This is a genomic window from Paenibacillus sp. VMFN-D1, assembly GCF_003386155.1.
Classification (GTDB): Bacteria; Bacillota; Bacilli; order Paenibacillales; family Paenibacillaceae; genus Paenibacillus_AQ; species Paenibacillus_AQ favisporus.
Map to the genome: position 1 here is coordinate 1 of NZ_QRDU01000007.1, position 57,671 is coordinate 57,671.

The 57,671-nt window shown below is 56.2% G+C and carries 50 protein-coding genes and 1 pseudogene (1 of these 51 running past the window's edge); 40 read left to right on the forward strand and 11 right to left on the reverse strand.

The features are described from left to right. The 10 genes and pseudogenes from C7820_RS30665 to C7820_RS30705 form a co-directional block, all read left to right on the forward strand. Positions 1-336: pseudogene (locus tag C7820_RS30665) on the forward strand (carbohydrate ABC transporter permease); the annotation flags it as partial. Between the two features lie 41 nt (positions 337-377). Next, on the forward strand, positions 378-1,997 hold the full coding sequence (locus tag C7820_RS30670; RefSeq protein ID WP_116234272.1) for a type 2 periplasmic-binding domain-containing protein: 1,620 nt from the start codon (positions 378-380) through the stop codon (positions 1,995-1,997). Positions 1,998-2,275: 278 nt separating this feature from the next. Beyond that, positions 2,276-4,576, forward strand: coding sequence for a glycoside hydrolase family 3 N-terminal domain-containing protein (locus C7820_RS30675; RefSeq protein WP_258875600.1), 2,301 nt, complete (start codon positions 2,276-2,278; stop codon positions 4,574-4,576). A gap of 30 nt (positions 4,577-4,606) precedes the next feature. Next, positions 4,607-4,768 (forward strand): hypothetical protein, encoded by a 162-nt coding sequence (locus C7820_RS33630; RefSeq protein WP_181909251.1) that lies wholly within the window; start codon positions 4,607-4,609, stop codon positions 4,766-4,768. A 210-nt stretch (positions 4,769-4,978) separates the two neighbouring features. Next, entirely contained in the window at positions 4,979-5,611 is a 633-nt protein-coding gene (locus tag C7820_RS30680; RefSeq protein ID WP_181909252.1) for a TetR/AcrR family transcriptional regulator, read from the forward strand. Positions 5,612-5,658: 47 nt separating this feature from the next. Beyond that, the gene (locus tag C7820_RS30685) at positions 5,659-7,140 is read left to right on the forward strand and encodes a DHA2 family efflux MFS transporter permease subunit (RefSeq protein ID WP_116234275.1); all 1,482 of its coding nucleotides are present in this window, start codon (positions 5,659-5,661) and stop codon (positions 7,138-7,140) included. 201 nt (positions 7,141-7,341) lie between these two features. Continuing rightward, a complete protein-coding gene (locus C7820_RS30690) occupies positions 7,342-7,905 on the forward strand; it encodes an NADPH-dependent FMN reductase (protein ID WP_116234276.1) in 564 nt (187 codons plus the stop codon). 477 nt (positions 7,906-8,382) lie between these two features. Continuing rightward, a complete protein-coding gene (locus tag C7820_RS30695) occupies positions 8,383-9,693 on the forward strand; it encodes a hemolysin family protein (RefSeq protein WP_116234277.1) in 1,311 nt (436 codons plus the stop codon). Between the two features lie 2 nt (positions 9,694-9,695). Continuing rightward, positions 9,696-10,871 (forward strand): AI-2E family transporter, encoded by a 1,176-nt coding sequence (locus C7820_RS30700; RefSeq protein WP_116234278.1) that lies wholly within the window; start codon positions 9,696-9,698, stop codon positions 10,869-10,871. 257 nt (positions 10,872-11,128) lie between these two features. Further along, a complete protein-coding gene (locus C7820_RS30705) occupies positions 11,129-13,084 on the forward strand; it encodes an ATP-dependent DNA helicase (protein WP_116234279.1) in 1,956 nt (651 codons plus the stop codon). Positions 13,085-13,244: 160 nt separating this feature from the next. On the opposite strand, the gene C7820_RS30710 is transcribed toward C7820_RS30705, so the two are convergent. Further along, on the reverse strand, positions 13,245-14,519 hold the full coding sequence (locus tag C7820_RS30710) for a serpin family protein (protein WP_116234280.1): 1,275 nt from the start codon (positions 14,517-14,519) through the stop codon (positions 13,245-13,247). Positions 14,520-14,762: 243 nt separating this feature from the next. Between C7820_RS30710 and C7820_RS30715 the strand changes: the two genes are divergently transcribed. From C7820_RS30715 to C7820_RS30725, 3 genes are read left to right on the forward strand one after another with little or no spacing between them, the layout of a single operon-like run. Further along, entirely contained in the window at positions 14,763-15,236 is a 474-nt protein-coding gene (locus C7820_RS30715) for a MarR family winged helix-turn-helix transcriptional regulator (RefSeq protein WP_076175964.1), read from the forward strand. A gap of 3 nt (positions 15,237-15,239) precedes the next feature. Continuing rightward, on the forward strand, positions 15,240-16,676 hold the full coding sequence (locus C7820_RS30720) for an FAD-binding oxidoreductase (protein WP_116234281.1): 1,437 nt from the start codon (positions 15,240-15,242) through the stop codon (positions 16,674-16,676). Positions 16,677-16,679: 3 nt separating this feature from the next. Continuing rightward, positions 16,680-17,213 carry an MFS transporter gene (locus C7820_RS30725; protein WP_116234282.1) on the forward strand — a complete coding sequence of 178 codons (534 nt, stop codon included), beginning with the start codon at positions 16,680-16,682 and terminating at the stop codon, positions 17,211-17,213. Between the two features lie 3 nt (positions 17,214-17,216). Here the strand turns inward: C7820_RS30725 and C7820_RS30730 are convergent, their stop codons facing one another. After that, positions 17,217-17,951 (reverse strand): ZIP family metal transporter, encoded by a 735-nt coding sequence (locus C7820_RS30730; RefSeq protein ID WP_116234355.1) that lies wholly within the window; start codon positions 17,949-17,951, stop codon positions 17,217-17,219. Between the two features lie 239 nt (positions 17,952-18,190). Further along, on the reverse strand, positions 18,191-18,946 hold the full coding sequence (locus C7820_RS30735; RefSeq protein WP_116234283.1) for a peptidylprolyl isomerase: 756 nt from the start codon (positions 18,944-18,946) through the stop codon (positions 18,191-18,193). Between the two features lie 190 nt (positions 18,947-19,136). Here C7820_RS30735 and C7820_RS30740 point away from each other — a divergent pair, with 190 nt between their 5' ends. After that, complete coding sequence (locus C7820_RS30740; protein ID WP_116234284.1) at positions 19,137-20,066, forward strand: hypothetical protein; 930 nt, start codon at positions 19,137-19,139, stop codon at positions 20,064-20,066. 232 nt (positions 20,067-20,298) lie between these two features. Here C7820_RS30740 and C7820_RS30745 read toward each other — a convergent pair whose 3' ends face one another. Both C7820_RS30745 and C7820_RS30750 read right to left on the reverse strand, forming a co-directional pair. Continuing rightward, positions 20,299-20,586, reverse strand: coding sequence for a hypothetical protein (locus C7820_RS30745; protein ID WP_076175948.1), 288 nt, complete (start codon positions 20,584-20,586; stop codon positions 20,299-20,301). Between the two features lie 130 nt (positions 20,587-20,716). Further along, a complete protein-coding gene (locus C7820_RS30750; protein ID WP_116234356.1) occupies positions 20,717-22,012 on the reverse strand; it encodes an ArsB/NhaD family transporter in 1,296 nt (431 codons plus the stop codon). Between the two features lie 370 nt (positions 22,013-22,382). Between C7820_RS30750 and C7820_RS30755 the strand changes: the two genes are divergently transcribed. The 3 genes from C7820_RS30755 (at position 22,383) to C7820_RS30765 (ending at position 27,156) form a co-directional block, all read left to right on the forward strand. After that, on the forward strand, positions 22,383-24,080 hold the full coding sequence (locus tag C7820_RS30755; RefSeq protein ID WP_116234285.1) for a glycoside hydrolase family 13 protein: 1,698 nt from the start codon (positions 22,383-22,385) through the stop codon (positions 24,078-24,080). Positions 24,081-24,568: 488 nt separating this feature from the next. Continuing rightward, positions 24,569-26,563, forward strand: a complete 1,995-nt coding sequence (locus C7820_RS30760; protein WP_116234286.1) for an endonuclease MutS2 — start codon at positions 24,569-24,571, stop codon at positions 26,561-26,563. Between the two features lie 173 nt (positions 26,564-26,736). Next, positions 26,737-27,156 (forward strand): TipAS antibiotic-recognition domain-containing protein, encoded by a 420-nt coding sequence (locus C7820_RS30765; protein WP_116234287.1) that lies wholly within the window; start codon positions 26,737-26,739, stop codon positions 27,154-27,156. A 131-nt stretch (positions 27,157-27,287) separates the two neighbouring features. Here C7820_RS30765 and C7820_RS30770 read toward each other — a convergent pair whose 3' ends face one another. The 3 genes from C7820_RS30770 to C7820_RS30780 form a co-directional block, all read right to left on the reverse strand. Next, positions 27,288-28,955: a DUF4179 domain-containing protein gene (locus tag C7820_RS30770; protein ID WP_116234288.1), complete on the reverse strand. Its 1,668-nt coding sequence runs from the start codon at positions 28,953-28,955 to the stop codon at positions 27,288-27,290. Continuing rightward, a complete protein-coding gene (locus C7820_RS30775) occupies positions 28,903-29,469 on the reverse strand; it encodes an RNA polymerase sigma factor (RefSeq protein ID WP_116234289.1) in 567 nt (188 codons plus the stop codon). Before C7820_RS30775 ends, C7820_RS30770 begins: the two co-directional genes overlap by 53 nt. Positions 29,470-29,648: 179 nt before the next feature. Then, entirely contained in the window at positions 29,649-30,128 is a 480-nt protein-coding gene (locus C7820_RS30780; RefSeq protein WP_076175928.1) for a GAF domain-containing protein, read from the reverse strand. 247 nt (positions 30,129-30,375) lie between these two features. Here C7820_RS30780 and C7820_RS30785 point away from each other — a divergent pair, with 247 nt between their 5' ends. Then, positions 30,376-30,684: a hypothetical protein gene (locus C7820_RS30785; RefSeq protein WP_076175925.1), complete on the forward strand. Its 309-nt coding sequence runs from the start codon at positions 30,376-30,378 to the stop codon at positions 30,682-30,684. Positions 30,685-30,755: 71 nt separating this feature from the next. Continuing rightward, on the forward strand, positions 30,756-31,238 hold the full coding sequence (locus tag C7820_RS30790) for a hypothetical protein (RefSeq protein WP_116234290.1): 483 nt from the start codon (positions 30,756-30,758) through the stop codon (positions 31,236-31,238). Between the two features lie 112 nt (positions 31,239-31,350). Here C7820_RS30790 and C7820_RS30795 read toward each other — a convergent pair whose 3' ends face one another. Then, entirely contained in the window at positions 31,351-32,355 is a 1,005-nt protein-coding gene (locus C7820_RS30795) for an alpha/beta hydrolase (protein WP_116234291.1), read from the reverse strand. A gap of 304 nt (positions 32,356-32,659) precedes the next feature. Here C7820_RS30795 and C7820_RS30800 point away from each other — a divergent pair, with 304 nt between their 5' ends. From C7820_RS30800 to C7820_RS30845, 10 genes are all read left to right on the forward strand, one after another. Beyond that, a complete protein-coding gene (locus tag C7820_RS30800; protein ID WP_240913486.1) occupies positions 32,660-33,382 on the forward strand; it encodes a thioredoxin domain-containing protein in 723 nt (240 codons plus the stop codon). 12 nt (positions 33,383-33,394) lie between these two features. Next, complete coding sequence (locus C7820_RS30805; protein ID WP_076175915.1) at positions 33,395-33,832, forward strand: disulfide oxidoreductase; 438 nt, start codon at positions 33,395-33,397, stop codon at positions 33,830-33,832. A 183-nt stretch (positions 33,833-34,015) separates the two neighbouring features. After that, a complete protein-coding gene (locus C7820_RS30810; RefSeq protein ID WP_116234292.1) occupies positions 34,016-34,594 on the forward strand; it encodes a GNAT family N-acetyltransferase in 579 nt (192 codons plus the stop codon). A 22-nt stretch (positions 34,595-34,616) separates the two neighbouring features. Next, on the forward strand, positions 34,617-35,390 hold the full coding sequence (locus tag C7820_RS30815; protein ID WP_116234293.1) for an energy-coupling factor transporter transmembrane component T family protein: 774 nt from the start codon (positions 34,617-34,619) through the stop codon (positions 35,388-35,390). A 116-nt stretch (positions 35,391-35,506) separates the two neighbouring features. Beyond that, a complete protein-coding gene (locus C7820_RS30820; RefSeq protein WP_116234294.1) occupies positions 35,507-36,124 on the forward strand; it encodes an ECF transporter S component in 618 nt (205 codons plus the stop codon). Continuing rightward, positions 36,105-37,688, forward strand: a complete 1,584-nt coding sequence (locus C7820_RS30825; protein ID WP_116234295.1) for an ABC transporter ATP-binding protein — start codon at positions 36,105-36,107, stop codon at positions 37,686-37,688. Before C7820_RS30820 ends, C7820_RS30825 begins: the two co-directional genes overlap by 20 nt. A gap of 196 nt (positions 37,689-37,884) precedes the next feature. Beyond that, entirely contained in the window at positions 37,885-39,426 is a 1,542-nt protein-coding gene (locus C7820_RS30830) for an MDR family MFS transporter (protein WP_258875601.1), read from the forward strand. 154 nt (positions 39,427-39,580) lie between these two features. Then, positions 39,581-40,594, forward strand: coding sequence for a S66 family peptidase (locus C7820_RS30835; RefSeq protein ID WP_116234297.1), 1,014 nt, complete (start codon positions 39,581-39,583; stop codon positions 40,592-40,594). A gap of 181 nt (positions 40,595-40,775) precedes the next feature. Beyond that, complete coding sequence (locus C7820_RS30840) at positions 40,776-41,486, forward strand: ABC transporter ATP-binding protein (RefSeq protein WP_116234298.1); 711 nt, start codon at positions 40,776-40,778, stop codon at positions 41,484-41,486. A 94-nt stretch (positions 41,487-41,580) separates the two neighbouring features. Further along, positions 41,581-42,846, forward strand: a complete 1,266-nt coding sequence (locus tag C7820_RS30845; RefSeq protein ID WP_181909253.1) for an ABC transporter permease — start codon at positions 41,581-41,583, stop codon at positions 42,844-42,846. Positions 42,847-42,974: 128 nt separating this feature from the next. Here C7820_RS30845 and C7820_RS30850 read toward each other — a convergent pair whose 3' ends face one another. Both C7820_RS30850 and C7820_RS30855 read right to left on the reverse strand, forming a co-directional pair. Further along, complete coding sequence (locus tag C7820_RS30850; RefSeq protein ID WP_116234300.1) at positions 42,975-44,054, reverse strand: NAD(P)H-dependent flavin oxidoreductase; 1,080 nt, start codon at positions 44,052-44,054, stop codon at positions 42,975-42,977. A gap of 24 nt (positions 44,055-44,078) precedes the next feature. After that, positions 44,079-45,341, reverse strand: coding sequence for a BaiN/RdsA family NAD(P)/FAD-dependent oxidoreductase (locus tag C7820_RS30855; protein WP_116234301.1), 1,263 nt, complete (start codon positions 45,339-45,341; stop codon positions 44,079-44,081). A gap of 393 nt (positions 45,342-45,734) precedes the next feature. Between C7820_RS30855 and C7820_RS30860 the strand changes: the two genes are divergently transcribed. From C7820_RS30860 to pqqE, 11 genes are all read left to right on the forward strand, one after another. After that, positions 45,735-47,330, forward strand: a complete 1,596-nt coding sequence (locus C7820_RS30860) for an ATP-binding protein (RefSeq protein WP_244169441.1) — start codon at positions 45,735-45,737, stop codon at positions 47,328-47,330. A gap of 121 nt (positions 47,331-47,451) precedes the next feature. After that, positions 47,452-47,886, forward strand: a complete 435-nt coding sequence (locus C7820_RS30865) for a BrxA/BrxB family bacilliredoxin (RefSeq protein ID WP_076175886.1) — start codon at positions 47,452-47,454, stop codon at positions 47,884-47,886. Between the two features lie 116 nt (positions 47,887-48,002). Beyond that, a complete protein-coding gene (gene nadE / locus C7820_RS30870; RefSeq protein WP_116234302.1) occupies positions 48,003-48,812 on the forward strand; it encodes an ammonia-dependent NAD(+) synthetase in 810 nt (269 codons plus the stop codon). 372 nt (positions 48,813-49,184) lie between these two features. Beyond that, a complete protein-coding gene (locus tag C7820_RS30875) occupies positions 49,185-50,936 on the forward strand; it encodes a sensor histidine kinase (RefSeq protein WP_116234303.1) in 1,752 nt (583 codons plus the stop codon). 13 nt (positions 50,937-50,949) lie between these two features. After that, positions 50,950-52,590 carry a response regulator gene (locus C7820_RS30880; RefSeq protein WP_116234304.1) on the forward strand — a complete coding sequence of 547 codons (1,641 nt, stop codon included), beginning with the start codon at positions 50,950-50,952 and terminating at the stop codon, positions 52,588-52,590. A gap of 106 nt (positions 52,591-52,696) precedes the next feature. Next, positions 52,697-54,388 (forward strand): type 2 periplasmic-binding domain-containing protein, encoded by a 1,692-nt coding sequence (locus tag C7820_RS30885; protein WP_116234305.1) that lies wholly within the window; start codon positions 52,697-52,699, stop codon positions 54,386-54,388. 231 nt (positions 54,389-54,619) lie between these two features. Continuing rightward, the gene (gene pqqA, locus C7820_RS34155) at positions 54,620-54,691 is read left to right on the forward strand and encodes a pyrroloquinoline quinone precursor peptide PqqA (protein ID WP_354499730.1); all 72 of its coding nucleotides are present in this window, start codon (positions 54,620-54,622) and stop codon (positions 54,689-54,691) included. A 51-nt stretch (positions 54,692-54,742) separates the two neighbouring features. Next, positions 54,743-55,666 carry a pyrroloquinoline quinone biosynthesis protein PqqB gene (gene pqqB, locus C7820_RS30895; protein WP_116234358.1) on the forward strand — a complete coding sequence of 308 codons (924 nt, stop codon included), beginning with the start codon at positions 54,743-54,745 and terminating at the stop codon, positions 55,664-55,666. 1 nt (position 55,667) lies between these two features. Beyond that, positions 55,668-56,378, forward strand: a complete 711-nt coding sequence (pqqC, locus tag C7820_RS30900) for a pyrroloquinoline-quinone synthase PqqC (protein ID WP_116234307.1) — start codon at positions 55,668-55,670, stop codon at positions 56,376-56,378. Next, on the forward strand, positions 56,375-56,653 hold the full coding sequence (gene pqqD, locus C7820_RS30905; RefSeq protein WP_116234308.1) for a pyrroloquinoline quinone biosynthesis peptide chaperone PqqD: 279 nt from the start codon (positions 56,375-56,377) through the stop codon (positions 56,651-56,653). The genes pqqC and pqqD overlap by 4 nt, the downstream gene beginning before the upstream one ends. After that, a protein-coding gene (gene pqqE / locus C7820_RS30910) for a pyrroloquinoline quinone biosynthesis protein PqqE (RefSeq protein WP_116234309.1) crosses the window boundary here: on the forward strand, positions 56,644-57,671 show its 5' portion. It continues 118 nt past the right edge of the window; the window shows 1,028 of its 1,146 coding nt (coding positions 1-1,028); its start codon is at positions 56,644-56,646; its stop codon lies beyond the right edge, outside the window. The genes pqqD and pqqE overlap by 10 nt, the downstream gene beginning before the upstream one ends.

The window sequence follows — 57,671 nt, forward strand, 5'->3', positions numbered from 1 at the left end:
CTGCCGCTGTCGATGCCGATCATCGCGGTCATGGCCCTGTTCTACGGGGTGGGCAACTGGAACAGCTACTTCTCGGCGCTTATTTACCTGAACGATTCGGCGAAATACCCGCTGCAGCTGGTGCTGCGCCAGATTCTGGTGCTGCAGGAAATGGCCGCGCAGGGCGGAGGAGCGATCGACGCCTCCACGGCGGCCGCGATGAACAACAAGGCGGAAATCGCCGCCCTGGTGAAGTATTCCGTGATTATCGTCGCCACCATTCCGGTGATTGTCATTTACCCGTTCCTTCAGCGTTATTTTGTGCAAGGTGTCATGATCGGTTCGGTTAAGGGCTGATCTTGCCATAGATCAATAACTTTAAAAGGGGAGTTGTTGTCATGAAAAATCTTCGCAAAGCATCATCCATTCTGCTCTGCCTGACGATTTCCGCCAGCCTGCTTGCAGCCTGCGGATCTTCTAAGGGAGACGGAGGAAGCGGATCCGCATCATCCGATAGTTCGGCGACCGCGGAGGGAGTCAAGAAGGAAGGCTTTCCGATTGTGGATAAGCCGCTCACGCTGAAAGTCATGTCCCAGGACGCGGGCGTGGCCGACTGGAACAAAATGCCCGTGTTGCAAGAGATGGAGAAATTGTCGGGCATCCATCTGGAATACCAGCTTTCGCCGATCGACAGCTTTGAAACGAAGAAGAATCTGATGTTCGCCAGCGGCGATCTGCCGGATATGCTGTATGCGGCTGACCTGAAGCCGTCGGAGCAGGTGACGTACGGAACCCAGGGCGTCCTGATTCCGCTCGAAAAATACATCGACGAAGGCTATGCGCCGAACATCAAGAAAATTCTCGACGAGCATCCGGATGTACGCAAGTCGTTTACGACGCCTGACGGTCATATGTATGCCCTGCCGTTTATCGACACGGCCGCCGTCTGGTACCGCAGCCCGATGTGGTATAACGGCAAGTTCCTGAAGGCGCTGAACGTAACCGAGCTGCCGAAGACGACCGACGAGCTGTACACGCTGCTGAAACGCTTTAAGGATGAAGACCCGAACGGCAACGGCAAGAAGGATGAAATTCCGCTGACTTCGGTTAAGCTGGATGATTTGCGGATGTATTTCTTCGGATTCTGGGGCATGTATGACGAGAAGATTTACGCAGACAAGGACGGCAAGGTACACTACTCCCCTCAAGAAGAAGGCTACAAGGGTTACTTGACCTTCATGAACAAGCTGTGGAAGGAAGACTTACTGGATCACGAGACGTTCTCGCAGACGGCCGACCAGAAAAAGGCCAAAGGACAAAACAACCAGATCGGCCTGTTTAACGACTACTTCCCTTACTTCACGCTGGGCGGCGAGCCAAGCTCGGACAACCCGCTCATGACACCGGTTGCCAGCGAAATTGCGGGAACGCCGGTTTACGGCAAGCATCCGGGCATGTCGGCTAACGGCACGTTTGCGATCACAAGCAAGGACCCGGCGCCGGAAGCGACGATGCGCTGGATCGACTATCTGTACAGCTACGAGGGTTCGACGCTGTTTAACCAAGGACCGGAAGGCGTGCTGTGGAAGTACAAAGACAAGGAAAACCACGTTAAAGAATGGCTGCCGGTACCGGGCGGCGGCGACCGCGAAGAATACCGCGGCAAAATTACGCCGAACTTCGGCATCCTGACGCCGGGCGTCAACGATCCGGAAGTGACCAAAGGCCTCAGATCTGAGTTCGACGACTGGATTGACAAGGAGAATGCGGAGAAGCTGACGCCAATCGGCAAATCGCCGTTCCCGAACGTCTATCTGACGAACGAACAGCAGAGCGAAGCGTCCGCCTTGATGTCCGACCTCGATACCTACGTGCAGCAGATGGAAGCGAAGTTCATTACCGGACAGGAGCCGCTTTCCAACTGGGATAAATACGTGGCGCAAGTGAAAAAGATGGGGTCTGACCGCATCGTGGAACTGTACCAAGCCGCATACGACCAGTGGAATACCGGCAAATAAGCCGATTCATACCATGTGCAAGGAGCCAACATATCCCGGCCGCGAGCCGGGGGTTGGCTAATTGTCATTTAAGACGGGACGAGGCAGCTTGCACCCGTCATCCATTTCAATTTTCCACTTAAATAAATACATAAAAAACCGAAGCATTTCTGGAAGAAGGCCAATGAGGCGCTGCAGCTTGCGACCCAACGATTCCGTTTTCGGGTTCGGCGCAGCCCTTGGTAACCGTCCGGAACCCAGAGGGTGCAGCGGGATCAAGGGATATGGAGGGAGATCCAGTGAGTTACCAAGATTCTGCTTTGAGCAGCGAGACGAGAGCGGAGCATCTGCTCAGCCTTATGACGCTGGAAGAAAAGGTCGGGCAGCTTGTGCAGCTGTTCGGCTGGAAAACGTACCGGCGGGAGGGAAACGGCGTCGCGCTGGACGAAGCGTTTAAGGAGGCCGCTGAGCGAGGCGGCATCGGTTCGCTGTACGGCGTGCTGCGCGCCGACCCATGGACGGAAGTGACGCTGGCGACAGGACTGTCGCCAAAGGAAGGTGCGGAGACGATCAACGCAATCCAGCGGTACGCGATCGAGCACTCGCGCCTTGGCATCCCGATCCTGTTCGGGGAGGAGTGCTCGCACGGTCATATGGCGATCGGGGCGACCGTGTTTCCGGTGCCGCTGACGCTGGCCAGCATGTGGAACCCGGAGCTGTATGAGGAGATCTGCCGGGCGATCGCCCTGGAGACGCGCAGCCAGGGCGGAGCTGCCACGTATTCCCCGGTGCTCGACGTCGTCCGGGATCCCCGGTGGGGGCGGACGGAGGAGACGTACGGGGAAGATCCGTGGATCGCTTCCGTGATGGCGGAAGCGGCGGTGCGGGGGCTGCAGGGCAAGCGGCTGGACGCCGACGACAGCGTCATTGCGACGCTGAAGCATTTTGCCGGCTACGGCAGCTCGGAAGGTGGACGCAACAGCGCGCCGGTTCATATGGGGCTGCGCGAGCTGCACGAGGTGGACCTTCGGCCGTTCAAGGCGGCGGTCCGGGCCGGTGCAAAATCGGTCATGACCGCGTATAACGAAATCGACGGCGTGCCGTGCACCTCCGATAAATATCTGCTTACAGACCTGCTGCGCAAGGAGTGGGGCTTCGACGGATTCGTCATTACCGATTGCGGTGCCATCAACATGCTGGTGTGGGGGCATGACACGGCGGCCGACCCGCAGGAGGCGTCCGCCATGGCGGTGAACGCCGGCGTGGATATGGAAATGTCCGGCGACATGTTCCGTGCGCACTTGGCAGCGGCTGTGCGGAGTGGGCGCACCCGGATGCAGACGCTGGACCAAGCGGTACTTCGCGTACTGAAGGCGAAGTTTGAACTGGGTCTGTTCGAGCAGCCTTATGTCGACCCGGAACGGGCAGCCCGCGTCATCGGCAGTGAGGAGCACATCCGGCTCGCCCGCCAGGCGGCCGTCGAAGGCATCGTCCTGCTGAAGAATCAGGAGGACACGCTGCCGCTGTCCAAGGAGTCGGGGACGGTCGCGGTCATCGGACCGAATGCCGACAACGTGTACAATCAGCTCGGAGACTATACCTCCCCGCAGCCGCGGGAGCAGGTGTCAACCGTGCTGGACGGCATCCGGGCCAAGCTGGCGCACGCGCCGGAGCGGGTGCTGTACGCGCCGGGCTGCCGGGTCAAGGATGACAGCCGGGAAGGCTTCGGCCTGGCGCTGAAGACGGCAGCCGCCGCGGACACGATCGTGCTCGTGCTCGGCGGGTCGAGCGCGCGCGATTTCGGCGAAGGCACGATCGACCTGCGCACCGGTGCGTCGGTCGTGACGGACCGCCCGCACAGCGACATGGACTGCGGCGAGGGCATCGACCGCTCCACGCTGGGGCTGTCCGGCGTGCAGCGGGAGCTGGCGGAGGAGCTGGCCAAGCTCGGGAAGCCGCTGGTCGTGGTGTACATCAACGGCCGGCCGGTTGCGGAGCCGTGGATCGACGAGCATGCCGACGCCATCCTGGAGGCATGGTACCCGGGACAGGAGGGCGGCCATGCGATCGCCGATATCGTATTCGGCGACGAGAACCCTTCCGGCCGGCTGACGGTCTCCGTTCCGAAGCATGTCGGCCAGCTGCCGGTCCGCTATAACAGCAAGCGTACGACCGGGCGGCGCTACCTGGAGACGGATTTGGAGCCGGCCTATCCCTTCGGGTTCGGGCTCAGCTACACCGAGTTCGAGTACGGCCCGGTGATCGTCTCGCCGGCGGAAATGACGCCGGAAGGGCGGGCGGAGGCTGCGGTAACGGTGACCAACACCGGCAGCCGGGCCGGAGCGGAAACGGTCCAGCTGTACATCTCCGACAAGGTCAGCACGGTGACCCGGCCGAAGAAGGAGCTGAAAGGCTTCGCCAAGATTTGGCTGCAGCCGGGTGAGACGAAGACGGTCACGTTCGGGATCGGGCACGAAGAACTGTCTTTCATTGACCGTGATCTGAATCCGGTCGTCGAAGCCGGCGAATTTGAAATTCAGATCGGCCGGCATGCCCAAGACGTGCAGTCCGCTGTACTGACGGTCCGGGGAAAAGAGTAAGGCCGCGGGAAACAAGCCCTTGTTTGCTGGATGACCCGGCCCAAGTTCGCAGAAGTGCCGAGCCGGATCGCGCCGCGGCTGAACGGAAGCCGCCGGTCCCGGCTGGAGCTCCAGGCCGATGAAGGCAGGATTGCGCTGTATGGCCGGAATGCCGGCCGTTATCCGCTGGATATCGTGATCCACTGCCAATAACACAGTCACTTAAAAAAGCAATCGCACGATAAAATAGTCGGGAGGCCTGGCAGCATGATGCTGCCGGGCCTTTTTTTGTGCCTGAGATCCCCGGGGCATCCTTATGTATTTTTTTACAGATAAATATTGACAAAGGGGGCGGCCGAGAGTAAATTAAACAACGTATTAAACACTGTTTAAATTTGCTGCATGACAGGAGAGGGGGGGCAGGTGAAAGAACCGATGAAGGAAGACACCGCAGGGCATACCTCAGGAACCGACACCAAACACGACATATTGAAAGCCACCGTCGAGCTGATTCGGGATGAAGGCATTGAGTGTGCCACCTTGCGCCGGATCGCGACCAAGGCGGACACCAACCTCGCGCTGGTCAATTATCACTTCGGCTCGAAGGAAAAGCTGATCACCCAGGCCATCCGTTCCCTCGTGCTGACGTTCGAGGACGTGTTTAACGCGCTGGAGGACGACACGATGCCGGCGAGGGAAAGGCTGAAGCAGTTCTTTTACCGCTATGTCCGCCATCTGCAGGAATACCCGGGGCTGGTGAGACAGATGATCGATCAGACCCGCGTTATTTTCGAGTCGCAGCATGAGTACTCGCATTACTGCAAGGTGATGAAGACCCGGCGGCTGATCGGGACGGTCCGGGAAATTACCGGGGAAGAAGACGACGATAACATCCGAAAGATGCTGATGCAGCTGTACGGGGCGATCTTTTTCCCGGTCATCATGAAGTCCTTTCTGGCCGAAGGCGACGAGGATATGGCCACAACCATCCATATCGCGCCGCTTGAAGAGCAGATTGACACGTTGTTTGAGCACTATTTTCACCAATACAGCTAGATTGGAACGGGAAACCAAACTATATATAGAAATGAGTGGAGAGATTTATGTCTAAAACCTTGGCGGGCAATCCCGCCGCAGAAGTTCCGTTCTCGCTGAAAAAGATCATTCCGCCCATGCTGGCCATTATCGTCGGTATGATCATGGTCATTCTGGACAGCACCGTGGTCAACGTGGCGGTGCCGAACCTGGTGAGCTACTTTCACACCGACCTGAAGACCATTCAATGGGCGATTACCGGCTATACGTTGGCTCTATCGGCTGTTATTCCGCTGGCGGGCTGGATGACCGATAAATTTGGCTCTAAGCAGGTCTTCCTGGCCACCATCATTATGTTTGTCATCGGATCGGCGCTCTGCTCCATGGCGCAGACGTCGACCCAGCTGATTATTTACCGCGTCATCCAAGGGCTTGGCGGGGGCATGGTCGCGCCGATCGGCATGGCGCTGGTCTTTAAGCTCGCTCCTCCGGAGCGCCGCGGCTCGATCATGGGGCTGCTCGGCATTCCGATGCTTCTCGCACCGGCGCTTGGCCCGATTCTGTCGGGCTGGCTGGTGGAGTATGTGAACTGGCACTGGATCTTCCTGATTAACGTTCCGATCGGGATCGTCGGCGTCATCCTGGGTGTGAAGTTTCTGCCGACAGCGGATCGGCAGCAGACTCCGCACCTCGATTTGATCGGCATGATTCTGGCTCCGATCGCCTTCGCCATGCTGGCTTACGGCGTCAATGAGGGAGGCAGCGTGAGCTGGTCCTCGGCCGGCGCATTGACCGGGCTCATCGTCGGCGGGGCAGCTCTGCTGATTTTTATCGCCGTGGAGCTTCGGCAGAAGAACCCGCTCCTGGAGCTGCGCGTCTTCGGCTCCTCCGATTTTACCCGGGGCATCATTCTCTCCTGGATCATGCAGGCGGCCTTGTTCGGCTCGATGCTGTTCGTTCCGCTGTACCTGCAGCAGATCCGCCAGTTTACACCGCTGGAGACCGGCTTCATCCTGCTGCCACAGGCGCTGGCTTCCGGGATAGGCATGCCGATCGGCGGGAAGTTCTTCGATAAATACGGCGCCCGTCCGGTAGCGATTATCGGCCTTCTCCTCATTTCGGCAGCGCTGTTCAGCCTGTCGCATATTACGGCCGACACGTCGCTGTGGACTATCATGCCGCTGCTCTTCATGCTCGGATTCGGTATGGGCTTGTCGATGATGCCGCTCAATACCCACGTGCTGAACGCCGCACCGCGCAAGCTGGTGAACCGGGTGACGCCGCTGACCGCCGCTGCCCAGCAGGTCGTCGTGTCCTTTGCAGTTGCCGGCATGTCGGGCTACCTGATCAGCCGCACCACCGCTCATGCGAGCCATGGAGGCAATCCGTTGAACGCGGCAGTGCAGGGTTTTGACGATGTGTTCTTCCTGGCCTCCTGCTTCGCGATCGTCGGCGTGGTGCTGTGCCTCATTCTGCGCAGACCGAAGCCGGCCGCCGCGGATGCCACAGACGGAAGCCAGCCGGATCCGTCGCTGATGATCAGCCACTGATCGGCAAATCTTCGAATACATGTCTATACGGGAACCCGGAATCCTTCTTGATGGAGAGAGGCCGGGTTCCCTCTTTTTTGGAAAAATTTGATGTTCACCCGTCGAATTCTGTCGTATCATGAAGCTAGGGCCCTTTACGGGCACGGAGCGTGCTGCCATATCCCTTACTTCTATACTTACGATAAAAAGGAGAAATCGATCATGTCTGAACGTTTTCATATCGTGGGGATTTCCGGAAGTCTCCGCAAGCATTCCCACAATACACAGCTGCTCCATAACGCGGCAGCGCTTCTGCCGGAGGATTTTCGCTTCACGCTTGCCGATATTTCCGTACTTCCTTTGTACAATCAGGATTTGGAAAGTGAACTGCCGGAAGCGGTGAAGCAGTTTGCCGAGCTGCTGCATTCGGGGAATGGCTTTTTGATCAGCTCGCCGGAATATAACGGGCAGCTGTCAGGCGCGTTGAAGAATGCGCTGGATTGGGCTTCAAGACCGGCTCTCCAAACACCGTTGGCCCAAAAACCGGTAGCGCTTATGGGCGCCACGCCGGGCATGGGTGGTACGGGCAGAGCCCAGGTTGGCATACGCTCGCTTTTGTTTGCGCTCAATATGGATTCGGTGAACCGGCCGGAATTTTTGCTCCCGCAATCGCATACCAAATTTGACGAATCCGGTGCGCTGACGGACCCGATGGCCCAGCAGATTATGCAGCAGCTTGTGGACAATTTGGTCACCAAAATCAAGAAGCATGCCGACGAACAGTAAGTAAGCCAGCCGGCCTTGCACGTTGATTGCAAGCAAGCTGATATCGGCCTATTCCCGGTCATCCTTCCCGTTCAACGGGGCTTCGGGTTTCTACGCTGCGGTCAAGCATCGGGAACGGAATACTTAACAACAGACGCTGACAAAGGCCTGTCCAACAAGGGATATGGATGAATCGCTTTCGTGCACGCCGTAGGGGCGTCCGCTTACAGGGCGGGAAAGGCTTCCGTACACGGGGATCGCCGTGATGGTTGGAGCCTTTGTTTTTTTAGGAGTCGCTTGAAACCTGAACCCGGGCTTCTGCGTATTACCTAGTTATCCAGCATTTTGCGATGAACCTGTTTCAGCGGGCCGCGACATGGTAAATGAGTGGGAGGGCATAGTTCTGCCCCGTTTGCTGCCTTAGCGGCAGAAGGTGAGGCTTCCTGCAGAATGCCGGATGGAATCATCGAGACTACTTTATAAGGAGAAGATGTAGAAGTGGAAAGTGACAGGTATGTGTTAAATTTGGTTTTGGTTGCGTTACTGATCGGTTTGTCGGCCTTTTTCGTTGCGGTGGAGTTTGCCGTGATCCGTGTGCGGGGAAGCCGGGTCGATCAGCTGATCGCCGAAGGGCGCAAGGGTGCAAGGGCTGTGAAGAAGGTTATCGACAATCTGGACGGATATTTGTCCGCATGCCAGCTCGGGATTACGATTACATCACTCTGTCTTGGTTTCCTCGGGGAGCCGACCGTGGAGAAGATTCTTACCCCGGTGTTTGAGAAATGGCATATGCCTGAAGCGTTAGGCCATTTTCTGTCTCTGCTGATTGCCTTTACGGTCATTACGTACCTGCACGTCGTTATTGGCGAATTGGCGCCGAAAACAGTGGCTATCCGCAAAGCGGAGACCATTGCCCTGCTGACGGCGACACCCATTATCTGGTTTAACAAAATCATGTACCCGTTCATTTGGCTGCTGAATGGATCGGCGAACCAGCTGGTCCGATTGTTTGGCGTAAAGCCCGCTTCCGAGCATGAGGAGGCCCACTCCGAGGAGGAGCTGCAGATTATTCTGAGCGAGAGCCATGAGAGTGGAAAAATCAACGATAACGAATTCGGTTATGTCAGCCGGATTTTCGCGTTCGACAACATGCTGGCTAAGGAAATTATGGTACCGCGTACGGACATGATCTGTTTGGACAAAGACAAGTCGCGGTCTGAAAATATGAAAATTATTAAAGAACAGCAGTACTCCAGATTTCCGCTTATCGACGGAAGCAAGGATAATGTTATCGGCATCATTAATACGAAGCAATTTTTCCTGGCTTATGAAGAAAACGAAGAGCTGGATGTGGCGAACCTGATCCATCCGGTGATGGCGGTATCCGAAGTGACGCCGGTCAATGTGCTGCTGCAGCGGATGCAGAAGGAAGCGACGCATATGGCGATTCTGATCGATGAATACGGCGGAACTTCCGGTCTTGTCACGATCGAGGACATTATTGAAGAGATCGTCGGCGAAATTCGCGACGAGTTCGATAAGGACGAAGTCGAGGACGTTCAGGAGATCGGCGAGCAGCATCTGATTGTGGACGGAAAAGTATCAATTTCAATGATCAATGATTATTTCTTTATGGATCTGGATACAAAGGAATGGGATACGATCGGCGGCTGGCTGTACAGCCAGATCAGCGAAATGGCGGAAGGCGAGACGTTCGTGTACGATGGAACGGCCTTCACTCTGCTGGAGCGGGATCATAACCGCTACTGCCGCATCGAAATCAAGAAGATCAAGATGAGTGAGGAATAAATATGGACAATCCGGTGAATTGGGCAAGCCGTTTTAAGCGGTTTTTACTAAATAACAGATTTGTATTGTTTATGCTGGTGCTATTGCTCCTGGGACTGAACATTCTGGTTCTCACCAAGATTTCATTCGTATTCGAGCCGGTGATCGTCCTGGTCAAAACCGTCGTGCTGCCGCTCATTCTCGCCGGAATTGCGTATTATTTGCTCAATCCGATTGTGGATTTTATGGAAAAGCGGAAGGTGAAGCGCCTGCACACCATTCTGCTGCTGTACGTCTTCATTATCGGCATGCTTGCCGCGCTCGTGACGCTGGTCATCCCGGTCATCCGGGAGCAGATCATGGATTTGGTGAACAATTTCCCGGGCTACGCCGAGATTGCCCGCATCAAGGTCGAAGAACTGATGGGAAGCAATCTGGTCAGCGATCTGCAGGAGACCGTGTCGTTCGATCCGCAGGAGCTGATGAAAACTGTCTCGGAGAAAGGCTCGGAATTTCTGAACCGCACCTGGACGGGGCTTGGCGGATTCGTGGGCGGTCTGATTGAAGTGGTTCTGGCCATCGTGACACTGCCGTTCATTCTGTTCTACCTGCTGAAGGACGGCAAACGGCTGCCGGGTTACATTTTACACTTTGTGCCGACGCGGCTGCGCGGGGAAACCTCGCGGGTCATGAAAGAAATGAACCATCAGATCAGCTCTTATATCCGCGGGCAGATCATCGTCAGCTGCTGCATCGGGTTGCTGCTGTTTGCCGGGTATATCATTATCGGCTTGAAGTATTCGCTGATTCTGGCGATCATCGCTGCATGCACGAGCGTCGTCCCGTATCTGGGACCGGCGATCGCCATTACGCCGGCACTCATCGTTGCGGTCGTCACCTCGCCGATCATGCTGCTCAAGATGGTGATCGTCTGGACCGTCGTCCAGCTCATCGAAGGGAAGTTCATTTCCCCGCAAATTATGGGCAAGACGCTGAAAATTCATCCGATCACGATTATCTTCGTCATTTTGACGAGCGGCAACTTGTTTGGCATCGTCGGCATTCTCCTTGCGGTGCCGGGATATGCCGTGCTAAAGGTCGTCGTATCCCATTTGTACCGCTGGTTTCGGGTGCGCTCGGGGCTTTACGAGCCCGAACCCCCGCCGGCGGTTGCAGCGGGCGACTCCCGGGAGCCGTGATGGCGAGAGCCGCTGGAGAGCCGCTATAGAAAATCGAGTTTTGCTGCAGATGACGTACGTCATAAGGCGTGAAACGACTTTGCTTGCCTAAATCAAAGAAATGGGCCGTCCCCCGGATGTATGGGTCCGAAGGGGGCGGCTTTAATTTTTTGACCGCCCCATTGTAATTCGGGAGGGAGCATGTGATAATGGGTTGTTCGCCTTCCCGAAAGTGGGGGCGGCTGTATTTATGAGTAGCTTGGAGGGAACCAAAAGACGTGGAGCGGTATCCTTTTACGTATGATCCAAAGCGGCCTTTCGTCCAGCAAGCAGGCGAATGGGTCGCCGATGTGTTTTATGATGTGCTGCCGGAAGCGGGATTTGAAATCCGCGACGAGCAGATTTATATGGCTTTTCAGCTGGAGAAGGCTTTTGCCGAGAAGAAAACGATATTTGCCGAGGCAGGGGTCGGAACGGGTAAGACGCTGGTGTACTTGCTCTATTCCGTATGCTACGCGCGGTATACCCGCAGACCTGCGGTTATCGCCTGCGCCGACGAGTCGCTCATCGAGCAGCTGGTCAAGCCGGAGGGCGATATTGCGAAATTGGCCCGCCACCTGGGGCTTCATATCGATGCCCGGCTGGGCAAGTCGCCTGACCAGTACCTCTGCCTGCGCAAGCTGGACGATGTCCGTCTGCGGGACGAAGAAGGGGTGCGCTGGGACGACTTGGCCGCCGGCCTGCCGGATTTCGTGTATTCTACCGCGCCGATGCAGTCCTTTCATGCTTACGGGGACCGGAAGGGATACCCGGAGTTAACCGATGAGGAATGGAGCCGGATTAACTGGGATCCGTTCCAGGACTGCTTCACCTGCGACCGCCGCCACCGCTGCGGCCAGACGCTGTCGCGGGATCACTACCGCCAGGCGGCGGACCTGATCATCTGCTCCCATGATTATTACATGGAGCATGTATGGACTTACGAGGGCCGGAAGCGGGAGGGGCAGCTGCCCCTGCTGCCAGAGCACTGTGCCGTCGTCTTCGACGAAGGGCATCTGCTCGAATCGGCCGCCATGAAGGCCCTCAGCTACAAAATGAAGCATGTCGTGTTTGAGGAACTCATCACGAGGCTGCTTCAGGGCGAGATCCGCGAATCGCTGGCGGTGCTGATCGACGAGGCGATCGTGCAGAGCGAAGCGATGTTCGCGGCATTCGGCCGGCAGAGCCGCAGCGTGGACGGCTCCGACCGGAAGGAAATCGTGCTGGACGGCGCGCTGCTCGCCGAGGTGCACCGGTTCCGCTCGCTCCTCACCTCGATCGAGGAGGAGCTCGTGTTTGAGAGCGAGCTGTACACGCTGAACGAGTACGAGCTCCGGATCGTGGAGGAGCATCTGGAGATGATGCAGAAGGCGCTCCATCTGTTCGAGCGATCCGAGGCGCTGATCTGCTGGGCCGTCGACGGACCGGACGGGCTGACGCTGTCGATCATGCCGAGAACAGTCAAGGAGGTGCTGCAGGAGGAGGTATTCGGCGCGAAGATGCCGATCGTGTTCTCCTCAGCTACCTTGTCGGTTCAGGGCTCGTTCGATTACGTGGCGGACAGCCTTGGCATCGAGAGCTTTCTCTCCTTCTCCGTACCGTCCCCGTACGATTACGCAGATCAGATGAAGGTGCTGACCCCGGCGGACTCCCGGTCGACGGCCGATTTTAGCGGCAAACTGGAAGTCGCTGCCCGCCTTCTTCGCGAATCCGGGGGCCGGGCACTGATCCTGTTTAACGGCAGGGAGGAGCTGCGGCGGTTTAAGCAGGAGCTGGCCGCAGGCACGGTCGAGGTGCCCGACGTTCCGTTCTACTTCGAAGGGGACCAGGAGATCAGCCATTTGATCTCCGCCTTCCAGCGCGAGGAGACCAGCGTATTGTGCGCGGTCAGCCTGTGGGAGGGACTGGACGTGCCCGGACCGGCGCTCTCGAACGTGATCGTCTGGTCGCTGCCGTTCCCGCCGCATGACCCGGTGTTTACGGCCAAGCGCAAAGAAGCGGCAGCGCCATTCGAAGAAGTGGACATGCCGTATATGCTGCTTCGGCTCCGCCAGGGCATTGGCCGGCTGATCCGCTCCCGCGAGGACCGGGGCATCGTCGCCATCCTGGGCGAAGAGCTTGCCGGCAGCACGCCTGTACGGGAGCAAGTGCTGGCGGTGCTGCCCGAAGGCGTAACGCTGCAGGCGTTGTCTTAACCTGCCGAGTCTCAATTGGGTTCAAAGTCGCTCCGGAAACGCCAATTGCCTCATGTTGTTGATCCCGTTAATTTTTCATGAGATGAACCCATTGCCTATGTTAAAGAGCCAACCCCAGCTGATTCTGGAAGGGGTTGGCTTTTTTGTTGGCGCGAGCCGGTCATTCGGGATCGTTCACCGAACCGATAAACAACCATGCCTTGGTCTGTGTATCCTCAATCGCCAGGAAGAACGGCCGGTTCACCGTCATTTCGTGGACTTTTACCTGCATAGAGCCGGATTCTTCGCTGATGACCGTTGCCGCAGCAGCCTCGGTTCCCTTTTCGTTGACGTCGAGCACCATCCGGTGCAGAACCTTGGACAGGAAGAGGGGGCGAATGTCGGCCATATGGGAAAAGTCGGCAGCATCCGGCTGGAAGGCCTGCTTCATGCCGAGCCGGATGAGCGGACCATTCAAGTCGCTTCCGTACTCGGCCTTGAACCGGGGCAGCCCAAGCTGCACGGATGCCTCGTCAAAGGGCTGCTGCCACGGAGCGGGGTCTGCCCATAGCTGCTGCTCCAATTGGTCCAGCGAAGAGCTGGCGGCGGGGAGGATGACCAGCATATCCATGCGGCCGTCTCCGTAAGGAAGGCGGACGGCCTGCCAATCGGGTGTCTCCTTGTACGGCAGCATGTTGGCGGTATGCATCATCGGCAGCGTCCGGACGCCGCCGTCAACCAGCGTAAACGGTTCGTCTTTTGTGTATTCCGGATTAAACGGATCGGTCCATGATCCGTTGAAATAAATCGCGTTGGCCAGCACTGCAATGGTCGTTGGCGACAGCGGCTGCCCCAGCATTTTCTCGATTTTGCCCTCGGTTTCCTTGCTGATCCAGCGGTTGATCGTCTTCACGGACTTGTCAGAAGCGAAATCGACCTCCTGAACCTCGGCCCCGTAGCTCTCCTTGCCTGCCTGGATAAAAGAGTCCTTGAACGGAACGCCCTGCTGATGCCAGATCGCATTGGCGATGTTCAGCCGGACGCCGGAATCTTCCCCTTCCAGCAGCCTGGACAAAATGGCGTTCCCCTCGTTCATTTCGGTAACCGGCATGTCCTTCAGCCCCAATACGGAGGCCATTTCGCGCGCCGTCGTGCCGGCGCTGCCGTTGTATGCGATGGATAGGGCCGTCCAGATGCTGTAGGGGGAGAGGAGGGCATTGTCTCCGGCTTCGGCCTGCCCAGTTAGTTCGCGGTGGAGCTGCAGTCCCAGGCGGTTGTGGGCGGAGATGAGCGCAGGATCGATTTTGTCGGCCTCCTGCTTCCGGGCCGTTAGCGAGATCGGAGGAGTCGGATTGCTGCGTTGGTCCCGGCTGCCGTCTTCCTCCTGCTTCGAGCATGCCGGTAATACCAGCAGGAGCAGGGCAAACAGCAGCGGCAGCGTTTTGGTCTTTGGCATGGATGGTTAGCCTCCTTATCGGTGGAATCAGCAACGCTTTGCGCTAAAAAGTGGAAAAAATCGCGTTACCTACCAGACGTTTCCGGGCCGGCGGAAGTTGCGCCCAAAGCCTATATCATGATGGAAGCGGTGCCACTTCCCGGAATTTGATTCACGCATCTCGGGAACGGTATAATGAGAATGCTTTGAAGTCAATCTAACTGACCAATTTATTCCTTTAAGACAGCAAGGAGTTGTACAACCATGTCCAAAACGTTCCCATATAATCAAGATTTGGCTTCCCTGTTATCGCTCTCCTTCAGCGCGATGAACCAGGAGCTCCATAACCGCCTGAAGGAGGCGGGGTTCGGCGATGTGCGGCCGGCGCACAGCTTTTTGTTCCAAGGCTTGATGCCGGATGGGGCGACAGCCAAGACGCTCGTAGCGCACCTGGGCATATCGAAGCAGGCGGTCAGCCAAATGCTCGACTACCTGGAAGAGTGCGGCTATGTCGCACGCAAGCCCCACCCTTCCGACGGCCGGGGCAAGATGGTTGTCCTGACCGAACGCGGCTGGTCGCTGGTACGGACGAAAGAGAACATCTACAAAGAGATTGAGCAGCGCTGGGCCCGGATGATCGGAAGCGACCATATGAAGACGCTGCAGCAGGATTTGAAGCACATTATCGAAAACGTCAACGAAGAGGATCTACAGCACCCACTGCGCCCTGTGTGGTAGGCGATGGCGAAGAGGGGAGCGGTGCTGCTGCTGTTGGTCATTCTTTGCGTGTATGAATATATCCGCACCGATACGCCGGACCAGAACCCTTATCTCATTACCGACTACAGCCGGCTTCATCCCGTTAAGGTTGACAGGGTGGTCAAAGGCAAGGAGGAGGAGCAGCTGGTCCGGCTGCTTCAGGAGGCAAAGGAGAAGCACCTTACCGTATCCATTGCGGGCCAGCGTCACAGTCAGGGAGGGCATACCTATTACAAGGACGGGATTGTCATCGATATGACCGATTACAACCGGGTCCTGTCGGTCGATCCGGATCAGCGGCAAATCCGTGTACAGGCCGGGGCCACATGGGAGCAGGTTCAGAAAGCCGTTAATCCGTACCATTTGTCCGTGAAGACGATGCAGTCGCAAAATATATTTACCGTTGGCGGCTCCATTAGCGTAAATGCGCATGGACGCGACATCCGGAGCGGTTCCCTGATCGGCAGCGTGGATTCGTTTCGGCTGCTGACCGCAGACGGTCAAATCCGCAGCGTCAGCAGAGAAGAGAACCCGGAATTATTTCGGCTGGCGCTCGGCGGGTACGGCCTGTTCGGCATGATCCTGGATGTGACGCTGAATTTGACGGAAGATGAAGTTTACCGGATGGAGAATGAGGCGATAAAGGTTGAGGATTACAGCCGGTATTTTCAGGAGAATGTACTTGGCGATCCCGATGTGAGAATGCATATTGCTAGAATTTCCGTTGCCCCGGACCGCTTCTTGACGGACATGTATGCCATCAATTATTCGGCAGATCCTGCGCTTCCGCTGGAAGATTACGATAAGCTCCGGACCCGCGAGCAGGGCGTCATTCCTAGCAAAATTATGTTCAGTCTGAACCGGAGCAGCGATTGGGGAAAGAACGCGTTCTGGTCTATGCAGAAGCTGTATTTTACTAAGCAGCAAAATAAGGCGATCAGCCGAAACAATGCCATGCGCTCGGAGAGCGAATTTATGGAATACGGCCAGCCCGGCGCGAATGATCTGCTGCAGGAGTATTTTATTCCGGTGGATCAGTTTGCGGATTTCGTTCACGGGATGAAAGATATCGTGCGCGATCACAAGCTTCATTTGCTGAATATTACCGTCCGTTATGTCCAGGAAGATCACGAAGCCGTTCTCTCCTATGCCCAAGAAGACATGTTTGCCCTTGTATGCCTGTTTCACGTACCGTTATCGGAGCAAGGGCAGGCGCAAGTAAGGGAAGGAATTCGGGATCTGATCGATGAAGTGGAGTATAAGGGTGGAACCTATTATCTGCCTTATGCGGCATACCCTACGGTCGAGCAGTTTAGACGGGCCTATCCGGGGTACGAAGATTTTTTTCGGAAAAAGGATGAGTACGATCCACAGCACCTTTTTATGAACTATTTTTATGAACAATACAAAGGGGAGTAGGCCATGAACATGAGGTGGCTGATCCGATCCCAAAGCATGGTGACGCTTGCTTCCGGCATGATTTATCCTTATTATCTTTTGTTTCTGAAAAATCTGGGCAACAGCTATGCCAAATACGGATTGGCTTTTGCCGTGTTTACGATCAGCTCCGCGGCGTTCTCCCAATGGCTGGCCCCGAGGATCGACCATAGCGGACACCGGGTGCTGCTCATCAGCTCTCTTGGCATGATGCTGGCGATGCTGGCATTCCCCTGGGTCGAATCTTATGCGTGGGTACTGTTTCTCCAACTGGTCATGGGGTGCTGCAGTGCGATGCAAAAGATGAGCGAACGCCTGCTGCTTGCCGATCATACAGTCCAGGGGGAGCGGGGGCCCGTGATTGGTTCCTATCATTTCTGGACCTCAGCAGCATCCGGCTTCGCCGTCATTCTCGGCGGTTACCTGATCGACTGGCTGACGATCGACGCCTTATTTTATGCCAGTGCCTTCATGTATGGAATCAGTGCCTGGGCGGTTTGGAAAATGCGAAAGCCATGACGCTTACCCCAGCAAATGCGTCATGGCGATCATGGAAAGCAGGCCGAAAATAAAAGAAAAGGTCGAAGCCCGCTCGTTGCCGTCCCCGTGGCTCTCCGGGATGAGCTCTTTGTATACGACGAACAGCATGGCGCCGGCGGCAAAAGCCAATCCGTACGGGACGATACCGGCGAAAGAAGCGGTAAATTTCAGCCCGGCCCAGCAGGAGAGAAACTCCAGCCCGCCCGTAAGCGCGGCGAGAAGGAAGGCGTACCGCCTTCGCATGCCGTGCGTAACGAGGTAGAGCGCGGTCAGAAAGCCTTCGGGGATGTTTTGCAGGCCGATGCTCAGCGCCACGATCGTCCCCAGCTCCTGGTTGGGACTGCCGTAGCTGACGCCGACCGACAGCCCTTCGGGTAAATTGTGCAGCGCCATGGCCGACAGAAACATCCAGGATCCCGTTTGCGTGCTGTCGCTCCGCTTGATATCATGGGCCGGGTCCGTGTGTGGAATGAGCAGTTCCATCAGGGTCAAGGTCACCGTACCAAGGAGGATGCCGATCGTCAGCACCCACAAGTTCGACAGCTTGAGGGAGGACGGAATCAGCCCGTACGTCGAGGCGGCGACCATGATGCCTGCCGTGAAAGCGAGCAGGCTGTCTCTGCCCCGGTGGCTGATATTCGAAAACAGCAGGGCGGGAAGGGCTCCCGCCGCCGTACATAGGGAAGTCGCGAGGCTTCCCAGAATCATTGCGTTCACGCAGGCCTCCTGCTGCCAGCGGCTGATAGGTTTTGGTTTCCCCGAGTTCATACCGGAGAACCTCCGCAGCCGTCGGGCTTGTTCTTGTTTAATTTACAATATGAACAAGCCTGCTGAAGCATGACCTGGACAGGAGATTTATGCGCGGTCAAACAAAGAACCGTCCACCCACAGGGGCGAACGGTTCTTTGTTGTATCATGATGTGCTGCGCCGTACAAGCGTACGGCTTCGCACGGGTTTATTTTTCAGTAATCGTGACGCCGTCGATCGTAACTTTCTCGGTCGGGGTGCTTTCCTCGCCGCTAGGTCCGACGGTGACCGGGGTCTTGGCGATCTTCATCACGACATCCATACCCTTTGTGACTTTACCGAAAATGGTGTAGTTCGGCTGTTGGTTCAGATAATCGCTGTCCGCACCGGTGCAGATAAAGAACTGGCTGCCGTTCGTATCCGGTCCGGCGTTTGCCATGGCAACGATGCCCGGCTCGTATTTATAATTCGTTTTCTCATCCTCGAAAGAGTATCCCGGTCCGCCGGAGCCTGTTCCGGTCGGGTCACCGGTCTGTACCATGAACGTTTCGATGATCCGGTGGAAAATGACCCCGTTGTAAAAGCCTTCCTTGGACAGGAACACGAAGTTGTTGACCGTCTTCGGCGCGTCCTTGGCGAACAGCTCGATCGTAAACGTGCCTTTGGACGTTTTGACTTCAGCCTCGTACTTTTTGTTCTGGTCGATCTGCATGGCAGGCGGGCTTGTCCAGCTCTTTTGCTGCTGACCGGAAGCCGAGGTGGAGCTGTCCGTGGAGGATTCCGATCCTGTCGTGCCGGACGATGACGAATTGCCGGAGGTCTGGTCCGTCGTCTGTTCTGTAGCTTGTCCTCCGGATGTGTCCTTCGATGCGTCCTCGTCGCTGTTTTTCTTGCCGCATCCGCCAAGCGCAAGCGCCGCTGTCAGCACGAGCACGAGCGGAAGCGTGAATGTCTTCAGTTTCATGAAATTGAGGTTCACTCCTTTGTGCAATCTGGTTTAATCATAGCGATTTTTGCGGATAAAATCCACTTTGGCAGCAGCTGGATCACGTAAGGCTTTTGCTGCATACGGAACATTCCATGAAACTTCGCGGCATGCTATGACGTTTATTACATATAACAACAGATCGCAGACTGGAAACGGAGGGAACGTGATGTTTGAAGAAGCCAACCGTCAGTTGACCAAGCTGAAAGAGGACATCCGGAACAAAACGAAGTATGAAAACCGGATGCAGGAACTGTCGCGGGAACTGAGAGAGCAGCAGGACGAAGCCGAGCGCTGGAAGCTCAGGCTTGCCGATGAGGAGAAGGACGTGGAGCGCCTGACGGGGACTTCGCTCTCCGGTTTGTTTTACAGCATGATCGGCCGGAAAGAGGAGAAGCTGGAGCGGGAGCAGCTGGAAGTGCTGGAGGTCAAGGCAAAATACGATATGGCTGCACGCAGCGTGGTTGATATCCAAAACGACCTGCAGGAGCTGGAGCGGAAGTTCCAGGAGGTTCGTTACGCGGAGTTTGAATATGAGAAGATTCTGGACGAGAAAGAAAAAGTGATTTTACAGAACAACGCAGAGCTGGCGGCACTCGCCGAAGAACAGGCCGACCTGTCGGTCCAGCTCAAGGAATTGAAAGAAGCGGTGCGTGCGGGTGAGGCCGTACTGGAGGATCTGGAGCGGGCGGATGACAGTTTGGGCTCGGCCGGGAATTGGGGCACCTACGACATGCTCGGCGGCGGCATGATCTCCACGCATATGAAGCACAGCCGCATTGATGAGGCGATGGAACACATTGAATCAGCACAGTTCAGCCTGCGCCGGTTCGGCAAAGAGCTGAAGGATGTGCAGATGGCGCTGGATATCGAAATCGGGATCGGGAGCTTTCTGAAATTTTCGGATTATTTCTTCGACGGCTTCATATCCGACTGGCTCGTGCAGGGGAGAATCCGGGACACCCAGGATGAGGTGCAGGAGAAAATATCCGAGGTGGAGCGGATTGTCCGCCGCTTGGAAGGGGAGTATTCACGCCTCGATACCCGGCTGGCGGATACGAAGCGGAAATACGAGTCGATCATTGAGTTGGCAGAGTAGCATCACACGCTGTAAAAGAGCGCTATGCTGAACGTAATATCATAAGCGCATGAAAAAAAGCCGCCGGTCACTGCTCGAAAAGAGCAAGCCGGGCGGCTTTTCATTTGACTTAACCTTGGCATAAAAGGCGCTGCTACATTTCCAACGTTGAAGTAAATGTGAAGTACATCTATTTTGCAGCAGCCAATGCCTGAATAGATCAACAGCGAATGCACCGCCAGCGCTAAAAGCTCTAAGGCGAAGGCTTCCACTCCACACTCTGAAGCAGCTGATGCTTCATCAGCGCCAGCACGAAGTCCACGTAGTATTCCTTCCGTACGATCGCACCGTACTCGTGATTTTTATAGACATAAAACAAGGCGTCCGTGTAGATATCATTGTCCTCGAAAAAGCGTCTGATCTGCTTGAGCCGAGCCAGATAAGGCTCTTCCTGCAGCAGCCGGATGCGGAACTCCGCGTCCTGCTCGTTGACGCTTTCCGTAATCTGAATGATGCTCGGGTCGTAACGATACTCCAGCATAAGTTGATCCTCCTTCGCACGTGTCAATTTGCGCTGCTTCCAGGGCTGTCATGTCCTTGTTCAGAAGCATCCGCGCCACCAGCTGCCCCCAATCTGCAGCAACACCATCGCCCCCAACTGCCTTCGGCCGCTACATCAAATACCGAAGATACACGTATGCGCTGGCCAGAACGATGGACAGCAGCATCATCGGAAAACCGAGCTTCAGAAACTGGGCGAACTTGATCGGATATCCTTCCTTGGCGGCCATGCCGGCCACGATCAGGTTGGCGCTCGCACCGATCAGGGAGCCGTTGCCTCCCAGGCAGGCGCCCAGGGCCAAGCTCCACCACAGCGGCTCCAAATTGCTGATGCCAAGGCTGCCCATGTCCTGGATCATCGGGATCATGGTCGCGACAAACGGAATGTTGTCGATAAAAGCAGACGCGATTGCGCTCATCCACAGGATGAGCATCGACGTTGCCGCGACATCACCGCCGGTGAGATCGGTAGCTTTTTCCGCAAGGGTGGCGATGACCCCTGTTTCGATCAGGCCGGCCACCAGCACGAACAATCCCACGAAGAAAAAGATCGTCGGCCATTCGACCTTGGCAAAAGCCTCCTCCAGCATATGCTCGCCTGTCAGCAGAAGCAGCAGGAAAGCACCGGCGAGGGCGACGGTGGCCGACTCAAGGTGAACCAGCTGGTGAAGGAAAAAGCCAATGATCGTCAGACCCATCACCGTGAGGCATTTGATCAGGAGCTTGCGGTCGGTGAGCAGCTCTTTTTCATCCAGATCCATAATGCTCTGCATCAGTTCCGGCGTCGTCTTGATCTGTTTGCGGAACATGAGAATAAATAGCGGAATAAATACGGCGAGAATGATCACCGCAATGGGCGCCAAATTATTGATAAAGGCGACAAAAGTCAGCTCCTTCACCGCGCTGCCGATCATAATGTTGGGCGGGTCACCGATCAGGGTGGCGGTGCCGCCGACGTTGGACGCCATGATCTGGGTGATCAGAAACGGCGTCGGGTTAACCCGCAGCTGCCGGGTAATGCTGAGCGTGACGGGAACCATAAGCAGAACGGTGGTCACGTTGTCGAGAAACGCCGATCCGATCGCGGTAATCAGAATCAGCGCCACCATGATGGCGACAGGCCGGCCCTTGGCCTTTTTCGCGGCCCATACGGCAATGAATTTGAATAGTCCCGTCTCAGCTGTAATATTGACGATGATCATCATGCCGACGAGCAGGCCGAGCGTGTTGAAATCGATATGATGAATCGCGGACTCCTGGCTGACGATGCCGAATATGACCATGAGCGCACCGCCGATCATCGCCACGATCGTCCGGTGAATTTTTTCCGCGATAATAAATGCGTAAACAATGAGAAAAATACCAATAGCCAGTATTGCTTGCTGTTCCATAGCGTGCCTCCCCATCCTGTATATGTGTGAGTCATTAAAGTCTGAGCCCGGGCCTGGATGAATGAAAAAGATCGGCATGCCGTATATCGTATCCAGATCTCTACATTTTTACCGGGACTTCAAAATCGACGCGTCTATCCTCCTTTACATCCAGATGGAGGAGTGCATGGCGGACCCGCACAACGAATGAGAGGGAAAAAAGACAAAAGGAGCCCGCACATGGCAGGCTCCTCCAATTGAATTCTATTTGATTGAAATGTAAAAACTTGCTCTCATTCTGAAAGGTAAACCGGAAATCGGTTTACAATAATTATAAAGTGTTCGCGCGATCTTGTAAACAACCGTCGGATATCCGGCACAAAATGGAGCACGTAAGGAGCAGATTATGAACAAAAAATGGTGGAAAGAAGCCGTAGTGTATCAAATCTATCCGATCAGCTTCCTCGACACGAACAGTGACGGCAAGGGGGATCTGCTCGGCATTATATCGAGACTGGATTACTTGAAGGACCTGGGGGTGGACGTGATCTGGATCTGCCCGATCTATAAGTCCCCCAATCACGATAACGGATACGATATCAGCGACTACTGCGACATTATGGACGAGTTTGGCACGATGGAGGAGTTTGACCGTCTGCTGCGGGAGGCGCATGCGCGCGGTCTCAAAATCATGATGGACCTCGTCCTGAACCACACCTCGGACGAGCACCCATGGTTTATCGAGTCACGGTCGAGCAAGGATAATCCGAAACGGGATTTTTATATATGGCGTAAAGGCAAAGACGGACATCCGCCGAACAACTGGGAGTCCTATTTCAGCGGCTCGGTCTGGGAATACGACGAGAAGACAGGCGAGTATTATCTCCATCTGTACTCCAAGCACCAGCCGGACCTGAACTGGGAAAATCAGAAGGTGATCGACAGCATGCATGAAATGGTGGAATGGTGGCTCAAAAAAGGCGTGGACGGCTTCCGGTTCGATGCGATCGCGCATATTGTCAAGGCGGTCGGCCTGCCGGACGGGGACAACCCGGACCAGCTGCCTACGGTGCGCGCCTATGAATTGTTTTCCAACCTGGAAAATGTGCACACCCTGCTGAACAACCTGTATGAACGGGTACTGTTCCACTATGACATCATGACCGTCGGCGAGACGTCGGGTCTGGGTCCGGAGCAGGCGCTCAGCTATGTCGGGGATACGCGCAACGAGCTGAACATGGTGTTCCAGTTCGAGCATATGCAGCTCGATGCTGGTTCTTCCGGTTCCGGCAAGTGGGATATTCGTCCCTGGAACCTGCTGGAGCTGAAAAAGGTCATCAGCGGGTGGCAGACGGTGCTGCACGGCAAGGGCTGGAATGCGAATTATTGGTGCAACCACGATCAGCCGAGATCGGTGTCCCGGTTCGGGGACGACCAGAAGTACCGGGTGGAGTCGGCGAAGATGCTGGCGACCTTCCTCCACATGCTCGAAGGAACGCCGTATATTTACCAAGGCGAGGAGATCGGCATGACGAACATCTCCTTCGCCTCGATTGACGATTACCGTGACGTGGAAACGCTGAATTACTATGAGGAGCAGCTGGATCAGGGCGTGCCCGAAGAGCAGGTTATGCAGGCGATTTGGAAAAAAAGCCGGGACAACGCCCGTACGCCGATGCAGTGGACCAATGGGGAGCATGCAGGCTTTACGCGCGGCACGCCGTGGATCGAAGTGAACTCAAACTATCCGCTGATCAATGTGGAGGATGCGATTAAGGATCCGAACTCGATCTACCATTACTATAAAAAGCTTATCGCCCTCCGCAAGCAGCATGAAGTGATCGTGTACGGCGAATACAAGCTGCTGCTTCCGCTCGACAAGGAGCTGTATGTGTATACCCGTACGCTGGAGGACCAGTGTCTCCTGGTCATCCTGAACTTTTTCGGAGGCGAGCCGGTGCTGAAGCTGCCGGCGGAGCTCGTGCCGGAGGCCAAGCAGCTGCTGATCTCCAACTACCCCATCAAGGGGGAGGAGGATCTCGGGAATTTGAAGCTGCGGCCGTATGAAGCGAGAGTGTACCTCATGATGACACCCGCCCCTTGACTTCATGGCGCAAACTTGGTAAATTTACTTCATCCTATAACAAGGGAGAGATTTTGATGACGGTGGTTGTTCTTAACTAATCAAACTCCATATCGACTGTATGACACGAAGACAGGCGAGGAATGCCCGGGAGGGCACTCTTTCTTTCAATGCGCCTCTTTGCAGAATGCAGTCTTGGAAATAGTTAAGAACACGCGAAGCATCAAACGACAATCCCTTGCGGACTGTTTGAAACCTTTGTGATCCGAATCGGTGGAGCGTTGGCCGCTCGACCGTTGTCATGCCGGATACGGGCCGCCGCTTAATGGGCGGCTGGCTCTCCGGCGTACAGGACCGTGCTCTTTGCAGCACGGTTTTTTTGCGTACCGCAAAGGCAGCAGACAAAGGCAGTCCGGCAGACCAGGGGCAGGAATCGCATGCGCGTATTCTCTGCCCCTTTTTGCGTTGCCATAGGAAGATATAACAAGAAACAGGAGGATGAACTACCAATGGATCAAACGACGATGATCATGCTGGAATACGACAAAATGAAGGAAGCGTTGAGAGACTACGCGGTTTCGTATGAAGGACGCAGGCATATCGATGAATTGGAGCCGCTGACCACGGCCAGTGCAGTCCGCAGGGCGCTGGATGAGACGGCGGAAGCCAAGGCGCTGCTGGATAAAGGGGCCAGTGTCCCGCTGCCATCCCTGGAAGGGATTGACCGGATCGTCTCCCTGCTTCATACAGGGTACCTGTTCGACGAGCAGGATTTTACCGCGGTCCATACGTTTCTGCACAGCTGCGGGCAGCTGCGTAAGTACATGGCGGGGAAGCGCGACATCGCGCCGGGCATCAGCTCCTATGCTTCCTCGATGCAGGAGCTGGCGAAGCTGAAGAGCGAAATTGAGCGCTGCATCCGGTTTGGCCGGGTGGACGATCAAGCCAGCAAAAACCTGGAGCGCGTCCGCAAGAAGATCGCCATCGTGAAGGAGCGAATTCAGAAAAAGATCGCCGCGATTCTGTCCAGGCACGGCTCGATTTTGCAGGAAAACCTGGTCAGCGTCCGGGGCGGCCGGTACGTCATTCCGGTCAAGCGGGAGTATCACAAAACGATCAAGGGCTCGGTGCTCGACCAGTCGACGAGCGGGCAGACCGTCTTTGTGGAGCCGGAGGAGGTCGCCCATCTTCAAAGCGAGCTTGGCATGCACGAAGCGGATGAGGCCCGGGAGGAAGGCATCGTGCTGAGCGCGTTGACCGGGCTGCTTGAAGCGGCATCGGCCGATCTGCTGCTGAACATCGATATTACGGGAACGTACGATTTTATTTTTGCCAAAGCAAAATACAGCCGCACCTTGGGCGGGAACAATGTTCTTCTTAGCGACAGCGGGCGCATCAAGGTAAGCGGAGCGCGGCATCCGTTCATGCTGAAGACGATGGTGCCGCTGCGGCTGGAGCTGGGCGGTGGTTACCGCTCGCTGATCATTACCGGGCCGAATACCGGCGGCAAGACGGTGGCGCTCAAGACGCTCGGGCTGCTCACCCTGATGGTGCAGTCGGGTCTGCTCGTGCCGGTGGAGGAAGGCAGCACGTTCACTGTATTCACTAAAGTGCTGTCGGCCATCGGGGACGGGCAGAGCATCGAGCAGTCGCTCAGCACCTTTTCCGCCCAAATTAAGCGCCTAATCGGGATGGTCGATGCGGCGGACCGCCATACCCTGCTGCTGATTGACGAGCTGGCGGCCGGAACCGATCCGGGGGAAGGGATGTCCCTGTCGATCGCCATTCTGGAAGAGCTCAGCAACAGAGGCGCCATGATCATGGTCACGACGCATTTTAACGAGCTGAAGACGTTTGCGGCACGGACGCCGGGCTTCCAGAATGCCCGGATGGAGTTCGATGTCGAGACGCTGGAGCCGCTTTACCGGCTGACGATCGGAGAGGCGGGGCAGAGCTACGCGATTCAAATCGCCACAAAGCTGGGGATGACAGCAGGCATTATCGAGCGGTCGCAGGAAATTTTGCAGAGGCAGAAGCCACTGCCTGCCCTGCAGCCCGATGCAGCCGAGGAACATCCCATTGTTCAAACGGAGTCTGAGCAGATGGAGGATACAGCTCAGTCCTCCGACCCACTTGAAGCCAACGAGGGCGATGGAGCAGGGAGCCGGGATCAGGCGGATGAGGATCAGGAGCAAGCATCGGCCGCGCCCGTGCGCAAGCTTGAGGTAGGTGACGCTGTCTATGTCAGCTCCTATGGGCGAACCGGCATCGTCTACGAGCCGGAGGACGCCATGGGCATGGTAGGGGTCATGATCCAGAAGGAGAAGATCCGGATCAACCAGAAGCGGCTCAAGCTGTTCATTGAGAAGAGCGAGCTGTACCCCGAGGACTACGATTTCGACATTATTTTTGAGTCCAAGGAGAACCGGAAGAAGAGCAAGCTGATGAACCGCAAGCATGTCGAGGGGCTGTCCATCATTCGCGATTCCGACTCGAAGCCCTAAATTGTGAATCGGGTTACGGAAGAAATAAATGTTAAAAAAAGCGGATAAATGCCCTTCCGGTAGCGGTTAAATTCCTGCGAAACGGGTAATTGGAAGATGACAAGACCTGACATCATTCGTGCAGACCATGAGGCAAAAGATATAGATCAGAAAGTCAAGTGGAGGGAGAAACGATGGAACCAGACAAAAGAGGCCGGGACTCAGGCCCGGCCGGATCCAATGTGACCGAGCAGGACGTGCTGACCCAGCTGGGAGGCGAGTCCGAAACGCAGGAGAGCAAGCATAAAATGCAGCTGTGGACCAAGGAAGACTACCTGCGGTCCCAGCGGGAAATCGATCAGATTAACCGGGATTTAAAGGCGGCCATCGAGGAAGGCCATCACCCGGGTGCTCCGCAGGTTCAGCGGATCATCCGCAGGCATTATGAATGGATGAGCCGTTATTATACGCCGTCGGCAATGGTATATATCGGATTGGGAAACTTATATGTGGAACAGACCGAGCACAAGCAGCTGTTTACGGCATACCATCCGCAGCTTCCCGTTTTTTTACGGGACGGGATGATCATATTCGCCGAGCGCGAGCTGAAGTAAGGAAGATGAACAAGGGTGAGCACAACAAGCCCGCCTGGCCGATGAATGGCCGGGCGGGCTTCTGCCGTATACGGGGGAGCATTTGTTCATTTCATGGGGTCGGATCCGAGAACTGACTTTACCAAAAGGCGTTAATTAATGGCCGCTTCAACCGTCTCGTCCGGCTCGAGCAGCACGTAAATGCCCGGGTTCAGCTGCAGCGCCGTTCCTTCCGGAAGGTTCGAATATGTCTCCACTTTGGTAAACGGCCCGCTCGAAGGCGGCGCAGGGACGTAGTCCGGGAGGATCTCTTTTCCGCCGGCACGGATCACCGATTGCGATACCCCTTTAAAAGTCGGGTCCTCAGAGGAAGACTTCACGATCAACTGGCTGCCCTTCAGATAGTAGGTGAACGTGACCTTCCGTCCGTCCAGATCCATCTGCACCTGCTGCTCGGTGGCAGTCGGCGCGGCCAAATCGTACCAATGCTTCGAAAGATCCCTTTTTGTAATTTCCAAACCTGAGAAGATAAGCTTCATCGGTTCCCCCGACCAGTCTTTGAACCATGTCGGCGACTCAAAGCGCAGGTAGCCTTCATCCAAATATTCCCGGTGCCGGATCTTCTCGTACATGCCGGTATGATAGTCATCGCCTTCGATGCGCCGGTCCCCCAGCTGCAGGGATACTTTCGTAAAGCGTCTCACGCCCTCAGTCCAGTCATTGGAAGCCTGCCTGTATGGGATTCGGATCTGAAGCGGCGTGATGACCAGCTGTTTCAGGTTCAAATTGACGTTGGCGGCCTGTTCCTCATTTGCCGGGAGCGGTTTGCTGTAAATGGCTTCGCTGGCCTTGCTGCCGTCTGCGTTGAAGTCAAAAGCCCAGGTTCCCGCTACTCTCTTGACCTCCTGCAAATAGGTCAGGTGAAGCTTGGCTCCCTTCCAGTCCCGTTCCGGAATGGTGAAGGTCGACTGGCACAGCAAATCGTTACCGTCCGGGGGCAGGACCGCCCGGGACACGCTTTGATACGTGTGCGAACCGGAGGTGATCACCAGGTGGGGGTCCAGATCGCCTGGATCCTCAAGCGGTGACGTCAGGGCATACCGGATGGTCAATTGGTCGTTTTTCCGGACGATCGATTGGATCTCCACAGCCGCGAAGCCGCCTGCAGACGACGATGGAGCCAGCATGGAACCTTCGGCAATATTTCCCGAAAGAGGCAGATCGTCATATTGGTAAAATACCAGGTTGCTGGCGTCCAAGTGCATGCTCCGTTTAGACTTCTTCAGCTCATCCTGCAGCTCGAACATCCCTTTCAGGGTATCTTTTTCCTCATCGCGCTTGAGCAAAACGTTTGGCTCGGCGTCTTTTCCCTTGGAATCGGACAGGGAGACGGATTCGAAATCGACAGCGTCATAATCCGGAAGGCCCGGAACCTGCATCGTAAAAAGCACATCCATCTGCTCGCCGTCGGTCACGACGCCGTGCAGCTTCATCGTTGTGCCCGACTGCCGGGCACTCAAATCCAGCGGCTCGCCAAAGCCGTGCTGAATGGCATTGTTCACACCCGGCCGTCCCCACAAGTCCCAGCCCGGGTTTATGGCTGCAAACACGGGAACGGCTACCGCCAAGAAGACTACAGCGGAAGCGGCCGCCGGAACCCACTTGCGGGTCACCGATGACCTATTTACAGTCGAAGACTGGCCTGAACGCCGTCGCCCAACTTCCTCCTCGATCGTGCTCCACATCGCTTCAAAATCGGGAGCGGGCTCAGGCTTTCGTGAAATGGCCCGTTCCATCTGTTCCAAGCTGAATCGGTTCATCGTCGTTCTCTCCTTTCATGAGGGGGCAGGAGGGCTTAGCGATATATTTTCTCATGAGCGAAAGCCCCTTATTGATTCTGGATTTGACGGTCCCCAAGGGAACGCCGATCATGTCGGCGATCTCCTGCTGGGACAGCCCGTTAATGTAACGGAGAATCATCACCATCCGAATGTTCGCAGGAAGCCGTCCGTAGAGCCGGGACAGCTCTAAGGCCAGTTCCCGCCCTTCGACGGTTTCCTCGACCGAATGCGGGACAGCCGCCAGATGCCGATAGGAAAAGAGCTTTTCCTTGATGACGCCCGCTTTCGAGCGGCGAAGCGAGTTTTTGCACAGATTCGCGGCGATTTGAATAAGCCAGCGCCGGATATCCTGAATAGAGCTCCGGTCCGCGAGCAGTGCCCGGATAAACGTCTCCTGGCAGAGGTCTTCGGCATCTTCCCTGCGCTGCATCATATAGTAGCAAAAGCTGTAGACATCCCGGTTAAAGGTCTCGAACAGCTCTTTGTCCGTCATTGCCTCACCTTCCTTGACATGCAAAGATCCATGGAACCGATGCCGGCCGGCGGTTGTTCCATCTGACCATAAGACAAACAACGCCGTGTTTTCGTTCATAATCTTATCATGCAGGAATGGAAAAAAGCGGTCTTCCGCATTATAAGCAGAAGACCGCTTTATTTTCCCAGGATCCTATATTACAGCTGTGCCGTCAAAATACCGGCAAACTGTTCGAGAAACTGCCGCTCATCTTGGTCAAACCGCCCTTTCAGCGGGCTGTCGATATCGAGTACGCCGATCAGGCGCTCTCCCTGGACCAGCGGAACGACGATCTCACTGTTCGAGGCGGCATCGCAGGCGATATGCCCGGGAAACTCATGCACGTCATCGACCACAATCGTTCTCCGCTCGGCTGCCGCTGTACCGCATACCCCTTTACCCAAAGGAATGCGGATGCAGGCCGGGAGCCCCTGAAACGGTCCGAGAACCAGCTCAGTTCCATCGAAAAGATAGAAACCAACCCAATTTATGTCAGGAAGGAAGCTGTTCAGCAGGGCCGAGGCGTTGGCTAGATTGGCAATGGAGCTGGGCTCATCATGGATGAGCGACTTAAGCTGTTCGAGGACGGCTGCAAATTGGTCATTCCGGTTTCCTTCGTAGGGAAGGGCTTGAAACATGACGATCCACCTCATTTCTGTCTTTTAACCGTTGGTTAATTATAAAAGATAGTATACAGGAATTCCTCCCACGTCAAGTAAAATTCCTCCCTCTAAAAGTAATGGTCATTTCCTGTGAAGCCTGCTGATTCCGGCGTCCGTCATGGCTTAAACAGGGATTCGTATTGTTTCCCGGCAGCGGAAGAAGGGTAAACAATGGTAATGACAGGCTCATTTTTACAGGCGTTCGCCGGAAGGAGAGGAATCTATGCGTGCAGACGTACAAAATTTATTCATGAGTATCCACATGCTTTACCATGCCCATCACCATGACTTGACCATCCGTGATATGCAGCCCGTGCTGGAGGCGCACGGCTACAAGGTGGGGGAACGGGAAGTGAAGCAGCAGCTGGAGCGCCTGACCGAATTGAACTTTCTGACGGCTCACGGCGATGAATACAGCTTGACCGGAACGGGAATCGGGGAGTTCAAGGAAATTCAGGTCATGCTTCAGAAGCTGTGCGGGGAAGTGCTGGCACCCCTTGAAGAAACGGAGAGCGCGAATGCCGGTGCATAACGCCCAGGCTTCCAAGATCAACTTCCTGCCACCTAGAATCGTTACCGCATCTTAGAATGGAGGGAATGAATATGCACAAATGGTTGACTACGGTTTCGACGACAAGCCCGGTGCGGGTGCTGGCGGCGGAGCTGCCCGATGCAGGGACTGAGCACAGCGCGCACGGAGCATGGTATTGGTTGTCCTATGCGCTGGCGATTCTTGTGTTCGGATTTGCTATATATGTCATGATTGGAGCGCGTTTGAAGCGCCGGCTCAGTCGTTTGAAGCATACGCTGTCGGATGAATTGGTAAAGGTCAACGGCACCCTGGTAGCCGAAAAATCCTCGGAATTAACAGAGGAAAGAGCCGGCCAATATGCGCAGTCCCATATCCGCAGGCTGACGGATTTGAGGGACCGGCTGAGATCGGACGTGGATGAACTGAGCGAGCTGGACGTTTCCGTATTCGACCTGAAGGGATTAAACCAAGCGATCAGTCATTACAACGCGGAGAAAATGAGCATCCAGGAAGACTTCGCGGCAGAGGAGAGCAAGCAGTACAGGATGCGATAAGGCTGGCTTCATGTTCAGAAAATGGAAAAGCCCCTTGGTCCGAAGGAGAGGAGTCCGGAGTCCAAGGGGTTTTTTTGAGTTGTAATTAATGTTGTGAGCTGGTGCAGAAGTCTTACATATTAAATTCCGGCTGAGGAAGCCCCGCCTGCACAGGCTCTTCCACAAGCTCCTCGGCCTGTTCCGTCTGCATGGCAGGTACGGCGCCTTCCATCACGTCGCGGACAAATTCCTGCACGGCTTTTTTATACAGCTCCGGGTTGACCCCCAGCGCATTGCCGTGGGAGGCTCCTTCAACGAGAAGAAGCCGTTTCATTCCCTCTTTGGCGGCAAACAGTTCCTCGCTCATCTCCGTCGGGATATAGCGGTCCCGTGTACCATGGATAAACATGACGGGAACGTGGCTGTACCGGGCGGAACGGACAGGGCTGACCTGATTCAGCGTAAAGCCTGCTTTCCGGAACAGTCTGCGGTCGACGAGCGGAAGGAACACAGCCGCGGGTATACGGTTCAGTGCCTGCATTTGATGATGCATCAGGCGCGTGAGATCGGAATAAGGGCAGTCGGCGATGACAAAGGCGGCGTCCGTGTGAGGCAGCGACAGGTATTCCAGCACGGTGCCTCCTCCAAGCGACATGCCGTGCAGGCCGACGACCGAGTCACTGCCGTACGTGGCGCGTATCCACCGGATCCAGGAGTCGATGTCGTGCTTTTCGTGGAACCCGTAGGTCGTATATTTGCCTTCGCTTTTTCCGTGCCGGCGCAGGTCGATCAGAAGTGTGTTGAACCCATCTTCCCGGAAAATGTCCATAAAGGGAATCGATGCCGGAAGCGAGGCGGTATATCCATGGACGAGAATGACGAAACGGTTGGAGCCCGAAGGGTGCGGTATGAGCATGCCGTTCAGCTTCAGTCCGTCATAGCTCGTAATCTGAACCTCCTCCTTGGGCAGCGACTCAAAGTAGTCTTGCTTGAACAGCCCGACCTGCTCCATGGCTTGAAAGGTCTGCTCGTACGTGAGGGCTTTCATCTGCGTCATTTGATAAAAGGCGTAACGTGTAATTCCCATCGCGGCCAGAACAGCGGCAAAAACGACAATAACGGCAGTCTGCCACTCCATAAGATATTCCCCCCTTATTTTCATACAATTACGGTAAAAGTAGTATCACCGGAACGTTTCAAGTCAACTCATATTTTCATGAAAAAGATCACTACGGGCTGTCATGTAATTGATTTTGTTACAATTTATTTAACAATTCCCGATTTGACCGGTTTTGGAAGCGGTTCTTTCTGGTCATCGGCGGGGGGAGATGCTAGAATAACCTAGAGAAGAAGTGTTAAGTAACTTACATTAAGGAAGAACTAAAGACCCAAATGCCAAGGCGCCTCAGCTTTAGTTCACAGGAAAGGAGACGTCAGGCTTCGTGAAACCGAAGAAGAAGCAAGTCAACACCGTGGCCCAACGTAAAGCCCAGCGGGCAGCGCAGGAGAAACGCATGAAGCGGATCATGTGGATTACAGGTGCATGTATCGTCGTGCTGGTCCTGCTGCTGGTGTTCATTCGGCCGCAATCCAAGGAAGCATCGTTTGATTACAGCTCGCTCCCGGTGCTGGGAAATCCGGAAGCCCCGATCAAGATCGTGGAGATGGGCGACTACAAGTGCCCGGCCTGCCAGTATTTCAGTCAGGACATCGAGCCGAGCCTGCAGAAGGATTTTATCGATTCCGGTAAAGCCGCGCTCTATTTCATGAATTACCTTATCATCAGTCCGAATGCGGACTCCAACACGGCTGCACTGGCCGCGCAATCGGTGTTCCATCAGAACAAGGATGAATTTTGGAAGTACTACCATGTACTCTTCGACAACCAGCAGGATGAAAAAACCGAGTGGGCAACGCCCGAGTTTCTGGTGAAGCTGGCCCGCGACAATAACATCAAAGTGGATTACGATCAGCTTAGCAAGGACATCGAGGAGAAGACGTACCAGGATGAAGTGGACAGCCATATGGCTACCGGCAATAAGCTTCGCGTGAACAGCACGCCAACGCTGTACGTGAACGGCGAGAAGGTAGCGGAGAATGTCACGCTCGATTACAACGCACTCAAGAGCTATTTGGATAAAAAGTCGGCTGACACCGACAAGTAAGGGGAGTTTCGGATGGAAGGCAACCGTTTCATTGCGTTCATCAAGCCCTACAGCCTGTATTTTGCCTGGATCGTGTCCCTTATCGCCACGGGAGGCAGCCTGTATTTAAGCGAAGTGATGCACTACGAACCGTGCAGGCTGTGCTGGTTCCAGCGGATATTCATGTATCCGGAAGTGATTCTGCTCGGGATCGCCAGCTATAAAAATGACCGTAAAATCATTCCTTATGCGGTGACCCTCAGCGCGATCGGCGGCTGCATCTCGATCTATCATTATGCGGAGCAGAAGATTCCGGCGCTTGCCAATGCACTGCCGTGCAAGGTAGGCATTCCCTGCAATTTCGATTATTTGAACTGGTTTGGCTTCATTACGATCCCGCTTCTGGCATTGATTGCTTTTATTTTTATCATTGCGTTTCTGCTGATGGGAAGAACGGAAGCACAGCAATAATGGTGTAAAATACAGCGATGGACAAGCACTCCGGCTGCAGCCCTCCTCACGGACACAGGGGAAGCGCCGAAGTGCTTTTTGCATTCATATGGCAGAAACCGGGAGGGCAGGCGCTCTTGTGCTGCAGGGGGCAGGCGTTGTACATTGATAATATTGCAAAGTACACGAAAGGGGCGCGTTTGGATGAGCTATCAATGCAGCGGGCATATTCCCGAGCTTAAAGGGCCGCGGATCCGGCTGCGTCCGCTCGAGGAAGGCGACGCCCCGGCACTGTATGCGTGCTGGACCGACGATAAGGTGCGGAAGTATTCGGATCTTCCGGACCTGCCGGACGAAGCGGCGGCAGCGGAGCTCATCCGGCTGCTGAACCGTTTGTCGGCCACCGAGGATGGGCTCCGCTGGGGAATTCTCCTGCCGGAGGCCGGGATCATCGGCAGCTGCGGTTTTAATTGGTGGCAGCTGGAGGGTGCCTACCGGGGAGAAATCGGCTGCGAGCTTGCGAGGCCCCATTGGGGAAAGGGCTACATGCGCGAAGCGATCGGTCTGATGCTCGGATTCGGCTATCGGACCATGGGCCTCAACCGGATCGAAGCGCTGACCGATCCGCGGAATGAACGGGCCGTCCGTCTGTTCGGGTCCCTTGGATTCATGGCCGAAGGTCGGCTGAGACAGTACCGCCATACGGCTTCAGGCTTTCACGATGCACTGCTCCATTCGCTGCTGCTTGAAGAGTGGGAGCAGGCCGAGTATAACAAATTTTAGATCAAGGAGGAGCGATCAAACGATGATCCTATCGTATCAAGGGGGAGGCTCGCCGCTGCACCGCATCGACCCGCTCAGCAAGCTCGTGGTCCTGCTATGTATCGCCGTGCTGACGATGCGTTTGCACACATCGGCAGGGCAGGCACTGCTGCTGCTGGCGGCCTCGTTCATGGCCCGAACGGCAGGCGGAATCAGCTGGAGAAGGCAGTGGAAAGCGATGGCTTTCCTGATCGGTTTTGCGGTTCCGTACTTTGTACTGACCCTGCTGACCGTACCCGGCAGCCATACCATCTGGCAGTTCGGCGTGCTGCACGTCACGACGGAGGGAGCCGATGCGGCCGGGTCAGTCACGCTGCGTATGTTTACGGTTTTTCTCTCATCCTTTGTCTACATGGTCACGACCGATCCCGGCGATCTTGTCACCGCGTTAACCCGGCGGATGAAGGTTCCTTACCGGTTCGCCTTCGGCATTTCGATGGCGCTCACGTTTTTGCCTTTGCTTCAAGAAGAAGGGAGAAGCATCTCGGCTGCCCATCAGGTCAGGGGAGCGGCACGCCCCAAGGGAATCAAGCAGCGTTTAGGCTGGTGGAAGGTGTTTGTGTCCGCCATTTTGCATAATGCCGTGCGCCGGATTCAGCAAACCGCGGGAGCGATGGAAGCCAAAGGCTTTGGCGCATATCCCGAGCGTACGTTTTTAAGGGAACAGCAGCCGTCTGCAGCCGGGCAAATTATGGCGGTTGGGGCCGTGCTGATTACCGCGGCATTGTGGTGGTATATCCATATTGTTAACCTGTAATTTATTTTTAGGTTGACGTTTCGAATCCGATCATGCACAATAGCAGGGAGGCCTGGCCATGCGAGTCCTCAAGGGTAAGAAATCCCACCATTTTCCTGATTAGGAGTTGACATGAGATGGAAACTTTATCACAATCAAAGAGACGTGTTGTCCCGTTTACGACGCTGGACATCGTGCTGATGGCGATGCTGGCCACGGCGAACGCGGTATTGACCTTTTATTTATCTTACATTAATAAAATGCTGAACAGCCTGGGCGGGCCCGTGGCGACCTCTACCATCGTCGGCGTGTACATGGTGTACGGCCTGCTGGCCTATTACATTATCCGCAAGCCGGGAACCGCGGCAATTACATACGGAATCGGCGGCGCGATCCAGTGCTTCGTAGGCAATACGTACGGGATTGCGGCGAGCATCGTAGCGGCGCTGTGTTATCTGGTTGTGGCGGAGGCCGTATTTTTTCTGCTTCGTTACAAACGCTGGAATGCCGGTGCGATGATGCTGGTTGGCGGCGCGATGGTGCCGATCTGGTTCATTTGCGCGGCGAACATGTTCGGGTATACGTCCTGGAGCTTTCAGGTGCTGGCAATAACGATGGTGGTGCGGATCATCAGCGGTATCGTGCTGTGCGGCCTGCTCACCAAGGTGCTCGGGGATATGCTTCAGCGGAGCGGAATGCTTAAACGTTTTGCCATTGGCAGAAAGGCTTCTGCGGATGCAGGGAACTTCCATTGAGCTGACGGAGCTTTCTTATTGGTACGAAGATGTGGAGCAGCCTGCGCTCCGCGGCGTGTCGCTCACGATTCCCGCAGGACAGTTTACGGCGGTGATCGGACCGGGCGGCAGCGGCAAGTCTACCTTGTGCCAGCTGCTTAGCGGCTATCTTCCGCGCAGCGGAGGCGGCCGCCGGGAAGGGAAAGTGCGGCTGGACACGATTGACCCGGCGGAAGCTCCGATCGCTGAGATCGCCAAGGTGGCCGGCATCGTGTTCCAGGATCCCGACGCCCAGCTGGTGAGGGGCGTCGTCGAGGATGAGGCCGCGTTCGGGCCCGAGAATCTCCGCGTGCCGCCGGCGGAGATCGAGTCCCGCGTGGCCGAGGCGCTGGCGGCGGTGAACCTGACCGCCCGCCGCCGCTCCCCGGTGCGCGAGCTGTCCGGCGGACAGCGCCAGCGCACCGCCATCGCCGCGGTGCTGTCGCTGTCTCCGCGGATGATCGTCTTCGACGATGCATCCGCCAGCCTCGACCCCGCGGCGCAGGCGCAGTTCGTGCAGCTCTGCCGCAGGCTGCACGCCGAGGGCCGGACCGTCGTCACGGTGTCCGGCCGCTTCGACGATGCCGCGCGCGCTGCGGAGCGCGTCATCGTCCTGGACGGCGGCGCAGTCCTGCTGGACGGAGCGCCGCAGGAGCTGCTGCGCACCAGCCGTGATCGGCTGGCGCAGCTCGGCGTGCTGCCCCCGTGGGAGGGGGCAGCGGAAGCCGGCGGCCCGGCAGGTGGCCGCCGCGAGAGCGCCGGCCTGGTGACGGCGCCGGCGCAGAGGCCGCCGGATGCGGATTGCCCCGGCGGTGACTCAGGTTCCGGACCGCTGCTGGAGGTCCGGAACCTGAGCTACACCTACCCCAGAGGCCAGGAAGCGCTCCGGGACGTCTCGTTTGCGATGAATCCGGGAGCGTGGTGCATGCTGACCGGTGAGAACGGTTCGGGCAAAACGACGCTCACCCGCCTCCTGATGGGCCTGCTGCCGGTTCCTTCCCGTTCGGTATACTGGAAGGGGCGGGACGTATCCGGTATGCCGGTTCATCAGCTGGCCGGGGACATCGGATACGTATTCCAGCAGCCGGAGCATCAATTCGTGGAGCATACGGTGTGGGATGAGCTCGTGTACGGGCTGCGGGTTCGAAGCGGCTGGCGCCGGCGGCAAGCTGAACTGACGCCTGAGCAGACCGAAGCGGCCGAGGCGCTGCTTGCGGCTGCCGGGCTGAGCGGGCGTCGTCAAGACTCCCCATACCTGCTCAGCCAGGGTGAGAAGAAGCTGCTCAGCGTCATCGGCCAGCTGATCCAGCCGAAAGCCCTCTACATTCTCGATGAGCCTACGTCGGGCATCGATTACCGCGCCGCGCAGCGGCTGCTGAAGCTGTGCCGGGGTGCCGCCGCCCGGGGCGCTGCCCTGCTCATGATTACCCACGACCCCCGCCTGGTGGAGGAGGATGCTTCTTTCGTGCTCCGGCTCGATCAAGGCAAGGTCGAAGATTACCGGCAGTTGGGCCGGAATCAGGAACTTATTCATGTACGATCATAGGCAGGAAGATTTCATTTGAGTGACGGTTGAATGATCGGCTACGCCTGAAACTTTATGCCTTTATATTTTTAATAAACCCTATGCATCCGCCCAGTCTGAAAAGCGGTCTCTTGCCGGAGGCCATTTTTCGTGCACTGGGTGGATACGTTTCGTTATAAGGAAACTTTGTCAAAAGGGGAGAAAGGATACAAATAACGTGAATCGATCTGAACAATTGCCTGGAAAGCAGAGCCGGAACTGGATTCTGGCCGGCATCCTCGTATCCACGTTCTTGTCGGCCATCGAAGGAACCGTAACGGGACCGGCCGGTCCGGCCATCATCAGCAGCTTTGGCGGCATGAAGCTCCTCAGCTGGATTTTTACGGCCTACCTGCTGACCATGGCTGTATCCACTCCGATTTTCGGTAAAATCAGCGACCTGTACGGCCGCAAACCGGTATTTCAAATCGGATCTCTGCTGTTTGTCCTGGGATCGCTGCTGTGCGGCTTCTCGCAAAGTATGGGACAGTTGATCGCGTTCCGGGCCATTCAGGGCATCGGAGCGGGGGCGGTCATTCCGGTCACTTTTACGATTATCGGGGACGTCTACCGGATTGAAGAACGTGCCAAAATCCAGGGACTCATCAGCTCGGTCTGGGGCATTGCCTCCCTGATCGGACCGCTCATCGGCGGATACTTTGTCGACTATTTGAATTGGCGCTGGATTTTCGGCTTTAACGTGCCGTTCGGGCTGCTGTCCATGTGGATGATCGCCCGCCATTTCCACGAGCAGCGGCAGGAGCGTGCCGAAACGCATGTCGATTTCGCGGGTGCCGGAACGTTTACGGTGGGGATGACGGCGCTGCTGTTTGCGCTGGCGACCGGCGGGCAGTTTTTTGCCTGGTCCTCGGTGTGGATCGTGCTCTGCATCGTGCTTGCGCTGGTTTTCCTGGCTGCCTTTATCGTGGTGGAGGCCCGGGCGAAGGAGCCGATGCTGCCGCTGAAGCTGTTCAGGATCCGCGACATTTCCGTGTCCACTGTCGCCGCCATGCTGACCAGCGCGCTGCTGATCGGCCTCACGACGTATACGCCGCTCTGGATTCAAGGGGTCATGGGCAAAAATGCCACGATGTCCGGGCTGACGATGGCGCCGATGTCGATCGGCTGGCTGTTCGGCTCCGTAGCGGGGAGCCGGCTCATTCTTACCGCCGGTTCGCGGAAAACGACGCTGATCGGCCTGGCCGGCATCGTGATCGGGGCTCTCGGGTTAGCCTGGATCGGCGAGGGGACGCCGCATTACGTGATTTTGATGTTTACCTTTATCTACGGCCTCGGCTTCGGATATTCCAACACGGTGTTCACGATTATTGCACAGTCCTCGGTGGGTTACTCGCTTCGCGGCGCTTCGACGGCGCTGAATACCTTTATCCGGTCGCTGGGCCAGACGGTCGGCGTCGCTGTCTTTGGATCACTGATCAACTTGACGCTGGCCGGGCGGCTCGCCGATACTCCCGGACTGGAGCGGGTCGGCCAAGAAGAGGTCAACCAGCTGTTGACTCCGGAAGGCAGCGCATCGCTACCTAAGGAGTTGTGGAGCGAGCTGAGGCATATTCTTGAGGGGAGCCTCCATTCCCTGTATGTCGTGATGGCTGTCATCGCTGTTGTAAGCCTTCTGATCGTGCTCGGACTGCGAAATACGGTTCCTTCAGCCGGTCCGGAGGAAGAGGAGGAAGGAGCGCGGGAAGGCGCGAATGGATAAAACCTCATAGTCTATCGCAGTAAGGATTCTTCGATGTCCGGAGAATCCTTGTTTTTTTTTGGAATCCCTGGGCTCGCCAATACCGTAACATCGTCATTGTTCCAGCCGTCCTTTTCTAGTAAGATAATGGGAAAATCTTATGGGGGGATGGGCAGTGATTCAGTATCCGCAAATGGAAAAAGGGGCTGTCGTCGGTGTGACGGCTCCCTCCTCGGGCATAGAGCCCGGTCTGCACGACATGTTCCGCACGGCCGTCAGCCGTATGGAGGAGAGGGGCTATCACATACGAGTCGGCGAGACGGTCTGGACGCAGCACAAGGCCAAGTCCGCTCCGGCCAAAATCCGTGCCGAGGAGCTGAACGAGATGCTCGGGGATCCCCAAATTGGTGCGATCATTCCTCCGTGGGGCGGGGAACTGCTCATCGAAGTGCTGGATCGGGTGGACTTTGACCGCATGCTGCGGAAATGGATTCTCGGCTATTCGGACCTCAGCGTCCTTCTTCTGGCCATCACCTTGAAGACGGGAATCGCCACCGCTCACGGGCTCAATTTCGTCGACCTGCGGGGGACGTATTCGGATGACACCTCGGCTATGTGGGAGACCGTGCTGACGGCCAAGCCGGGCGATCGGATTGCTCAGCAGGCATCGGCCAAATACCAGAAGGAGTGGCGTCATGACGATCCGAGCCCATGCGTCTTCCATCTGACGGAGCCGACGGTGTGGAAGACGGTTTCGGGCCGGCCGGAGTCTCTGCAGGGCCGGCTGCTCGGGGGATGCGTCGACGTTATCCGCCATTTGATCGGCACGCCTTACGGGGATGTGGCAGCATTCCGGGAGCGCCATATTCCGGGCGAACCTCTCCTCTGGTATTTGGAGAACTGCGAGCTGAACACAGCCGATCTGCGCAGGTCTCTTGTTCAGATGAAGTATGCCGGCTGGTTCGAAGGCTGCGCCGGGCTGATGTTCGGCCGGAGCGCGGCCAACCGTCCCATGGAAGGATACACGGTGGAGGATGTATACCAGGAGCTGTCGGAAGAACTGGGCGTACCGGTCATTTACGATATCGACTGCGGTCACGTGCCGCCGCAAATGACGTTGGTGAACGGCGCTTATGCCGAAGTGAAGGCGGTTGGCGGCGGCGGAACGCTGGTCCAGTATTTTAAATAAGCCCGCCGGCTGTAGTATCGATTTCAGTCCCGGGACGTATGGATTATCGGGTGAACTTTTCATATAGTTAAATTATGCAGGGTCGGGACGCAGCCGTTCCGATCCATTTGGTTTTGGTGGCCTTTGTTGATATACATAAGCTCTATGGCTCGAAACGGATTATTTTTGCTGGAGGTGGATCATGGAGCCTTTGCTGCCTGTGCTCGATGTGCATATCGAGGAAGCGGGATATGAAGAAGGACAGCCGCGCATTTGGGACGTTTCTTTTCAAGTGGCGCCTGGCGAGCTGCTGGGCGTCATTGGTCCGAACGGTGCTGGAAAAAGCACGACGCTGAAGACGCTGCTCGGTCTGCTAAAATACTCCAGGGCGTCCGTAACGATCGGAGGGGAGAGCGGGCGGTACGCCTACATCCCCGAGCAGCCGGTATTTTATGACGATTTGACGCTCTGGGAGCATCTCGATTTGGCTGCGGCTGCTTACGAATTGGAATACGAGGCTTTTGTCCACCATGCGGAGGAGCTGCTGGCCCAGTTCGGCATGAGCGGGGTGAAGCATCAGCTCCCAGCCGGTTTTTCCAAAGGGATGAAGCAGAAAATGATGCTCATGCTCGGATTTCTGGCGGAACCCGATATTTATATCGTGGACGAGCCCTTCATCGGCCTGGATCCGCGGGCGACCAAGGATTTTCTGCGGCTCCTGGAAGAGGAGCGGGGCAGGGGCGCCGGCGTGCTGATGTCTACCCATGTGCTGGATACGGCCGAGCGGATCTGCGATGCGTTCGTGATGATCTCCGGCGGGCGAATGGTGGCCAAAGGGGATTTGACGGATATCCGCAGGACGGCCGGGCTGCCGGACGCCTCGCTGTTCGACTGCTTTGATGCCCTGACCTGAGGCCGGATGCTTCGACGAGCCCAGTCTTCGGTAGGAACGAAGGGACCGGATGTTTCTTCGCAGACTGGCTGACATCCATGGAAAGGAGATGAACATGGCGGACTCAAGCAATACCGGTTATGCCTACCCAACCCCCGGGCGATTGTTCTGGCACCGGCTCCGGACCCACTGGAAGGAAACGATCGCCGTCATCCGGTCGGTGGCGGACTGGACGGTGCTCCTGTATATGCTGATTCCGGGCGCGCTGCTGGGGGGAAGGCTGTATTACGGTTTATGGAAGGAGCCGCTCCCTCAGTGGAGCAGCCATATGATATTCGGCGTTATTCCTGTATTTCTGTTATTGTGGCTGTCAGCGGGAAAAATGTTCCTTATGGTTCGGGAGGCCGACGTTCTCTTCATTCATCAGCGCGTGCGGTGGCTGCGCGGGCTGATGCTGAGGGGAGGCATTTACAGCATGATCGCCACAGCCCTGAAGGCGGGAGCGGGCTTTCTGCTGGTGCTTCCCTTTATGGTCCGTAGATATGGGATCAGTCTTGATGCTGCCTGGTGCTGGCTGCTCTTCACGGTGATGGCCGGCGGCCTGATGGTCTGGCTGAAGCATTTCGCACGGATCCGGGCTCACGGCTGGCGGAGATGGCTGCTGTATCTGCCCATGGTCGTGCTTCCGGCTGCGGCATACGTCATATTGTCAGTATGGTGGATAGACAGCCCGTCCCGGCTGGCTGCCGCTTCCGCCCTGCTGGCGGTGATCAACGTGCTGCTGCTCCTGGTGCGGATGAGAACTCGCGGCACATTTATGAACGATATCCAGGAAGAGCTGGTTCAGCGGACCAAACTGACCGGACTCGTGCTGAGCAGCGCCATGGACAAACCGCGGAAAATTCGCAGCAGACCATGGATTTTCCGGCGGTCCCAGCGTCTGTTCCGATCGACAACGCCGGTCCATCGCCTGGCCGGGGCATGCGTGAAGGCATATGTGCGCCAGACGAAGCAGCTTACAGGGTATGCGCAGGTCATGTCGCTCAGCGCGGCCATCCTGTTGACGCTGCCCCCCGGGGTGAAGATTCTGGTCTACGCCGCGCTTCATTTGCTGCTGGCTTACTGGCTGTATTTGAATGCAGCGGCCTTTATGAAGGAAGGCTTTGTTACGATGCTGCCCTGGGCGGACGAGGTGAAGCTGGGCGCCATGAAGAAGGCTGTGCGGATGCTGCTTGCGCCGTATGCGCTCGTGACGTCAGGGCTGCTGCTGTTCTCCATGCTGCCGGTCTGGACAGCTGCGGTTGTGCTGATTCCGCTGGCGCTCGCAGCTGTTTGGATCACGGTAACCCTTCTTCAGTTGCTGATGCTGCGAAAGATATGATCAACAGCTCTGCTCCAAATATATACGTTCTTAATCTAAAAAAACGCCGGATCTTAGATCCAGGCGTTTTTTGGTAGGAAAGCATAACGTCACATTATTGCATCACAATCGTACGAATCGCGCAGGAGCTAAGATTCCAATATTTCGAGCGCCTGCCGGACGGTTTCCTCCACGATGTCTGCGGCGCTCTGGCCCGCTTTCAGCATTCTTGTCGCCTGCCCGGCCCACAGCGACATGTAACCGGCTTGATTCTGCCGGGCGGCCGCGTTCCGAATATCCCGGGTCGCCGTGTTCTGCGTCGGGAACGGAAGCGGCTCTACGCCGCTCTGGTTCCACTCCCGGATGAAGGCGTTGGCGATGCCCCGGGCGGGCCGGCCCGAGAAGGCCTTGGTCAGCACCGTGCTCTCTTCGGTGCTGGCAAGCAGCGCCGCCTGATAGGCGGGATGCGCACCGGATTCGGCCGCCGTCAGGAAGCGGGTGCCCATTTGGACCGCCTGCGCTCCCAGAACCATGGCGGCGACCATGCCGCGCCCGTCCATGATGCCGCCGGCGGCGATGACCGGGATGGACACCCGGTCGGTAATCTGCGGCACGAGGGCAAAAGTGCCGATGTTCGCCCCCATTGGGTGAGCATCGACGTTGAACGTGCCGCGGTGGCCGCCGGCCTCGCTTCCCTGGGCGACAACCGCATCGCAGCCAGCGCGCTCGGCTTCCAGCGCCTCCTCCACGGTGGTCGCCATGGCGACCACCTTCATCCCGGCTGTCTTGGCCAGCTCCATATGCCGCGGGGACAGCACGCCAAAAGCGGTGCTGATCACGGGAACGCCGGCTTCGAGCACTTCGGCGAACTGACGCTCCAAGTGATCCGGCGTTTGGACCGCCTGAGGCGGGGCGGGCGGCAATCCCAGATCGTCCCGGATGGAGTCGAGAACACGCTGGACCTCGGCAGTCCGGCGATTGTCGTCTTCCATCGGGACGGTGAACAGATTGACCGCAAACGGGGCGCTTGTCCGCCCGCGAATGTCCACGATCGCTGCGCGGATCGCCGCAGGCTCCATGTAGGCCGCTCCCAGAGTACCGAGACCGCCGGCATTCGATACGGCGGCCACGAGTTCAGGCGTCGTGGGACCGCCGGCCATGCCCGCCTGAAAAATAGGGTAACGAATGCCGAATTGCCGGCAAAAATCATTGTTCAGCTCCATCCTCATACCGATCACCTCGAAATTGGATTATTAATGGTAACACGCTGCGTGCATGCCGGCGGTATAGCCGGTCGAGAAGGCGGCCGTAATGTTGTAGCCGCCGGTGTATCCGTGAATGTCGAGTACTTCGCCGCAGAAAAACAGCCCCGGCATCAGCTTCGATTCCATCGTCTTCGGATTGATCTCCTTCAGGTTGACGCCTCCGCCGGTGACAAACGCCTCCTCGATCGATTTGGTGCCGACCGCGCGGAAACGGAACTGCTTCAGGCAGGCGACAAAATCCCCCCACTGCTGCTTGGGCAGATGGGCGTAGGTCGCGTCCCCGTCCAGCTGGGATTTATCGAACAGCAGCGGAAGCAGACGATCGGGGACCTGGCCCTTGAGCACGTTACGGATCGCCTTTTTCGGCTCGGACGCGAGTTTGTCCCTAAGCAGCTGGTCGAGTGACGAAACGTCCAGATCCGGGAACAAGTCGATGGCCATTTCGACGTCGGGCGTATGAAACTTATTTTTGACCTGCCGCAGAAATTGGCTGCATCGCAGGGCGATCGGACCGGATACGCCGAAATGGGTAAAGATCATATCCCCGCGGTGCCCGATCACTTTTTTACCTTTGGGATTCCACACGGAGAGCTCCACGTCGCGCAGGGAGAGTCCCTGAAGCTCCTTGGACTGGATCCACTTTTCATGGGAAACGATAGGGACTTCGGTAGGGTACAGCTCGGTAATCGTGTGGCCGGCGGCCTCTGCCCAAGGATAACCGTCACCGGTGGATCCGGTATGGGGCACAGATTTGCCGCCGGTGGCGACAATGACGCTGGGGGCTCTGTAAATATGGCCGGACTTCAGACGAACGCCTGCCGTTCTTCCATCCTCATAGAGCACCTCCGCAATCGGGCTGTCCGTTTTGATCTCCACGCCGAGCCTTTTCACCTCCTGAATGAGAGCGCCCACAACGCTGGCGGCCTTGTCGGATACCGGAAACATCCGCCCGTTGTCCTCTTCCTTCAGGGCAATGCCGAGCCCTTCAAAAAAGCTCATAATATCAAGGTTGTTAAAATGCTGGAACGCGCTGTACAAAAAGCGGCCGTTGCCCGGGATATGGGCGATCAGCTCATCGGTTTCTTTGGCATTGGTTACGTTGCAGCGGCCGCCTCCGGAAATGCCGAGCTTGCGGCCAAGTTTATTTCCTTTGTCCAAAAGCAGGACAGATGCCCCATGCCGGGCGGCCGAGACACATGCCATTAGACCCGCGGATCCGCCTCCGGCAACAATTACGTCATATCGGTTCACTGGTTAAACTCCTTTATTTTTACGTCAGTCTATTTTCCTGTTTCGTGTGTCCTTTTTTAGGATATATCAGGATATATTGTAATATCGTGTTGGCTGTGATTTAATCAAAAGGAAATCGTCTTTCATCATAAAACAGCGGTACATCTTCCTATTCCTTGTAGTCCGTTAAACCTGTAATGAATCGCTTTCACTCGAACGGCAAGAAGAACCAGCTGCAATCACTAAAGAATCGTATTGGGAACTACACATACCTGCCCTGGCGGGGAGGAGGGATTGGCGATTATTTACGCACTGAAAAACATTATAACACAGGTACTTATGGCCGGTTCCTTCGCTTTTCTCTTCCCAATGGGACTGGACAAATATGTCCGGGTTTTTAGGCGTAGAAAGCGAATGGAAGCCATGGATTTTGATCTTGTCATTATTTTGTCCAGCGCTCTGACGATTTTGCTCTGCTCGATGTTTTCCACCTCCATTTTTAACTACATTCCATTAAACCTGGGCATTCTGCCGCTGTTTATCGGGATGCTGTATGGAGGATATAAGACAGGCCTGCCTCTGGCGGGGCTGTGCCTTCTGTGCGACTTCATATTTAATCCCAATTGGACGGTACTCGGTTTGTTTCTGCATACCGGATTACCGCTATACCCTCTTCTGATCTGGATGTCCCCAAAGTTCCGGAAAGGGCCGCTCACGGAGAAGATCAACAAGCTGTGGCTGTGCCTTATGCCTGCGATGCTATTGATCACGGCCGCCCCGATTATCGAATCTCCCAACCTGAATTTAACCGATGCAGGGCTGGTGCTGATCGTTCTCTTCTATATATTAACCAGTATGTTCACCGGGGGTACTCTGGTGTATATGATTGAATTTGCTCTGGAGAAGCTGCGGCTGAAGGAGCAGGTTATGGGCATCTCCGAGAAATATCTCAGGGAAGAGGAGAAGCTGCAGCAGGTCATCGATGCTACGCCCATTTCAATGGTTTCGGTCGATCATGCCGGCAATATTACAAGCATCAACGACACGATGATGAACCTGGTCAAGACGAAGGACCCCGACCTTACTAAGCAGGACGTGCTCGGCTACCCTGTCACGATGTTTGTGGATATCATGGGTCAAGACTACATCAACTACCGGATCGTTCAGGCGCTTCAGGGCAAGAAACTGGGCAATGAACTGATCCGCATCGGAACGCATAACTACTACATAAGCACATCACCATTAACGAATACACATACAGGTGCCATTATCGGAGCGGTCCTCGCTTTTCAGGACGTGACCGAGCTGGCGAGGCTGCGAAGCGAGCTGGAGAATGTGGAAAGACTCAGCCTTGTCGGTCAGATGGCGGCCAGCATCACCCATGAAATACGCAATCCCATGGCCGTCGTCCGGGGCTTCCTGCAGCTGATGAAGGAGAAGAGCCCGGAAGCGCTCGACCATTACTACCGGATCGTCATGGAGGAACTGGACCGGGCGAACGGTATTATCAACGACTTTTTATCCCTTGCCCAGAACCGTATCGCCGAGAAAGAACAATGGCATCTGCATACGATCATCAGCGATTTAAGCCCGCTGTTGTGGGCGGATGCGAATCTGCGCGGACAGACGATCGAGTTGATCCTGGACGAGAAGGTCCCGGAGCTGAGCCTGAACGCCAAGGAAATCAAGCAGCTGGTGCTGAACCTGTCGCGCAACGGCATGGAAGCCATGGAGGAAAAAGGGCAGCTGACGATCGAGACGAGGCTGAACGACTCCTTTGTGGAGCTGATCATCAAAGATACGGGAATGGGGATCGCCAAGAGCAGGCAGGAGCGGCTGTTTGAGCCGTTTTTTACGACCAAAGCCAAAGGTACCGGGCTCGGTCTTGCCCTCTGTCTTAGCATCGTGGAGCGCCATCACGGCAAAATATCGGTAGAATCGGAGGAGGGAAAGGGGACGGCTTTCACCATTCAGTTCCCCGTTACGGATTCGTGGGCGGGAATGATCTGACAGCCCGCAAGGCCGCTGCTTCTCTTGATTTCGACCCTTATGGATGTATAATAGGAGTATTAACAGCGGATGTTGTTATGAGCTTGTCCATTGATATTTTGTATCCAAGGAGTGATAGGGAATGGCCATGTCTTTTGACAGATATATGAAGGATATGATTCAACCGATGCGTGACGAACTGACGCGCCTCGGCATTAAGGAACTTAGAACCGCGGAAGAAGTGGAGACTCACCTTCCGGACGCGCCAGGCACCACGCTGGTTGTCGTTAACTCGGTGTGCGGCTGTGCCGCCGGCCAATGCCGTCCCGGCGTAGCTCAGGCTTTGCAGCATGACATCGTGCCTGACAATCTGTTTACGGTATTTGCCGGACAGGATAAAGAAGCGACCGCGAAAGCACGCGAGTATTTCGCTCCGTATCCGCCGTCTTCTCCATCCATCGCCCTGATGAAGGACGGGGAGCTTGTTCATTTTATTGAGCGTCACCAAATCGAAGACCGTTCGGCCCAAGAAATTGCCGACGATCTGATCGAAGCTTTTGACCGGGTGTGCCGTTAATCGGCGCACCTCGTACATAATGCCCCGGGTAATCGGACATCCGATACGTACGGGGCTTTTGTGTTTGAAATCACACCGTATTTAATCGACTATTCTGTTCAAGAGAGGTGCTTATCGTGAGTTTGCAGGAAGAAATTACTGCGGCCCTTGGCGTGAAGCCGGCAATCGATGTGGAGAGCGAAGTCCGGAAAAGGGTAGATTTCCTGAAATCCTATGTGAAGAGCGCGGGGGCGAAGGGACTGCTCATCGCCATCAGCGGGGGGATCGACAGCGCCGTGGCGACCGGCCTGTGCAAACGGGCGACCGACGAGCTCAGCGAGGAGGAAGGCAAGGAATATATGACGCTGGGCGTGTTCCAGCCCTATGCGGTTCAGGAGGATATCGAGCACAGCTACGCGGTGGCGGAAGCTTTTAACCTGAAATATAAGGCTGAGACCAATATCGAGGATGCCGTCGGCGAAATTGCCTTGGAAGCGGAGCATGGGCTCAAGCAAATTGGCATCCACCGCCACCTGACCCCGCAGGGCAAAGGGAATATCAAGGCGAGAACACGCATGGTGATGCAGTATGCGCTGGCATTTGACCTGAACCTGCTCGTCGTGGGAACGGACCATGCTTCCGAAGCCATTACCGGCTTCTACACGAAGTGGGGCGACGGTGCGGTGGACATTACGCCGCTCAGCACGCTTAACAAGCGTCAGGTCCGCCAGCTGGCCGGCTACCTTGGCGTGCCGCAGGCGATTCTGGATAAGGCGCCTACCGCCGGTTTGTGGGAAGGCCAGACGGACGAAGGCGAGCTCGGCATTACTTATGACGAGAACAGCGACTATCTGGAAGGCAAGGAAGTGAGCCCGCAGGCGAAGGAGCGCCTGGAGAGCTACTATAAGCGTACCGCACATAAGCGTAATTTGATTCCGGGCATCTAAGCTGACTCCGGGGAATCAAGGGCAGGCCGCAAACAGCGGCCTGCTTTTTTTGACCTCATATCGGGCATAGCTATGCCGTTCTCCATCCGTTTGGTTGCGAAAAGTGCTGAATTGTTGAAGAATGAACCATTTTCGGGGCGGAGCAGGCTCCCTACAATAATAAGAGAACGACTCTCCGATTCATCCGGTCATTTGATCACGCGTTCCATGGCGGGTTCGCTTAAGGCAGGTGGGGCTTCTTCTTTGGTGAAAAGAACGCTACTCGCATGCATCCGTTTCCAGTATAATGATGATGCTTTTAGACATGTTCTGACAAAGATCTACGTCTTGCTGATCCATGACTTTAAAAATATGCGTAAGGTGTGAACTGCCGTGCCCAGAAATACATTATTCCGTAAAATGGTGCTATTGCTCGTCATGATGCTTGTTCCGATCGTGGGCCTTTACTTCTATTCCAACCGTACGAGCACGGAAGTGCTGGGGACGGAGCTCAGCCAATCGAGCGCCAACCAGCTGAACTTTTTCCAGACGCAGGTCAACACGAACATCGAGCGCTTTTCCTTGTGGCCGACCCTGCTGATCCAGGATCCCGATATTTTCGGATTTAAGGACGTTTTTTTGAACAGTGAGTATTTCAATCTCGACATGATTAACCTGGTGAAACGGATCCAGACGAAGCTGAACATTCAGGAAAGCTCGTCGGACTGGAAAACGAAGCTCTACATTTTTTCCCCGTCGCTGGGGCGGATGGTGTCGGACAACGACGTGGAATCGTACGATAACGACGATTTGAAGAAGCGGATGAGGCCCGGCTGGCAGGTGAAAAAGATGGGGCAAGGAGACGGGGCGTATTATTCGTTCTCCTTGTTTACGGCGTATCCCTATTCTTCTTTCAGCCATCCCGAAGACGCCAATCTGATCATCGAGCTGCAGTTTGACAGCAGCAATATCCAGAACATGCTGGACAAGTTTAAAAGCGACGGGCGGCGCGACCCGATCTACTACAGGCCGGACATGGGCGTGATCTATAACCGGTCGGCGGATCGGCCGCTGACAGACTCCATCCTGCGGCAGCTTCGGCAGGAGCCGCTGAAGAAGGCGGAGAACCGGAGGCTCGAGCTGAACGGCGAGACTTATCTGGTCAATATCGCCGCTTCGGACACCACCGGCTGGTACCTGATCGACTACGTGCCGCTGAAGGAAATCGTTGCGCCGATCGAGCAGTCGAACCGGCTGTTTTATGTTTCCGTCGGCTTGACGCTGCTGCTCAGCTGTCTGGCGGCTTATATGCTGTATGCCCAGGTCCAGGTTCCGGTGAAGCGGCTCGTTTTGGCGTTCAAGAAGCTGCAGCACGAAGATTATTCCGTCCGGCTGGAGGCCAAGGGCAACAATGAATTCGGCTTCGTGTTCCAGCGCTTCAACTCGATGGTGGGGCAGATTCAGGAGCTGTTCGAGAACGTGTATATGGAGCGGATCCACGTCAGGGAGGCGCGGCTGAAGCAGCTGCAATCGCAGATCAATCCGCATTTTTTCTACAACTGCTTTTCCTTCATTTCCAGCATGGCGAAGCTCGGGAACATGAAGGCCGTGGTGGCGATGGCCCACAACCTGTCGAACTATTACCGTTACACGACACGGCAGGAGAGGGATGTCGTCCCGCTGCAGGAAGAGCTGGATTTTGTCCGCAGCTATTTGGAGATTCAGAAGATGCGCAAGCCTCAGCTCGAATTTGCTGTCGATATCCCTGAGGTGATGCGCAAATGGGAAGTTCCGCTGCTGGTCGTCCAGCCGCTGGTGGAGAATGCGGTGCTGCATGGAATCGAGCCGAAGTCCGGCGCAGGCAGCGTGCGGATCGCCGGTGAAGTCGGACCCGGTGAAATGCGGATCATCGTCGAAGACGGCGGCCGCGGCATGACGGAAGAGCAGATGGAGGGGCTGCGCCGTTCCCTGACCCTGCCGATGAGCCAGGATATGGGCTGCGGGCTGTGGAACGTGCGGCAGCGCATGTTGATCCATTACGGCGACACCGCCGGGCTCCGCTTCGCAAAGTCCGGTCTGGGCGGCGTCCGGGTAGAGCTCCACTGGCCCATTGAGCATACCAATATACGAACGGGCAGCAGGTAAGGGGGAACATAGAATGATTGAAATTTTACTGGTGGATGATGAAGCCTATGTCACCGAAAGCATTAAAGCAACGATCCCGTGGGACGACTTGGGGATTGCCAAGGTCTACCAAGCCGACTCGGCCGAGGCGGCTCTGGCCGTTCTGTCCGAGCAGTCCATCGATATCGTCGTATCGGATATTCGAATGCCGGAAACCGACGGTCTGCAGCTGATTGAGCGGATTCAGCAGGACTGGCCGCATATCCGCTGCATGGTACTGACCGGATATTCGGACTTTCAATATGCCAAGAAGGCACTGCAGCTGCAGGCGTTTGATTATATTCTAAAGCCCGTGAACGACGAGGAGTTTATTCTCAGTCTGTCCAATGCGATCGAATCTTTGAAGGACGAGTGGGAGGCGGCGGAAAAGGTGCATCAGTTAATGTACGCCATCAAATCGGATTCCGGCGTGCTGAAAGCAAGCTTGATGCACGATTTGGTACTGGGCCGGACCTGGTCGCACCGGACCGTGGCGGACAAGCTGGCCCAGTACGAAATTCCGCTGCAGGTCGGCGAACCCGCCGTGCTGCTGCTCGTACAGCTCGGACGGCAGTTTGCCCATTACGACCACCATTCGATGGGGCTGATGGAGTACGCGGTGGGCAACATCGCGGAAGAGACGCTTGCGGAGGCGTTCCATGTGTGGGGCTGCAAGGCGCCCCATGACTGTCTGGTGCTGGCGGCCGCGCTGAAAACCTCTTACCGGGAGGGCATCGAGCTGCTGCCGGATTTTGAGAAGCTCCGCCAAGCGAAGCTTCACGGGCTTGCGGAAAACTTCCGCGCGCAGGTGAGCAGTTACTTGAAGGGCGATATCACGCTGGTCATCACCGACTGGTTTCCGTTCCCGGACGGCATCGCCCAGGCTTACCGGGCCGGTCTCGGCTCCTTTATGATGTCCGGCGGGGGCGAGTCCGGGGGCATCCTGTACCTCGATGACGTACGGTCACAGCCTGTCAGCCCGGTCCAATCGATGGAATCGCTGTACAAGCCGCCGACGCTGATTCACCTGCTGGAGTCCAAGCAGTGGGATGCCGCGCGGAACAAGCTTGACGAGGTTTTTGCCGATTTGGAAGGGGCGAGCTACTCCCGTGAGCATTTGTACGAGGTGTATCTGCTGATGACGAATGCGTTCATGTATATGGTGCACAAGCAGGGTCAGTTTGCCTATCAAATCGACCAGTCGGGCTTTGATTTGGTCCATGACCAGGGAATGATTCTGTCGCTGGACAAGCTGCGAAGCTGGGCTTTGCGGATGCTGGACAAGCTCCGGACGGAGCTGTCGGCCAGCGATCAATATACGCGCAGCTACATTATTCACCAAGTGCAGGAGCTCGTCTCCCGCGATTTGGGGCAAGACACGTCGGTGAAGACGATTGCCGACAAAGTCTTTTTGCATCCGGTCTATTTGTCCAAAATCTATAAAGCCGAAACCGGCGAGAGCCTGGGCGATTATATTATCCGGATGCGGATGGAACGTGCGCTCTATCTGCTGAAGAAGACGAACAAAAAAATATACGAGATCACCGCCGAGCTCGGATACCAAAACCCGCAGTACTTCAGCAAAATGTTCAAGAAGCATTACGGGCTGAATCCAAACGAATTCCGGGACCAGTAACAGGTTGCAAAAGGTGCAGAAATGTTCGGAGAATGACATAGGACGCCGATTGGGGCACCTCTATAATGAAACATGTAGAAGGAATATAGATTTAAGGGGGAGCGACATGAAGGCTTATACGAAAAAGGCATTGACGCTTGCATGCAGCCTGGTGCTGGTCAGCGCGCTGTTCACCGGATGCTCGGGGTCCAAAGGAGGAACTTCTGCGGACTCGGCCCAGAACCCGCCGGCTGCAGCCGAAAATGAAAACGCTTATAAAGACAAATACGACCCACCGGTGACGATCAGCACGGTGTGGGGCGTCGATCCGGAGCTGAAGTTCAAGAACGGAGAGTCGATCGAAAATAACGTGGCTACCAAGTGGGCCAAGGACACGCTGGGCATCGAGATCAAATCGCTGTGGTCTGTGACCGACACAAACGGCGCATTTGCAACCAAGCTCCGGCTGGCGATGTCTTCCGGCCAGGAAATGCCGGATGTGGTCACCGTCGGCGATGCGCAGCTGGCGCAGGACCTGATCGATTCGGGCATGTTCCAGGATACGGGCGCGCTGTTCGACAAGTATGCCAACGACACGTGGAAGCAGGCGATGGATCAGGATAAGAACGTATGGAACCCCTATATCCGTGATGGCAAAAAAATGGGCATCCCGGTGCTCGATTATGCGTACAACCACGATTATTTGCTGTGGATCCGCCAGGATTGGCTCGACAAGCTGGGACTTGCCGCGCCGAAAACGGTCGATGAGCTGGAGAAGGTCATGGATGCCTTCAAAAACAACAATCCGGACGGCCTGAAGCCGGACGAGGTCATCCCGCTGAGCATCGGATTCAAGACCACGATGAATACCTGGATGGGTGATCCGTCCTGGATCTTCGGCGCCTATGGCACCATCCCGCAGCAGTGGAACAAAGGCGCGGACGGGAAGCTGGAGTACGGCTCGATCAACCCGGGCATGAAGCCGGGGCTGCAAAAGCTGAACGAATGGTTCACCAAAGGCTATATTCCGAAGGAAGCGGCGCTCTGGGATGAGAACAAGACGTCCGAACCGGCCGTCGCCGGCAAAGCCGGAATCATCCCTGGACCTTACTGGATGAGCGGATGGCCGCTGAGCGACACGGTGAAGAACGTGAAGACGGCGGTCTGGAAGCCGATTGCCCTGCCGGCCGGGCCGGACGGGAAAGCCGGGCGCCACGGCACCCTGTTCACGAACGGCGTGACGCTGATCAACAAGGACATGAAGCATCCGGAAGCGTTCTTTACCTACCAGAACTACATGTTCGACAATTTGGCCAATTCCCAGCCGGGAGGCGTGTTCGACAACGGCCTCTTCAAGGGATACGATTACGATCTGGACGCCAGCGGCAAACCGCTCCGGTATGAGGACATCCCCGGCGGATTCGTGAACAGCCTGCGCTACCTGCTGGTGCGCGACGGGGCCCGGATTCCGGACGCGCAAATGAAGGCGCTGCTGAACCTGGCCGACGGCAAGGAAGCGACAACCCGCCTGGAAAAAGAAGTGAAGCTCAACTATGGTCTGGATACGCCGGCAGCGGCCAAGGTACTGATGTCCCAGAAGGACATCGCTTATCCGAACCTGTACACCGGCCCGACCACGGCAACCATGAAATCCAAGCTGGACTATTTGAATAAAGTCGAAAGCCAGACCTTTAACGAAATTATCTACGGCAAGCAAAGCGTGGATGCGTTTGATAAATTTGTCGAGACCTGGAAGTCTTCGGGCGGCGACCAAATGACAAACGAAGTGAACGATTGGTATTCCAAGCTGGGGCAATAACCGGCGTCACAGAAGAGAAGCGGCATGCTGAGGCATGCCGCTTTTTTTGCTGCCGTCTGCGAAGCCTATTTTGCGAACCTCGCGAATTTTGACTTTGGGAGAGAACGCTTAAGAGAACACCCCTTCGCATGGTTACGTGTTATAGAATGCCAAAATACAACATATGATTAAACAGACTTGTGCTCTCTACTGGCTGGCATGGTGGGATATTTCATCAAAGGGGGTGGCGGCATGTGGGTTAAACCCGATTTTGAAGTCATTGAGGTTTGTGCAGAGGTTACCGCATACGCGTATCAGAAGTGACGAACCATGCCGGAGCAATCCGGCATCTATTTTTTTGAAGGGGGCAGGAACATGCTGTTGAAGGTGCTGGGATCGGCGGCGGGGGGAGGCTTCCCGCAGTGGAACTGCGGCTGTCCGAACTGCCGCCGCGTGCGGATGCAGGATCCCTCATTACGTGCCCGGCTGCATAATTCGCTGGCCGTCAGCGATGATGGCAGTGATTGGGTTCTCATCAACGCTACGCCGGATATCGGTGCACAGATCGAGGCCCATGCCGAGCTTGCTCCGGGTTCCACGATCCGGCATACGCCGATTTCAACCGTGCTGCTGACGGACGGGGAGCTGGATCATACGATGGGCCTCCTCCACTTAAGGGAGTCCTCGGCAATCGACGTTTACGCCGCGGCTCCCGTATTGGACGCCCTGATGGAAGCCTTCCCGGTCAGGCGAATCCTGGAGCCCTATGCTTCATACCGGTGGCACGAAGTCCGGCCGCAGGAATCTTTTCCACTATTTGGGGGCAGAGTAATGGTATATCCTTTCTTCCTTGGCTCCAAGCCGCCGAGGTATGCGTCCGTCCTTCGGAATCCCCATACGGATGGGGCGCCTACATCCCCTTGGGTCGTCGGCTACCGCATGGTAGATCAGCGGACCGGAGGGACTGCTGTATACGCGCCCGGTGTTGAATCCTGGTCGAACGAGCTTCATACCGAATTGGAAGCAGCCGACGGCGTCCTTGTGGACGGTACCTTTTGGCATTCGGATGAGCTTCGGCGGCTGGATATTTCCGGATTGGTGGCATCCGATATGGGGCATGTCCCCATTGCCGGACCGGGTGGAAGCCTGGAGCACCTTTCCCGTCTATCGGCCGGGCGGAAAATTTACATCCATATCAACAATACCAATCCGATCCTTGACGAGGCTTCTGCGGAGAACCGCAGCCTTCGGGAGCTGGGGATCGAGGTCGGTTATGACGGATTGGAATTGGAGGTCTGACATGAACCAGCATTTGCTCTCGAACGAAGAATTAACGATGAGGCTGCGCCAGGTCGGGGAACAGCGCTATCACGACAAGCATCCTTATCACGTACGCATGCATGAAGGAAAGCTGAGTCCCGAGCAGCTTCGGGCTTGGGTGGCGAACCGGTTTTATTATCAGAAAAATATTCCCGTCAAGGATGCCATCATCCTTTCGAAGCTGCCCTCCAGGGAGGAGCGCCGCCACTGGATACAGCGCATTGTGGACCATGACGGAACGGAAGGGAGCGAGGGGGGGATCGAAGCCTGGATCCGCCTTGGCGAAGCCGTCGGCATTCCGAGAGAGGAGATGCTGGATGAGCGCCATGTCCTTCCCGCCGTCCGGTTTGCGGTCGATGCCTACGTGAACTTCTGCCGCCTGCAGCCGTGGCTCATTGCCGTAGCTTCCTCTTTGACGGAATTGTTCGCTCCCGTCCTCATTTCCCAGCGAATCGGCGTGTTTGAACAGCTGTATCCATGGATCCGTCCGGAAGGACTGGAGTATTTTCAGGCGAGGCTGCATCAGGCACCGCGTGACGCAGACCACGGTCTGGAACTCGTTCTGCGCGAATGCAAAGACCGCGGCGAGCAGGAGCAGGTCATATCCGCCCTGCACTTTAAATGCGATGTCCTCTGGGCCATTCTGGATGCGTTAAGTCTGGCGTATCCCGATGCGGAGGCGCAGCGATGATCGCTTGGGGGCCGTCGGAGCAGCTCAGGCTGCGAAGTCCCGCACGGCTGAAGTTCGATAAAGCCAGGCAAACCGATATGCTCCTGCTGCCCGAACGCGTCGTCAACCTGAACCCGACGGCCGGGGCCATTCTTTGGCTGTGTGACGGGACGCGGTCGGCTCACCAAATCATCGGGGAGCTAGAGGCGAAATACAATCAATCCAATCTGCAGGAAGATGTTCTCGAGTTTCTCACGCAAGCCATTGAGCGGGGGTGGATCGAAAAGTGTCCGTAAGCATACCGTATGCCCTGTCGGCGGAAATTACCCACCGGTGCCCCCTTCATTGCGCCTACTGTTCGAATCCGGTAGAGCTCGCCAAAAGGGAGCATGAGCTGAGCACGCAGGAATGGATCAGGGTATTCACGGAAGCCAGTGAGCTCGGGGTCGTGCAGCTTCACCTGACAGGCGGCGAGCCGCTCATGAGACCGGACGTGGACCAGTTGATCCGGCAGGCCCGTGAGCTGGGCTTTTTTGTGAATGTCATTACCAGCGGGGTCGGCGTGACAGAGAAACGCATGCAGCAGCTGGCGGACGCGGGGGTCGACAGCATGCAGCTCAGCGTACAGGCGTCCGAGCCAGGCCTGGCGGATGCGATTGCCGGCTCCCGGGCACACGAATTCAAAAAGAAAACGGCTGCCTTGATCCGGGAGGCGGGGATCCCCTTACATATGAACGTCGTCCTGCACAGGCAAAATATCCACCTCGTGGAGGAAATCATCGAGATGTGCGTGTCATGGGGAGCCGGACGGCTGGAGCTGGCGAATACCCAGTACTACGGCTGGGCGCTGCTTAACCGCCAGCATCTGCTGCCGACCAGAGCGCAGCTCGCGGCGGCCGAGGAGGCTTTTTTTCGGGCCAAAGCACGCTTTGACCGCCAGATTGAACTGATCTGGGTTCTCCCGGATTACTATGAGGATTTCCCAAAACCGTGCATGGGCGGGTGGGGCGAAATTTCGATGACGGTGACGCCCGACGGAACCGTGCTGCCCTGCACCGCGGCATCCAGCATTCATACCTTGACCTTCGAATCCGTTAAAGAGCGGAGCCTCGAATGGATATGGCGGGAATCCGCAGCATTCAACAGCTTCCGCGGCTTCGACTGGATGGCGGAGCCCTGCCGGAGTTGTGAACACCGTTTCCGCGATTTCGGCGGATGCCGCTGCCAAGCTTACCTGTTGGCCGGCGACGCCCGGCAGGCGGATCCTGTCTGCCAGTGGTCGCCTCATCACGAACTGATATCCGATATTTTATC

Excerpts from the sequence above, each read along its gene's own strand:
- C7820_RS30670 (WP_116234272.1), top strand. The coding sequence starts at position 378 with ATGAAAAATCTTCGCAAAGCATCATCCATTCTGCTCTGCCTGACGATT.
- C7820_RS33630 (WP_181909251.1), top strand. The coding sequence starts at position 4,607 with ATGACCCGGCCCAAGTTCGCAGAAGTGCCGAGCCGGATCGCGCCGCGG.
- C7820_RS30685 (WP_116234275.1), top strand. The coding sequence starts at position 5,659 with ATGTCTAAAACCTTGGCGGGCAATCCCGCCGCAGAAGTTCCGTTCTCG.
- C7820_RS30690 (WP_116234276.1), top strand. The coding sequence starts at position 7,342 with ATGTCTGAACGTTTTCATATCGTGGGGATTTCCGGAAGTCTCCGCAAG.
- C7820_RS30700 (WP_116234278.1), top strand. The coding sequence starts at position 9,696 with ATGGACAATCCGGTGAATTGGGCAAGCCGTTTTAAGCGGTTTTTACTA.
- C7820_RS30710 (WP_116234280.1), bottom strand. The coding sequence starts at position 14,519 with ATGCCAAAGACCAAAACGCTGCCGCTGCTGTTTGCCCTGCTCCTGCTG.
- C7820_RS30715 (WP_076175964.1), top strand. The coding sequence starts at position 14,763 with ATGTCCAAAACGTTCCCATATAATCAAGATTTGGCTTCCCTGTTATCG.
- C7820_RS30720 (WP_116234281.1), top strand. The coding sequence starts at position 15,240 with ATGGCGAAGAGGGGAGCGGTGCTGCTGCTGTTGGTCATTCTTTGCGTG.
- C7820_RS30725 (WP_116234282.1), top strand. The coding sequence starts at position 16,680 with ATGAACATGAGGTGGCTGATCCGATCCCAAAGCATGGTGACGCTTGCT.
- C7820_RS30735 (WP_116234283.1), bottom strand. The coding sequence starts at position 18,946 with ATGAAACTGAAGACATTCACGCTTCCGCTCGTGCTCGTGCTGACAGCG.
- C7820_RS30740 (WP_116234284.1), top strand. The coding sequence starts at position 19,137 with ATGTTTGAAGAAGCCAACCGTCAGTTGACCAAGCTGAAAGAGGACATC.
- C7820_RS30745 (WP_076175948.1), bottom strand. The coding sequence starts at position 20,586 with ATGCTGGAGTATCGTTACGACCCGAGCATCATTCAGATTACGGAAAGC.
- C7820_RS30750 (WP_116234356.1), bottom strand. The coding sequence starts at position 22,012 with ATGGGGAGGCACGCTATGGAACAGCAAGCAATACTGGCTATTGGTATT.
- C7820_RS30755 (WP_116234285.1), top strand. The coding sequence starts at position 22,383 with ATGAACAAAAAATGGTGGAAAGAAGCCGTAGTGTATCAAATCTATCCG.
- C7820_RS30760 (WP_116234286.1), top strand. The coding sequence starts at position 24,569 with ATGGATCAAACGACGATGATCATGCTGGAATACGACAAAATGAAGGAA.
- C7820_RS30765 (WP_116234287.1), top strand. The coding sequence starts at position 26,737 with ATGGAACCAGACAAAAGAGGCCGGGACTCAGGCCCGGCCGGATCCAAT.
- C7820_RS30770 (WP_116234288.1), bottom strand. The coding sequence starts at position 28,955 with ATGAACCGATTCAGCTTGGAACAGATGGAACGGGCCATTTCACGAAAG.
- C7820_RS30775 (WP_116234289.1), bottom strand. The coding sequence starts at position 29,469 with ATGACGGACAAAGAGCTGTTCGAGACCTTTAACCGGGATGTCTACAGC.
- C7820_RS30780 (WP_076175928.1), bottom strand. The coding sequence starts at position 30,128 with ATGTTTCAAGCCCTTCCCTACGAAGGAAACCGGAATGACCAATTTGCA.
- C7820_RS30785 (WP_076175925.1), top strand. The coding sequence starts at position 30,376 with ATGCGTGCAGACGTACAAAATTTATTCATGAGTATCCACATGCTTTAC.
- C7820_RS30790 (WP_116234290.1), top strand. The coding sequence starts at position 30,756 with ATGCACAAATGGTTGACTACGGTTTCGACGACAAGCCCGGTGCGGGTG.
- C7820_RS30795 (WP_116234291.1), bottom strand. The coding sequence starts at position 32,355 with ATGGAGTGGCAGACTGCCGTTATTGTCGTTTTTGCCGCTGTTCTGGCC.
- C7820_RS30805 (WP_076175915.1), top strand. The coding sequence starts at position 33,395 with ATGGAAGGCAACCGTTTCATTGCGTTCATCAAGCCCTACAGCCTGTAT.
- C7820_RS30810 (WP_116234292.1), top strand. The coding sequence starts at position 34,016 with ATGAGCTATCAATGCAGCGGGCATATTCCCGAGCTTAAAGGGCCGCGG.
- C7820_RS30815 (WP_116234293.1), top strand. The coding sequence starts at position 34,617 with ATGATCCTATCGTATCAAGGGGGAGGCTCGCCGCTGCACCGCATCGAC.
- C7820_RS30820 (WP_116234294.1), top strand. The coding sequence starts at position 35,507 with ATGGAAACTTTATCACAATCAAAGAGACGTGTTGTCCCGTTTACGACG.
- C7820_RS30825 (WP_116234295.1), top strand. The coding sequence starts at position 36,105 with ATGCAGGGAACTTCCATTGAGCTGACGGAGCTTTCTTATTGGTACGAA.
- C7820_RS30840 (WP_116234298.1), top strand. The coding sequence starts at position 40,776 with ATGGAGCCTTTGCTGCCTGTGCTCGATGTGCATATCGAGGAAGCGGGA.
- C7820_RS30845 (WP_181909253.1), top strand. The coding sequence starts at position 41,581 with ATGGCGGACTCAAGCAATACCGGTTATGCCTACCCAACCCCCGGGCGA.
- C7820_RS30850 (WP_116234300.1), bottom strand. The coding sequence starts at position 44,054 with ATGAGGATGGAGCTGAACAATGATTTTTGCCGGCAATTCGGCATTCGT.
- C7820_RS30860 (WP_244169441.1), top strand. The coding sequence starts at position 45,735 with ATGGAAGCCATGGATTTTGATCTTGTCATTATTTTGTCCAGCGCTCTG.
- C7820_RS30865 (WP_076175886.1), top strand. The coding sequence starts at position 47,452 with ATGGCCATGTCTTTTGACAGATATATGAAGGATATGATTCAACCGATG.
- C7820_RS30880 (WP_116234304.1), top strand. The coding sequence starts at position 50,950 with ATGATTGAAATTTTACTGGTGGATGATGAAGCCTATGTCACCGAAAGC.
- C7820_RS30885 (WP_116234305.1), top strand. The coding sequence starts at position 52,697 with ATGAAGGCTTATACGAAAAAGGCATTGACGCTTGCATGCAGCCTGGTG.
- pqqB (WP_116234358.1), top strand. The coding sequence starts at position 54,743 with ATGCTGTTGAAGGTGCTGGGATCGGCGGCGGGGGGAGGCTTCCCGCAG.
- pqqC (WP_116234307.1), top strand. The coding sequence starts at position 55,668 with ATGAACCAGCATTTGCTCTCGAACGAAGAATTAACGATGAGGCTGCGC.
- pqqD (WP_116234308.1), top strand. The coding sequence starts at position 56,375 with ATGATCGCTTGGGGGCCGTCGGAGCAGCTCAGGCTGCGAAGTCCCGCA.